This window comes from Cytobacillus purgationiresistens, assembly GCF_030813235.1.
Classification (GTDB): domain Bacteria; phylum Bacillota; class Bacilli; order Bacillales; family Cytobacillaceae; genus Cytobacillus; species Cytobacillus purgationiresistens.
On the sequence record NZ_JAUSUB010000036.1, the window covers coordinates 1 to 47,528 of the forward strand.

A 47,528-nucleotide genomic window follows, 5' to 3' on the forward strand; every position below is an offset into this window, starting at 1 on the left:
TCGCGCAATATAGATTAGAATGGGCGGGATTCTTATCTGAAATCCAGTGAATCGCGCAATACAGATTAGAATCGGTGGGATTCTTATCTGAAATCGAAAGAATCGCGCAAGACAGATTAGAATCGGCGGGATTCTTATCTGAAATCCAGAGAATCGCGCAATACAGATTAGAAAGGACGGGATTCTTATCTGAAATCCAGTGAATCGCGCAATACAGATTAGAAAGGACGGGATTCTTATCTGAAATCGAGAGAATCGCGCAAGACAGATTAGAATCGGCGGGATGCTTATCTGAAATCGAAAGAATCGCGCAAGACAGATTAGAATCGGCGGGATGCTTATCTGAAATCCAGAGAATCGCGCAATACAGATTAGAATCGGTGGGATGCTTATCTGAAATCGAGAGAATCGCGCAATACAGATTAGAATCGGCGGGATTCTTATCTGAAATCCAGTGAATCGCGCAATACAGATTAGAAAGGACGGGATTCTTATCTGAAATCGAAAGAATCGCGCAATACAGATTAGAATCGGCGGGATGCTTATCTGAAATCCAGTGAATCGCGCAATACAGATTAGAATCGGCGGGATGCTTATCTGAAATCCAGTGAATCGCGCATTACAGATTAGAAAGGACGGGATTCTTATCTGAAATCGAGAGAATCGCGCAAGACAGATTAGAAAGGGGTGGAGGCATCCATGAAGAGGAGCTGAGAAGAAGGAAAACCAGGTTAAACAATAAACAAATACATCATCCTCAATTTCATCTCATTAAAAGAAAAAAACCACAGAATCAATTTCTGTGGTAATCTTTCTTATCTTTTTAAAAAAACTTTGCCTATAAAGAATAAAACAGTCCTTAGAACCTATCCTAATGCTAGATGCAGTTTATTTGTTACCTTCTGTTCAGCTTTAATTTTTACAAAAAATAAACCATTTACTTTATCCCGTATTTAGCCATCTTCCTATATAAACTAGCGATGTGAATTTTAAGATTCAACGCTGCTTCTGTGCGATCTCCACCAGCTTTTTGTAAAGCATGATTGATTGCAGTGATTTCTGCTTGTTGAACTGCCTCTTCCAGGCATGAAAATGGTTGTGTTGAAAAGTGTATATCTGGAGCCTGTGAAACAAATGAAGTAAAGTGAATAGCATCATAAGATAGAGCTCTGCCTTCAACAAGGTTCATTCCTCTCTCTATTGTTGCTTTAAGCTCTCTCACATTACCAGGCCAATCATAGCTTAATAGCCAGCTTTTCAGTTGATGTTCAATTTCTCTTACATCTCTGCCTAATCTCATATTAAAATCTTCAATAAAATAATAAGTCAAAGGAAGAATATCTTCTTTCCTTTCCTTAAGCGAAGGAATCTTCAAATCAAACACATATAACCTATAATATAGATCCTGTCTAAACTTGCCTTCTTTGACAAGTGCCTTCAAATCTTTGTTAGTCGCTGTAATAATGCGGATATCTACTAAGCGTTTTCCAGTACCGCCTAGTCTTTCTATCTCTCTTTCTTGTAGAACACGGAGCAACTTCCCTTGTGCCTGTAAGGGAAGCTCTGATATTTCATCAAGAAATAATGTGCCATTTTGAGCAAGTTCTATTTTGCCTGGTTTCCCTTCTTTTTTCGCCCCGCTAAAAGCCCCCTCTTCATAACCAAAAACTTCCGATTCGAACAATTCATCGGGAATCGCTGCACAGTTTACGGCAATAAATGGTTGTTCTTTCCTAGAACTTAAGCCATGGATAGCTTGAGCAAACAGTTCCTTTCCTGTTCCGCTTTCACCTGTAATCAAGACTGTTGATGTGCTTGTAGCTATTCTTGCCGCAAGATCTTTTACCTTTTCTAATGCAATACTTTCACCAATAATGTTAGAAAACGAATAGCAGCTGCTCGTGTTTTTCAAGTTTTGCTCAGCATTTAGAAAGGCTTTTAGTTCGTCTAAATGTACCTTCCCTTGTGTAAGGAGAATCACGTATTGATTATGCCCGCTTCTCTCAAACCATTGAATAAGACAAGGGATGCCAGATACATTTGAGAAGAAAATTTTCTTTTTATGATGGACTCTTGTCATTAAATCTTTCACATCTAAACCGTGCAACTCATCTTCTGCCTTAGAAAACAATTGACAAAAAACTGAATTCACGCTGATTATTTGGCCAAGTTGATTTACCTTAATAGAAGCAAGCTCTTCTTTTGTTTCCTTCATTCTAATTGACCCTTCCATAATTATTCACCTGTCAATCCTCTTTAGGTAATACAAAAAGAACAATTTGACCTCTAATGACCTCATTGCCTACTTGATTAAAACAAGTGACCTTTTGTGTCACCCAACTTCGTTCTTTATTAATATCAATCACTTCCAGCTCAGCTGTTATTTTATCATTCGTGTAGACTGGATGATAAAAAATAACTTCCTTTTGCAAAAGTATGCAAGCAGCCCCCGGCAATTTTTCACTTACAACTTGGTGAATGAGCCCTTCTGCTAAAAGTCCTGGAACGATTGGCCGTTCATAATTTACTCGCCAGACCTCTTCATCAGGATTATAGACAGGGCTATAGTCGTGTGTGAGAACTTGACATGCCAAGACATCTGCTTCCGTAAACGTTCTTTGTAATTGTGCTGTTTGCCCAATAGATAACTCAGTGAGTAAATATCCCATATATATCCTACCTTCTTTTGATTAAGATTCCCTGCTGAACTGTTTAAAATCAATAGCCATAAGCGAAATATGAAGATAATTGACAATACATATCTCGCTTATAATATCGATTAAACTTGCAGACATTTATGAAAAAAATGAATCTGTCTGCCTAGCAGACAGATTCACCATCCTATTCATGGCTTTGCACCATGTCATATTGTAAAAACACATCTTTTAAAGCAGCCTGAATGGCTTGGCCAGCCTTCCCACGATAATGCTTTTTCAATTTGTCCAAGATATCATCCATACCGTCCTGCAATGAATAACCGCGCAGCAGCTGGCGGATATATTCACGCCCATGCTCGGTTGCCAGTGTACAAGAGGCATCCACAATCACACCATATTTAAAATCAAGCTCTAAAGTGATTGTAATGGAATCATAAAGGTTTCGTGCTGCCATTCCTTGAGGAAGTTTAGCATGACCTGCAATAAAGTATGTGTACATTTAACGTGCTCCTTTTTCTATCTAGTTTACACTGTCACCTGTTCAAATGGCCAAGCAGGCAACTGGTTTCTTAGAGGTTTATCTTCTCTATAACCAAGTGCGTATTCACCTTGCATAACTGTATGGATTTCTCTTGTTCCTTCATAAATAACAGGTGCTTTTGAATTTCTTAAAAACCGTTCAACTGGATATTCATCAGAATATCCGTAGGCACCATGAATTTGCACTGCGTCGTTGGCAGCTTCATTCGCAGCATCACATGATATCCATTTTGCTAAAGAAGTTTCCTGCGTATTTCTTTGTCCAGCATTTTTCAAAGTTCCCGCTTTAAAAACAAGGAGACGGGAAATTTCTAAATTGGCACTCATCTTCGCGATCATTTGCTGTACTAATTGGTGTTTCCCGATTTCTTTGCCAAAAGTTTTTCTTTCATGACAATACTTTAAGCTTGCTTCTAAACTTGCACCAATTAGGCCAACCGCTCCAGCTGCAACAGTAAATCTACCATTATCAAGCGCTGACATGGCAATTTTAAAACCTTCTCCTTCTTCGCCTAAACGGTTAGCAATTGGCACCCTCACATCTGATAAGAATACTTCGCCTGTATTCCCTGCTCTTATGCCCAGTTTCCCTTTAATTGCTTTTGTTTCCACTCCAGGAAATGTACGTTCAACGATGAACGCAGTGATTCCTTTATGTGCCACATCATGGTCAGTTTTCGCAAAGATAAGGAAATGGTCGGCAACATCACAAAGGGAAATCCATGTTTTTGATCCATTTAAAATATAATGATCTCCATCTTTAACAGCTGAAGAATTCATAGCAGCAACATCTGAACCAGCATTAGGTTCGGTAAGTCCGAATGCCGCTACTTTTTCTCCTTTTGCTTGTGGAACGAGATATTTTTGTTTTTGTTCCTCTGTCCCCCATTGAAAAATAGTCATACTATTCAAGCCTGTGTGTACCGATACTGCTGTACGATAGGCAGTATCTCCGCGTTCCAGTTCCTCACATACGATTGCCAAAGTGTTATAGTCCATACCTGCTCCGCCATACTCTTCTGGAATACAAACACCCATTAATTGCAACTCTGCCAATCTTTTCAAAATATTCGGTTCAAAGTGGTGATTTCGATCCCACTCATGAATATTTGGGATGATTTCCTTATCCACAAATTTTCTCACCAATTTTTTTACACTTTGCTGCTCTTCTGTTAATTCGAAATTCATCATGATAATTCCTCCTAAATAATTTGTTTTGTTCTTAATTTTACAATTTCATCGGTAGTAAACCCATAGTTCTCTAATATTTTGTCTGTATGTTCGCCGTATAATGGCGGATGCGTCCTCATCGTGACTGGACTTTTTGAAAGCTTGATAGGGGAGCCTGTCAACTGAAGGTCATCGATTAATGGATGCTCCATTTTGACAACCATTTCCCTCGCATTTACTTGAGGGTCAGCAAACATCTCTGGAATGCTATTTATCGGACCATTTGGAATGCTTGCTTCGTCCAATAAGGCTTTCCATTCAATCTTTGTTCTCTGCTTAAGAGCCCATTCGCAACTAGGTACAAGCGTATCCTTATTCTCTACTCGCAATTGGTTTGATTTATATTTCTCATCCATTGCTAATTCTGGCTGTCCTATTACGGCAGCAAACCGCTTAAATTGCTCATCATTCCCGACCGCAATAACCATCTCTCCATCAGATACAGGGAAGACTTGATATGGCGCAATATTGGGATGCTGATTTCCAAGCCGTTTTGGCTGCATGCCGCCTACTAAGTAATTGCTTGCCACGTTGATAAGAGATGCAATCTGACAATCCATTAAAGAAATATCAATTTCTTGTCCTTCTCCCGTTTGATGACGATGCTGTAGGGCGCTTAATATCCCAATACACGTGTATAACCCCGTAAGTACATCAGCAATTGCGATCCCAACCTTCATAGGGCTGCCTTCTGCTTCTCCTGTAATGCTCATTAATCCACTCATTGCTTGAATAATATAATCATAGCCTGGCAGGTTCTTATATGGACCATCCGAGCCGAAACCTGTAATGGAAGCGACAATCACTTTCGGGTTGATTTCTTTTAATACTTCATAACCCAGACCCATCTTATCCATTGTTCCTGTTTTGAAGTTTTGAACTACTACATCGCCAGACTCTACTAGCTGTTTAAAGATATTCCTGCCTTCTTCTGTCTTCAAATTTAATGTCATGCTTTGCTTATTTCTATTTGCACAAAGATAATAAGCGCTTTCACCTTTAGCAAACGGTGGTCCCCATCCTCTTGTTTCATCGCCTGCTAAATGGTGTTCCACTTTAATGACCTCAGCTCCTAAGTCCCCTAGGATCATCGTACAAAAGGGACCAGCTAGCACTCTAGATGCATCGATAATGCGGATTCCTTCTAATGCCCCTGACATTTTTTCACCTCTTTGCTGTATTATGAATGCAAAAAGAGCCAGCAAAACAATCTTCATGCGTTTAAACGCAACAAGATGGTCTCACCGACTCCTATCCAGGGCTTGTTTTCCGGCAAAAGAAAATCAAGTGAATCAAGTCAATTTTAATTTATTATTATTTAATCATTCCTATTAAAGCAAACCATTTTTGCAGTAAGGATATTACTGTCAGTGGTTCGTTAAGATAATAATATACCAATATTGAGAATTTTTCAATATTTTCATTATAACTTTTTTCTTTATCGATTCTTATATTGTTTTTTCTTCTTTATGATCCTCTTCATAACGGATAACTTTGGCTATTTCTTTTTCCATATGAAGGTCGGATTGTTTCGTTCCATACCTCTTCATCGATACTTTATAAAGAAAAGCTCCTAGAATCGACCACGCTAAGATAATGAGCCATTCATACGGCCAAATTAAGGCTGATGGCATTCCTGGAAAATATAAAACCGCTATTCCGACCGACATAACAGCCGCTATCCAACCTATTGAAGTTCCGCCTGGAAGCTGGAATGGACGATTCATATTTGGATACTTATGGCGTAATATTATGAACGAAATTGCCACCATCAACCAAGCAACCACCAAGGCAAGACCACCTGCATCAACTAGCCATACTAAAGCTTGGCGGCCAAGTAACGGGGCAGCTGTAGAAAGAACAGCAATTAGTAGAATTGCCTTATGAGGTGTATGATATTTCGGATGGAGCTCACCTAAAGATCGAGGCAGCATCCCTGCTTTAGCTAAAGCATAAATCGCTCGGCTTCCTCCAACATAAAAAGCAATCCAGCTTGTTAATATCCCCCCGATTCCTCCTAAGAGAAGGATATTTCCCATCAACTGACTGCCCCCAAATGCTTTGATCATCGCATCTGCAGTAACAAGATTAGATTCTGCAATGTCAGCAGGGGTTAAAATTCGTGATACACCAAAAATAACAAGAACGTACCATAGAACTGCTAAAAAAACGGATATGATTAATAGTTTACCGATTTGCTTTCTTGGAAGGTTAATTTCTTCCGCCGCTTGCGGGATGACATCAAAACCAACGAACATAAATGGGGTCATGATTACTACCGTGAGGATACCCGCTAACCCATGTTCAAATAATGGCTGCATGTTTGCTGTATTCCCTGTAAAAGTGCTTCCTGTAATGAGTAAAATACCTGCTATAATGATTAATAAGGTAAGAATAAATGTAGCTACAGACGAAAATTTGATCCCTCGATAATTAATCCAGGCAATGATGATAGAACCAAGAATTCCTACTCCGGCCCAAGTAACCGTTACATCCCAGCCTGCTATCGTATACAAATAGCCTTTGCTGTAGTTAGGAATCAAATAGTCGAATACCGTTGGCAAAGCGACTGCCTCAAATGCGACAACTGATACATAACCCAACACAATCGCCCAAGTCGTTATAAAACTTGCCAATCTGCCCATCGCCATAAAACTGTAAACATGTTCTCCACCTACTAGAGGGAGAGCTGATGAAAGCTCTGCATATGTTAAGCCAACAAAGGTTACGAGTAATCCTCCAATTGCAAAGGCCAGAATCGCTCCTAATGAGCCAGCTTCACTGATCCAAATCCCAGCTGTAACCACCCAGCCCCAACCAATCATTGCTCCAAAAGCAAGAGCAAGAACATCTCTGTTTCCTAAAGTCTTCAATAATTTCGGCTCGTCCATACATTAGCCTCCTATCATCCTGATCTTTTAAGAACACTTAGTTATTCCGTTATACCTGCCATAAACCAACATAACATGTACATATTATCCATTCCATTTGATAATTATCTTGGAAATTCGTTCTAAACGCTTTCATTAAACACTGAATTTTCCGTAAATTGAAGATATAAAAACCTTCCCTAATATTATTCTAATTTCCACCCCCAACTACCTTCTCCTTGTCAATCACTTTATGCATGGGACCAAAGATCTTTTCCCTCACAATAATCAAACATTCTAGGCTCAATCTCCACGTGAGCAACGGACAGTAAAAAAACGATCTATCGGTTATCATACTGATTTATTTCTCCAGAAAATAGAGCAGTTCCTTCTTCTATACTTTAAAAAACAAGCGGGTCCACATCCTCACTGCCTCTATCCTAAATCCTATAGTGGACCCTTTTATAGATGGGTGGCTTTATATTTCACATACCTACTTGCTTGTTTGCTGCTTTTTCCTTCAGAATCATGAGGATTAGAAATTATAAGATTTTATTGTGCAACTGTTTTTCAACTGCAGAAATTGATTCAGATAAAATAGATATGATTGTTTCTATTTCTTCTTTTGTTATTATGAGCGGCGGTGACATAGCAATGATGTTTGTTCCATTATATGTTATAGATCTTATAATTAATTTTCTTTTAAAGCATTCCTCAACCAACTTTTGTGCGGCCATGGCAGCTGGTTCAAACGGCAATCGATTCTCCTTATCTGCATATAATTCGAATGCCCCCAGCAACCCTTTCGCACGTGACTTGGTTACAATATCATGTTTGGTCTCCAAATAGCACATACCCTTAAATAATTCAGCTTCCATGTCTTTAGCATGCTGTACAATCTTCTCATTTTCAATGATTTCAATATTCTTTAATGCAACTGCACATGCAGTAGGATGACCACTATAAGTGAATCCATGAAATAGCATGTCATTCGATACAATTGCAAGCTCATCTCTGAGCCTTTCTGAAATCGCAACGGCCCCTAATTGAATATATCCGCTTGTTATTCCTTTTGCTAATGTCATTATATCTGGTACAACCTCCCAATTATCCACACCAAACATCTTTCCTGTTCTGCCAAATCCACAAATGACTTCATCTGCAATAAGCAATATGCCATATTCATCACATAATCGACGCACAGCTTCTAAATAGCCATCAGGTGAAATGATGATTCCGCCAGCACCTTGTATCGGTTCAAGTATTACGGCAGCTACCGTTTCTGCTCCTTCACTTTCAATCAGACCACGAATGCTTCTCTCATAATTCGGGTCAGTTGTATCCCCTTGTTCACAATTCGTTTGATGCGCTGCAGCATGGAGAAAATCTGGAGCCAGCGATGCAGCCATATCATGGAATTGAGGAATGCCTGTTGCGCTTGTTGCACCAACTGTGATTCCATGATAAGCCCTATCCAACGCAATAATTTTCCGCTTTTGCGGCTCCCCTTTTAATTTCCAATAGTGACGCACGAGCTTAAAGGCTGTATCATTTGATTCGGAGCCTCCAGACGTATAGAAAAACACATTCAAATCACCAGGTGTCAAAGTTGACAGTTTCTCAGACAGCTTTATTACCATGTCATGAGATAAATTGCTAAACGAAGAGCTGTAGGCTAATTTAGACATTTGCTGATAAGCTGCTTCAGCAATTTCTTTCCGCCCATGTCCAATATTGACATTCCATAAAGATGCGAGCGCATCAAGATATTTGTCACCATATACATCAGTTAAATAAACGCCTTTTCCTTCAGTGAAAATAAACTTCGGTCCATTTACCTGATGCTGTTTGATAGGCGTTGTTGGATGTAAATAATGTTTCTTATCTAATTCGAATAACTGACTGATTTGTTTCTCTGAATATAGAGCCATCGCTTTCTCCTCCTCATAATCACTGCATTCTTACATTAACTCCCAATTAATAAGCAAGTTTCATGCCAATTAGATTTAACAGGTGAATTAGTCTTATCAGTTCATAAAAGCCAACAATTAATGCAATAACGCATGACAATTTCATGCTTTATTGCATTATCGTTGAAACATTTATCTCATAAAACTCCTTATGCCATCACGGTCAAGTTGTACTTGTTCGATTTTCCGAATTGTTAAAACTTTATGGGTTTGATATTATTTATATATATTTTCTCGAATAGAGGTGGCTGAGTGAATTCGAACGAACATACAGACATGCATATAAGAAATAAAGAGCTGGAGATGATTATCGACTCATCGATTGATGAAATTTTCGTAACGAATGGGGAAGGTGTGGTGCTGCGAGTAAACCCAGCAGGCGAAGCCTTATATGGCATGAAAGCAAAAGAGATTATAGGTAAGAATACATTAGATCTCTCTAGAAATGGACTATACTCTCCTTCGATTTATCCAATCGTCATCGAGAGAAAAGCAAGTGTTTCCATGTTACAAAGAACAAAAAGCGGCAAGACCATACATGTTATAGGCAATCCTGTCCTTGACGCTTATGGCAATATAGAACTAATCATATTTACTTCTAGGGATTTAACCGAGATTAAGCTCATGCGAGATAATATCGAGCGAACTGAGCATTTGTTGAAGCCCTTCCAAGAGGAGCAGCAAGAGCTAAGAAAATGCCAGAGTCCAGCCTCGCTCGATTTTATTTCCTTTGCTCCCAATATGCGCAAAATAATTAAAATGGTAGATAAGATTGCTCTTGTTGATTCAACAATTCTTCTAACTGGAAAAACAGGAGTGGGAAAAGGAGTGATTGCTGCAACTATCCATAAGAAAAGCAATCGAAAATTTCATCCTTTTATTGAGGTTAGCTGCGGGGCAATTCCTGAAAACCTGTTTGAATCAGAATTATTTGGCTATGAACCTGGAGCATTTACCGGTGCCAACAAGGACGGAAAGAAGGGTTTACTTGAGGAAGCTAATGGAGGTACGCTTTTTTTAGATGAAATTGGTGAAATGCCATTAAATTTGCAAGTGAAGCTTTTAAAAGTAATTCAAGAAAAAATGATTCAAAGGATTGGCAGTACAAAAACCATTTCCATCGATATCCGCATCATAGCCGCTACCCATAAGAACCTTGAGATGATGATCGAACAGGGCACTTTCAGAGAAGACCTATTTTACCGCTTAAATGTCATTCCCATCCTTATTCCTTCATTAAAAACGAGACAGGAAGATATCTCTTACTTAATCGAATTTTTCTTCACAAAATTTAATAAAAAGCATCATTCCTCCGTCCATTTATCTTTTGAAGCAGAGAATGCATTCATGAATTATGATTGGCCAGGCAATGTAAGAGAATTAGAAAATTTAATTGAGCGTTTAGTGGTTATTTCTGACCATCAAGAAATCAAGCTTACAGATTTGCCAAATCAGATAATTCAAAATAAGCCTATCAATAAAAGAACTCAGTATACCATTCATGTTGACCAAATATGCACTCTGAAACAAGCGCAAGAAGACGTTGAAGAGCAATTGATTAGGATGGCATATGAAAGATACCAAAGTTCTTACAAAGTAGCTGAAGCCTTGGGCATCAATCAATCGACTGCATTTAGGAAAATGCAAAAACATCTAAAACTTCACTCATAAAAACCAAAAAGAAGAGACTGTTCTTTAAGGACAGTCTCTTCTTTTGGTTATTCAGCTTCAATATCCTTTTCAATATCCTTACTTATCTCTGGATCATTGTAATTCTCAAATTGACTATAATCATACTTTGAACGTTTCACCGGATTAAAACCTTCAGGTGTGTAAAATCGTAGTAAGTCACCATTAACCACTTTATCCGATAAAGCTAACTTCTGATCAACAGCGTCGTTAAGCTGTTCACCTTCAGCAATTCGCTCTTCATCTTCAATTAACTCGCCTGTTTTAGAATCGTAGAACTTACCACTGATTGAGGTAATGCTCGAACTGACGAAGTCTCCATTACGGAAAGGAATTAGATCATCATGCTGTTCCGAGAAAATATCTGTACCAAATTGAATATAATCCTTTGCTTCGATACCAAGTAAATGAAGCAGTGTTGGCTTAAGATCAATTTGACCAGTATACTCGTGATTTACCCCGCCTTCCATGCCAGGAACTCTGATAAATAACGGCACACGTTGAAGTCCAGTATCTTCAAATTCTGCAATATCCTTATCAAGTACTTCAGACATCGCGCGGTTATGGTTACTTGAAATACCATAGTGATCTCCGTACATTACGATAACGGAATTTTCATATAGACCAGATTCCTTTAGATACTCAAAGAATTCTTCCAGTGCTTCATCTGCATATCTCGCAGTTTGGAAATAAGTATCTACAGACTTATCACCAGTTGTATGAGGTGCTATTGTTGCATCCTCTTCACTTATAGGGTATGGATAGTGATGTGTAACTGTGATGAACTTGGAATAAAACGGTTGTGGCAATTCTTCTAAGTACGCTTGAGATTGCTCGAAAAACGGTTTATCCATTAATCCATAGTCTGTCAGGTCCATTGGGTCCATGTTATAAAAATTAGAGTCATAAAAGCGGTCAAAACCAAATGCTTTATAGATCTCATTACGGTTCCAGAACGTACCTGAGTTACCGTGAAATACAGCAGAAGTATATCCTTTTTCTGCTAAAATTGCTGGTGCTGCCTGATAAGTATTCATACCTTTCATCGTGAAAGCTGAACCTTGCGGCAGCCCATAAAGCGAGTTCTCTAAGATAAATTCTGCATCTGCTGTCTTCCCTTGTGCAGTCTGATGGAAGAAGTTATCAAAGTATGTTGTATTTTCTTCACGAATTAATGAATTTAAGAATGGCGTAACCTCTTCTCCATGTAACTCATAATCCATTAAGAAGGTTTGTATTGATTCAAGATGCAAGTATATGACATTCATGCCTTCACCGGCACCAAACGTTTCAGGATTCGGCTCTGCATAGTTTGATTGAGTAAAGTTTATGACTTCTGTCGTATCAGTGCTATCAGCCATTACTCTCTGTGCTGATGCTTTTGTACTTTGAACCGCATCATAAACGGTATAGTTGTACATACCTAAATACTTAACAATATAATTTCGATCAAAACCTCTTGTTAACAATTGTGGACGATCTGCTTCAGCTAGTCCGAGATTCGCACAAGATATAGCAAGACCAAGAGAAAAAACCGCTGCTATTTTTCTGCGTCCAAAGTCCTTCATCTCAATTTTAACAAATTTAAAGGCTAAAAGAGCGATAAGAACTACAACGTCAATAAAAAACATGAAATCATAAGGTCTTAATAAAGAAGTTACACTTTTACTTACATCTGCAAAGTTTTGCGTCATTGTTAAAGTCGGTAAAGTAATAAAGTCTGTAAAAGACCGATAGTAAACAACGTTTGCATAAAGTAAAAAAGACATAAAAAAGTGTAAAACAACTAGCGAAATATATTTTTTTCTGCCTTTAAATAGGAAGGCAATACCTAAAAATAGCAAAGCTGAGCCTAGTGGATTCAAAAACAATAAAAATTGCTGGATTGGGCTTTCAATACCCAGGTTAAACTGTGTCAATTGTGTAATATACGTTTTCATCCAAAGGAAGAATACAGCTAAAAAGAAAAAGCCAATATATTTATCTAACAATATATTTTGACCTTTTTTCATAAAGTTGTTCATTATTGCACCTACCTTCTAGCATATTATTATAACATGCTTTTAAAAAAATTCTATAAGGAAAAGGTATCGAAAATCCTAATCTTTCCAATTAGGAATATTTTCACCCTTTACCATACCCTATCTCCACTATTTTAAAACCTAAATATGACCAATCTATGAATAAAAAAAGAATATAAAATGAATCGGTCACGGGTCATAACTATACTCCTTTTACACAAAATGTCAAGTGTTTTGATGATAAATAGGCATATTCAACATGAAAAGCTGCTCCTAATGAGCAGCTTTTTCTTTTGTTAATCAATTGTATTCTACTTGTACAAGTTTATTCCTCTTTCAATGCGTTTCCTAAAAATTTCGCGAGCTCTAACATTCCAAACTTACGAGCCTTATCTTCTGCTTCCGCATTATAATTAGTATTCGTGTTTACATCATATGTATATATGTCACCCTGCTGGTTTGAAATGAATTCAATACCTGCTACATCGATGTGATTATCTTGCAAGAAGGCTTCATATTTAGAAATCAAGGTTCCATCCACTTGATTTAGTATTGCGAATTTTGGCCTCTTTACTTCTTCTTCTCCTATAGGGCAAAATGCATCGCCAATTTGACAAGAATCTGCAGGACATAGCTCGAAGCCATTTGAAGTATCGACATTAACCGCGTAAATGAACTTTCCTCCAACAAATTCTGCTCTTGTAATAAAGGAGTCTTCAGATTGAATATATTCTTGTATTAAAGTAATTCCATCAACTGGCTCTTCAAATTGTGGACCTTCTACATAATCCTTTAATGCTTGGATAGATTGAAATAGCTGCACACCCAATCCTTTTCCAGCTCGATTATGTTTGGTGATAAAAGGAGTAAGTCCGATTTGTTCGGCAGCTTGGATAATTTGAGCCTTACCCACAGCAGCTATGGTTTTGGGTGTTTGTATGCCACTTTTAGTTAAAGCCGTATACTGATTTATCTTACTCAGTTCCAGACTTAATGCTTTGCTTCCGTTAAATACCGTTCTCTTGTGTAATTCCAGCCAAGAAAGGATGCCACCCGTCAGCTCAGGTGCAAAGCGGTGGTTCCTTGTATGTGATGAAGCACTCATACGGTTATAGAAAACTCCCTCGGGCGGTTTAGAGCTTAAGTCAACTAATCCTTCGTCTAAATGCCATGCCTCGTAGGGTAAATTTAATTCTTCCAGCCTTTTAGTTAAGTGGACTGTCCATTCATCATTCTCATGAATAATATATATTTTCTTCATAATATTGTCCCCCATACTTTTCTTAATCATGTCATCAAATCCGATTAATTTTATCGACTTTCTTCATTATTCCATGTCTCCAACTGCTAATCAACGATTTACACTTAAAAAAAACAGTAAAATGGCGACCTTCAATTCATTGAAGATCGCCATTTTGCTTATATTATTTAATTTATTCTTCTCCAGCCACTTTAGATTGGCTTACTTGCTTATTTACTTCCAGCGGATCTTCAGCCTGCTTTGCCCGTTTAATAAAGAAAGCGAGAATTAATGAAACCACCGCAATAAATGTGGAAATAAAGAATGAGAAATTAATTCCTTCAAGGGTTGATTGCAAACCAATTTGAGCCATTGCTGTCTCACTTAGTTGTGCTCCACCAGCATTCTGCATCGCAGCTTTCGCCAATTCCGCGCCATGCGTTTCTGCTCGATTCGTCATAATTGTTACTAGCAATGCAGTACCAATCGCACCAGACACTTGGTTCAATGTATTATTCATAGCTGTCCCATGTGGGTAAAAACGCGGTGGCAACTGGTTAAGCCCATTTGTTGAAACTGGCATCATTACCATGGACATACCTAACATCCTTACTGTATTCAGAATAACTAAATGCGAATAGGATGTATCAAGAGCTAATCGGCTAAATAAATATGTGGTTACTACTGTGATTCCTAAACCAATGATCGCTAACACACGTCCACCATATTTGTCAAATAACTTACCTGTTAACGGAGACATTAATGCCATTACTAATGCTCCAGGAAGCATCATTAATCCAGCATCCATTGGTGAAATCCCTCGAATGGATTGAACATATATTGGAATGAGAAGCATACCTGAGAACATCGCCATATTGAGTACCATAGTGATCGCTGATGATAATGCAAACATCGGAAACTTAAACACACCGAAATTGAGCATTGGTTCTGTTTGCCTTGTTTGTCTAATAATAAAAGTAATCAAGGAGATTAGACCAATAATGATTGTTAAATATACATGCGGACTATCCCAGCCCTTATTTCCTGCTGAACTGAACCCGTACAGTATACCTCCAAATCCAACACTTGATAAAATCAATGAAAATAAATCAAGGCGAATATCCACTTTTCCTTTTTTATCCTTTAACATGAAGAAGCCAAGGATGAAAACGGCAATCGCAATTGGAGTTACAAAATGGAATAACATTCTCCAATCATAATGTTCTACGATCCAACCAGATAAAGTTGGGCCAATTGCTGGAGCTGCCATAAGAATTAACCCGAAAATCCCCATTGCTGCTCCACGTCTTTCAATTGGAAAACTGACAAGCATTACATTCATAAGCAGCGGCATCATAATAGCTGAACCAGACGCTTGAAGCATACGGCCCCCTAGTAAGATGGAAAAAGTATCTGCAAATCCAGACAAAACTGTACCTATTGTAAATAAACCCATTGCGACTAAAAATAGCTTCTTAACCGAATATTTACGAATTAAAAACGCTGTCGCTGGAATTAGTACTCCATTAACAAGCATAAAGCCTGTGGTTAACCATTGAACAGTCGATGGACCTATATCTAAATCAGTCATAATAGACGGTAATGCAATGTTTAACAATGTATTATTTAAAAAAGCAATAAATGCTCCAATCATTAAAACCGCGAGTATTCCGTATGGTGGCTTTGCGGTTTGTTTTTCTGTTTCTTTCATTCCTCTTCCCCCTATATACATTGAGTATATTATTTTATACTCGTATTTCACGTAAAACTTATCTTATACCAATTAACATCTTAATGCAATAAAAACATTTCGTGCTCCTAATTAATTTTTATTCTAAACTAGAATATGATACTATAAAAATAAACAAGTAGTCCAATACTTAACTCAAAAGGTGATTCAATGAACGATAGAAAGCAAAATGTTATTAGCTTAGCGCATGACTTATTTATTGAAAAAGGATTCCAATCTACATCAATCCAGGATATTTTAGACTATACCGGGATTTCAAAAGGAACATTCTATAACTATTTTTCGTCAAAAAACGAACTATTAATCGCGATATTTAAAACTACCTATAAAAAGATGGAGATAAAACGTGATGAATTGCTGATTGGCAAAGACCCTTCCACTATCGATTCATTTATCCTTCAATTGGAAATGCAAATGATGATCAATCGGAAAAATAAGTTGGTGACGTTATTTGAAGAGGTGATTGTCTCAGATGACCCTGAATTAAAACAATTTATCCGAGAAGGTCAAATTAAACAAATTCAATGGCTGTATTCCAGGTTTATTGATTTATTTGGTGAAGAAAAACAACCTTATCTTTTAGATGTCTCTATTATGTTCCTTGGGATCTTACATCAGAACGTCAAATATTATTCAACTATAAATGAATCTTCAGCAGGTATTTCTAAAGCAGTAAAATATACTGTGTCACGTATCGTCGGAATAGCAGAAGAAGTTTCTGCATCTGAAGAGCAGCTGTTTTCACCAACATTAATCGACAATTGGCTGCAAAACCACGGCAAAACAGATCAAACTTTTAAAGATGATCTTAATCAAACGATAACAAAACTCATTACTTCCTTAAAAGATTCGAATGATACCGAAGACTTGCGCAAGCTAATTGAATTTGTCCAAGATGAAATTCTGCACACCAAAAAGCCGAGAAGGTTTCTAATTGAAAGCGCTGTTTTCACATTAAAAAGTAAAGGGCAATTAAATATAGAAGAATTAGACATACTCGAAACTCATGTAAAAACATATTTTTCAGCTCTTGGTGAATAAATAAACCCGAACACTCATGAGAAATGAGCGTTCGGGTTTATTTTTTTCGTTATTATTGAACTTAGAATGGAGCCTTTTGATAAAAATAATTTGGTTTTTTCATCTTGTTTTTAAATGGTTTATGGAAGATATGCGTTGAAGCTGGAGACATTGGCGGAATCAGCCATGTCCAATCGCCCGTCACATCTCTCCCCTCTTTCGTTTCCTTCATTTCGAACTGTTTAAATTGTTGGGCAGCAGTATGATGATCAACAATGCTGACCCCTTGTTTTTTATAGGAATATAAGACAGCTGCATTTAATTCTACAAGGGCTCTGTCTTTCCAGAGGGAAGAATGACTGCCCACATTAAGCCCCATCATCTCAGCAATAATGGGCAGCTTATTATAGCGATCCTCGTCCGCTAAATTTCTCGCGCCTATTTCTGTACCCATATACCATCCATTAAAGGGGGCAGCAGTATAAGTCAAGCCGCCAATTTCCATTTTCATATCGGAGATTAATGGAACGGCATACCACTTAAGCGCTAACTCTTTAAACCATGGAAAGTCAGGGTGTTCAATTAAAACCTCTAAAATTAATTCCTTTGGGATATCGTACAGTTTTGGATTTTCGTCACCTTTTTGGATGATGAGAGGCAAAATGTCAAAGTCTCCATACATCGGTTCCCAGCCCAGATCGATACAGACCTTTGTAAATGCGATTGAAACGGGGTCACCTACTATGCCATCTTTCGTCTCATATCCGGCATAACGAATAAGCTGGTGATTCCAAATGCGAAATTGTTTTTCTTCTGTTTTAGCTGAAAAAACAGTAATTGTTGGTCGAATCTTTCCGTTATTTGTTGCATATTCCATATGTTCAAATAACGCTGCTGCCAACTGATCTTCAGAGTCAATATCCCTTTTATCAATCACGTGGAGCATCTGCCAAAAAAATCGGCCGATACAGCGATTGCTGTTGCGCCAAGCCACTTTTGCCCCATATTGAATCTCTTCATATGTATGATCATAAAATCCTTTTTCTCTTATCATTTCCTCGATTTTCTTCATTCTTTGTGAAGATTCATATTCAGGCTTCTCTAATTCCTTATAATAGGATTGTATAAATTCCTCTGCTTCTTGTAACATTTCAATACTCAAAAAAAATCCTCCCAGGATAGATGATAGATATAGCTCTATTTTACCATAACAGAATAAAAAGTCATTGATTCAGGATTTGGGAAGCAAAAAACGGTATTACAATCTGATACCTTTTGGCAGTTGATTAAAGAGAAATATAGGACTCATTGGATGATTGCGAAATCAGCTTTCTCATCTGCGTTGGTCTAAAGTCGCCTCACAGACACAACGGTTTTAGCTTATTAACGGTAGTCTATTCCCTAATCATCTATCTATCTCGCTAGCGGCTCAGACCTTATCCTGTGATGGCAATCATTGTGGACGAATAAGACAGTATAAGAACTGCACACCATAATAATCCCAAACCAAGGTCAAAACGGCAAGAGAAGGTAGGAAAAACACCATAATAATCCCAAGCTAAGGTTAAAACAGCAAGAGAAGGTAGGAAAAACACCATAATAATCCCAAGCTAAGGTTAAAACAGCAAGAGAAGGTAGAAAAAACACCATAATAATCCCATACCAAGGTCAAAACGGTAAGAGAAGGTAGAAAAAACACCATAATAATACCAAGCTAAGGTTAAAACAGCAAGAGAAGGTAGGAAAAACACCATAATAATCCCAAACCAAGGTCAAAACAGCAAGAGAAGGTAGGAAAAACACCATAATAATCCCAAGCTAAGGTTAAAACAGCAAGAGAAAGTAGAAAAAACACCATAATAATCCCAAACCAAGGTCAAAACAGCAAGAGAAGGTAGGAAAAACACCAGATAACCCCAAACCAAGGTCATAACGGTAAGAGAAGGTAGAAAAAACACCATAATAATCCCAAACCAAGGTCAAAACAGCAAGAGAAGGTAGGAAAAACACCATAATAATCCCAAACCAAGGTCAAAACAGTAAGAGAAGGTAGAAAAAACACCATAATAATCCCAAACCAAGGTCAAAACGGTAAGAGAAGGTAAAAAAAACCACGATAATCCTTGTCTTGGAGACACATTAAATTTTTTCATTCATATACTTTTACAATCACGGTTCCAAATATATTGTCTCCTACATATGCACCTAGTTTCCACAAACCGCTAGCTGGAAGCGAAAAATTAGAAGAAACATGACGATTTGCACCATTATTTGATCCCATTAATGATTTGCCTTCCAATACCGTCACCCCATCACTCCGATTACCGTAAACTCTTCTTCGCTTCCCCAAAAATGACACATATACTTTTGAATCTTGTCAGGATTATGCTTGCTTGTTTCGTTACCTCCAAAGATGAATCCAATACCACCTTCCTCTCCAATCATTGTATAGTTGCCAGATGTAAACAACGAGCTTTCTTCCCAATTCTCTGTCATATGCTCACCTGAATCTTTTCATCCATATCAATATTTGCTTCGAGCTTTCTTCATTTGAACACCCACTTGTGATTTGAGGGAAATAAAAGCGCACTTAAAAACGATAAACTTTTACTCATGTAACCACCTCTACTACATTTGTCGTATAAAACGTAGATATGACATATCCTCATCACTTTTCAGACTAGTAGTAGAAAGTTCATCGCTAAAAAAAAAGCGATCATCCCTTGGATGAACGCCTCAATTATCGCTATTGCATCTTAACTTGATTTTTCGATTGTCTGCTGTTTATTAGACTGTTCGTATAAAAGTTGTCTGAGATAAGGATTTAAGAATAAATCGTCTGGATCCTGCTTTTGTCTAAAAACTAAGAAATCATAAAGCCTTGGATAAAGGTGAAAGAGTTCATCAGCGGTCCTTTTATGCATTTTCCCCCAATGTGGTCTTCCATCATATTTTTTCATTATATTTTCCATGTCGATAAAAAAGGTATCATAAGGCATTCCTTTATACATATGGAAAGCAATATAGGCAGAGTCACGTTTATATGAGGGACTTAGCCAAATATCATCTGCTTTAACCGTCCTGCATTCAATTGGAAAATGTACATGATATTTCTTTTCCTCAATTGTTTGTCTAATTTCTCTTAGTGCTGGTAGAAAATAAGCTAGTGGGATGCTGTACTCCATTTCACGGAATCGCACTTTTCTTGGTGTGGCAAATAATTCATGGCTTTCCGCCCTGATGGTTTCTTTGCCTATTGCCTTGGCGGATAATCTGCTGAAAAAAGCGCTCGTCTTTGGGAAGATTCGGCATACTTCTGAAATGACATAAAATAAATAGTTTTCCAATACGAGTGAATTCAACTTATGCCATCTTAAGCTCTGAGGTTTTTCTGAAGTGATATTCATTGTTTTAACTTGTACAGTATCTGTATAGGGGAAAAGAAAAAATTCAAAATGCCGATTGTTGTAAATGTAATCATTCAGTTTTTCTTCAAGTACGTGAAATTTCACTTTATCACTTTTATATACATAAACAGGAGACTGAATCATTTTAAGTTTAATCTTCACAATGATTCCTAACATCCCTAAAGATACAAGGCAAGCTTTAAAGAACTCAGGATCTTTTTCTACAGAAAGAGCAACAATCTCACCACTACCGGATACGAAGGTAACTTCTAATACTTGAGTTGATATATTTCCGAATTGTAATCCTGTACCATGCGTACCTGTTGAAACTGCCCCTGCAATGCTTTGCACATTTATATCACCTAAATTCTCCTGAGCATATCCCTTTTCACCGAGTAAAGATCCGATCTCATACAAACGCGTTCCAGCGAAAACTGTCACTGTTTCTTTGTCAGTATCAATCGATTCAATTCCTTTCAAGCCATCTAATGAGAGTAACCAGTCAGTCGTATGAGCTAAGTGTGTAAAAGAATGTCCTGCACCAACCACACGAATTTTCTTTTTTTCAGCTTTCGCTTTGCTTACTAGCTCAGTAACTTCTTCTATTGTTGTCGGATATATAATCTTAAGCGGAGTACTTTCACTTGTACCCGCCCAGTTTTTCCATGTCCTTCCCGTCTTTATTTTCATAGAAAACACACTCCATCTCCTCGATAGGTTTCAAAGCGATCAACTAACTCTCCATTTGAGAAACACAAGATTTCAGGAAATCGTTCACAAATCTCACCTGCTTTTGCTGGTCTAAAAATCACTGGATCACCTAAATGCAAAAAATCCTTATCATAGAAGATGGGAGTTTGCACCTCACCAGCCCCCTCCATCGGTAAAAGCTTCGCCCCCGCTGGAATTACTGGCAATGGGAGCTTATCTATCCCCGGGGTACCTGAAGCGACATACCCTCCACCAAGGCATGTATATAAATGAGGGCCAGGTTTCCGTACGATTGGCAAAGCAAAATAAAGTGCAGGCTCATATTGTAAATCTCGGTAACTATCAAATAACAACGGTGAGTAAAAACCAGACCCTACTGTGATCTCTGTAATTCCATCCTCCATGGCCGTTGTCTTGAGACTTCCTGTTCCACCGCCGTTTACGAGGTCTGGAATAAGTCCCTGTGCTTTAAGCACCGCTAGAATGTCCGATCTACGTGCCTTTACTTCAACAATTGACTTTTTCTTCATTAAAGTTATCATTTTATTTTTAATATGGCTTGAAGGTGCATTATCACCAACTCCAGCAATTTGCGCTTCATAGCCCATAACTCCTTTAAACTGCAAATGCGGATATCCCATCACTTTATTTACAAGTGCTAGAACTTGCTCACTCCTGGTCAATGGCGACCTTCGTACGCCAAAGTGGAATCCTGCGATATTTGTGCTCATATCGATATCTATACATATATTCAAGGTTCCGTCAGAATTATGAGCGATGTGATTCAAATACTCAACTTGTTCTATAGAATCAACCATGCATATGACTTTTGCCTGTTCTTCTTTTATCAATGATATTCTGGAAAGCGCTTTTTCATCCCATGAAGGATAACCAATAAGAATGTCATCGAAGCCCTTTTCTATCAGGAATAATGCTTCTGTAGAAGTAAAGCTCATGACGCCCTTGTAGATAGGATGTGACTGCAGAATCCGCCGCAGGACCTTTACAGATCGAATCGATTTTGTAGCTATTCTTATCGTCTTTCCTCTTGATTTATTAGCAATTTCCTGACAATTTTTATCTAAAGCATCTAAATCAAGAAATAGATTCGGACATTTTTCATTTTTGATCATATCCTTTGAAATCATGAAGTCACCTGCCTACGTTAATAGTGCTTTTAGAATATTATAATCCACCAATAAAGTTAGATAAATAAAAATATTTTTTATTATCTAAAAACAATGAAAAGCCATATAGCCACTTGAATGATCGGGAGTAGATGAAGAATGATGGGAGACAAAATAATCATTAAAAAAGCTGTCTGCATGGCCGCAGACAGCTTTTCATCTTTTACTTCAAACCAGTATTGGCCTTTACTGTGACTTCTGCATATTTCTTCGCATCTCGTTTATTAGAAACTACTGTACCAATAAATGCTGCAAGGAAGCCTGCAGGAATCGATACAATCGCTGGATTAGTCAGCGGGAAGATTGGTTCTCCTACAAGAATAGCTACACCCTCTACCGGATTTAATACACTTGGACTGATAGCCACAAGTACAAGCGCTGTCACTAAACCAGTCACCATACCTGTCACCGCGCCAGTTGTATTGAATTTTTTCCAATAGATTGTGTAAATGATAACTGGCAGATTTGCGCTTGCTGCCACACAGAATGCCAAGGAGACCAGGAATGCGACATTCAATGTTTGTGCGAACAAGGCCAAAACAATTGAAAGAACGGAAACGCCAATCGATGCATAGCGTGCTGCAAGCATTTGTTCTCTTTCAGAAATTTTACCCTTCTTGATAATTTGCCCATAAATATCATGCGCAAAAGCAGAGGCTCCTGATAGCACCAGGCCAGCTACCACTGCGAGAATAGTAGCGAATGCCACGGCTGAAACAAATGACATTAAGAAGTCTCCACCCAATGCTTTTGCTAATAGAGGAGCAGCCATGTTTCCTGCCGCATTCGCAGCCACAATGGAATCTGACCCAACAAATGCTGCTGCACCAAAGCCAAGGAAGATAGTAAGAATATAAAAGATCCCGACAATCCACGTTGCTGTAACAACTGAGCTTCTAGCTGTCTTCGCATCTTTTACAGTGAAGAATCGCATTAAGATATGCGGTAATCCAGCCGTACCAAGCACTAGCGCTGCCATCATGGAAATGGTATCAATTCCATTCGTATATTTGACACCAGGATTCAAGTAAGCTTCTCCATGCGGTGTGAGCGTTTTCATTTCCTCAAACATTGTGAAGATATTAAAGTTGAATTTCGCGAGTACAAGGAATGAAATTATAACAGTACCAAGCATGAGTAGAACCGCTTTTATAATTTGAACCCAGCTTGTAGCAGTCATGCCGCCAAACAAGACATAGGTGGTCATCATAACCCCAACGAGTAAAACAGCAATCCAATAATCAATTCCTAATAATAATTGAATGAGAGCACCTGCACCAACTAACTGAGCAATCATATAGAAAATGACAATCGTTATCGTACTGATTGCAGCTACACCACGAACCTTTTTTTGTTCAAATCTTGCATTGATCATATCTGCAATCGTGTATTTACCTAGATTTCTTAATGGTTCAGCAACGATATAGAGTACAACCAAGTAGGCAACTAGATACCCAATAGAGTAGAAAAATCCATCAAATCCAAAGAGAGCGATCGCACCAGCAATACCCAAAAAGGAAGCTGCAGATAAATAGTCACCTGCAATTGCAAGGCCATTTTGCCATCCAGTCAAACCACCGCCAGCAGTATAAAACTCACTTGTGGTGTTTGTCCGTTTTGCTGCCCAATAAGTTACAACCAGTGTCATGGCAACAATTAATACGAATAAAGATAAACCAATCATACTCATAACTATTGATCCCCTTGCCTTTTATGATTTTCAATGATTGCTTCTGCTTCTTGATCATATCTACTTGCTTTTTTTACATAGATCGTACAAAGTACCCATGTCATCACAAATTGCGCAAGCGCATACACCCAAGTCCAAGTGATTGCACCAATCGCTGGTTTATTGAGAATAGTCGTAAAGGATGTAAGGATTGGAAGTGTAAAATAAAAGACTATAAAAAATATAACAGTTGGAACGATAAACCTCTTCTTAGCAGAAATGAGACTTTTAAATTCATTGCTCTCTGCGATTTTTTCATAATCATAATCTTTCTTTACCTCATTTTGTGCTTTTGCTAAATTATCCATTATTCCCCTCCTTTTCTGAAATATAAGTATATTCTAAAAAATAAGAAAAGAATTAGCAATGGTAAATGTATAAAAATAGGAAATTAGTTTGTGACAAAATTCGACAAATACAAGAAAAGCACTATAAAAAAACCTTCTGTTCTTCTTATTTATAGTCATGATTATCTACTCTTTAAGGCAATCTTATAGCCCTATTTGAATGAATCGTTTTGACCTCTGTAATGAATTCTCCTATTATTAAATACAAAAACCTCTTTACACAATCTTGTGTAAAGAGGTTTATAATTCATTAATATACATGAGTAAAAAGGTCTATTATGGCGGGACCGCCTGGGAATCGAACCCAGCTGACCTGGCACGCAGGTCACAATTAGTTTTGAAGACTACGAGGGACACCAGAACCCCATTCGACCCCGTATGAATATTCTTATTAAATATCTACTATCATCATTTTACCTACTACCTGTTACATGTTACTATTTTTAATAATATATTTCAATCATAAATTTCTAAAATTAAATAGACAGCCTCACTCCTTCTATTGTTGGATTAAACGGTGATATCAGCTTCGGTTTAGTAAGGTTTGAGAATGGATTTTGCAAAACATAATCTTAAAATGTAAACTAAGGAAAGTATGTAAATATACCTTCTCATAAATATGATTTTATTTAAAATAGAGGTCGTGCGATGAAAAGATTTATATTAAAAAGAGATTTTGAAGATAGATTTAAAAAAGGAACAAAATTCTATGTTGTTTCTGAATCAGAATTTATTGGTGTAAAGGAATATGTATTACGTACACAGGATTTAGAGCACAGGATTGTGATTTCTGAAGCAGAGCTGCAAAAGAATTTCATACCCATGAATTGACCGTTCATCATTCATCATGAACTACACAAGAATATTCTTCTAATCTTGTCTGATTGTGCTAGAAAGCTTATAATAAGAATAGAAATTAAGTGTGAAGGTGAATAGAATGCTTGAAGGCTGGTTTTTGTTGTTTATTTTATTTTGGGTCGTTGTACTATTAGTTTTCTTTGCCATCGGCGGATTTTTTATGTTTCGGAAGTTTTTAAAGAGACTGCCAAAGGAAGATGGCAAGTCCGACATGGATTGGGAAGAATATTACGTAAGTAAAACAAAGCATCTTTGGAAAAGGGAAGTCAACGTTTTGCTTGATGATTTAGTCAGCCCTGTTCCTGAACTATTTAGAGATGTAGCGAGACAGAAAATTGCTGGCAAGATTGGAGAACTTGCAGTGAAAGAAAAAGCGAAGGAAATTGACCAGGATCTACTGATCAGAGGATATATTATAGCTACTCCCAAACGCGATCATAAATTTCTTCGCAAAAAGTTAACTGAGAATAATATAAATATGAATCCATATGAACATTTATTTTAGCCATTCCTTTTTAGAGATGGCTTTTCTCTTGCTCAAAAAAATCAGCCAACTTATTAAAAGTAGGCTGATTTCTTTAAACTGTCGGTTTCGAGCTTACATCACCGAACTGTTCATGCTGGATTTTACGAAAATTCAGGAACATAGCAATTCTCCATGGAACAATCATAGAAAAAGCAAGAAGATAAAACATACCTGCTAATGCACCCACATCAATGGAATTGCTTAAAATAGTTTTCGCTATAATTCTAATGACTAATAAGCCAATAATAATGAATAAAAAAGCTTTGGACTGCTTTAAATATATTTCATTATCCTTCATTTCAAACTTTGTCGTCTTAATTAATAATATGGAGAAAAGCATCCCTACTATAACTGCCTCGAATATTTCCATTGCTGTTACACGGAAAAAAGGAAATATAAACATCAGCGCACCTGTGCTCATAAAAACAGGAGGTAAAATGATTTTCTTCACTGAGGCCGGTTGTTTTGCAGCCTTCATTCTGATGAACATAGCAAAAACAGCCATGAAGATAGCCCCTAATGATGTCCATAAAACCATGTCCATTTGATAAACATCCTTTTTCTTAAAAAGTTACTTTCACTAATATTATTGTCCTTCATATTATAACTTAATCTGTAGCCTAAAGTAAGTTTAAACTAACTTATGTTTAATTAAGCACGCGTGTGACTGCATCCAATACTCGAATTTCATCAAATGGTTTGACAATAAAGTCCTTTGCCCCAGCTTCAATGGCTTCTACAACCATCTTTTGCTGGCCCATTGCAGAGCACATGACGATTTTTGCAGAAGGCGAATCTTTTCTAATAATTTTCATCGCTTCTAACCCGCTCATTTCTGGCATCGTAATATCCATTGTAACTAGATCAGGGTTTAATTCATTAAATAATTGAATCGCTTCTTTCCCATTTTCCGCTTCTCCAACAATCTCGTGATTCGCTTTTTTCAAAATATTAGTTAAAGTCAATCTCATAAATTTCGCATCATCTACTATTAAAATTTTTGCCACTATGCTTCCCCCTTGTAACCATTTTCATTTACTTTTCTTTCATATATTTTGATTTCACTATATCTAACATAAATATATGCTTGCTCTATAAGAACACATATTTCAATATATCTAATTTTTTAAAAAAATTCAATTTAAAATCAACGACAAATTTCGCATAAGCGATTGCCTGATAGCTTTTAATCCACAGTTAAGGAGCATAACATCATGAGGTTTCCCCTATTCCTCATGCTCATTATCCTTTTGTGATTATACTGATAACCTATGATTTCCTGAACTTCACATATGCTTTAAAAAAAAGACCTGTAAAATTAATAAAAAGAGCGAGGAAGCCCGCTCTTTTAAATCATTTAAAATCCAGTAAATCCACCAGTTAACATTGTGAAATAAGAGATAATCACCGTCATCCAATCAAAAAACAATACAATCCCCATCACAATCATCAGAATGCCACCGATTTTCATAATCTTCACATTATGCTTGCGAATCCATTTCATCTTGCCAATAAAGAAAGATAATATGAAGAAAGGAACGGCAAACCCTATGATATAGGCTATCATATATATAAGACCCGATCCAGGATTCGCTGCTGTTAAAAATACAACTGAAACTAAAATAGGACCCATGCAAGGCGTCCAACCTGCAGCGAAGGCAAATCCAATTAATACGCTTCCAAAATATCCTGTTGGACGATTTTTAAATTCAAAACGGTGTTCCTTCATTAGAAATTTCGGAGTAAATATTCCTAATATCATTAATCCGAATACAATGATAAATATCGCGCCTATTTGACGAATTAAGTTATTATAGTCTCTAAAGAATTCACCAAATAAGGTGGAACTGTAACCTAAAGCAATAAATACAAGTGAAAAACCTACTAGAAATGCCAGTGTATGTAGCATACTACGCTTTTGCAGCATTGCATTCTCGTTTTTAAGTTCTCCGACAGACATTCCCGTTATGTATGATAAAAACGCTGGGTATAGGGGCAGACAGCAAGGTGAAATGAAACTAAGAAAGCCCGCACCTAAGGCGATGAACAAATTCAAATCTGTCATTTCAACAACTCCCGATATGCATTCTTTTTCCATATTCATTCTACCAAAACAATGGCTCAAAAGATATTAGTGTAATGTGAACAATTTGTGACTCCGCCGACTTCATTGGCTTCTCAGCAATCACGCATGAGATTATTTGAAAAAAAAGGGACTTGCTCAAACTTATGTTTATTCTTTTCAACTGTATATATGCTATAATCATTTCTAACGTTTTACAAAACTTTCTTTTGAATTAATTACCATTATTCGCTATAATAGATAATAGTACATTTTTTTTATTGACGAATAATCTACCATTAAAATTAATACCTATACAAATCTGCAGAGGAGTTTTAAGGGCGTGAATAAACAGGACTTGCTAATATTAATCGAACAAAAAAGAATAGAATTGATTCAAATAGCAATGAGAAACGGCCTCAATTCAACTGCAGCTATTAAGTACAGTCAAGAATTAGATGTATTGCTCAATGAATACAATCGAATGTTCGAAAGTAGACTTCAATTAAATAAATAACTTAAATCATTATACCTTTCTCCTGATGATTCTCTTCATCTTTCTCTTCATATTTATCCATCTGTAATTGAAGTTTGATTACTTTCAATCATGAAAGTAAAGCACCCTGCTCCCATTTTAAAAAGAGAGCAGGGTGCTTTACTTATTTCATTCAAGTTCATACTATATTTTCCAGAGATACTGCAGATCCATTTTGTAATAAGTACATTTTATGATACAACCCTTTTTTTGCCAGAAGCTCTTGATGATTTCCACTCTCGACAATTTCCCCTTGGTGAAGAACGAGAATGGTCTCGGCATCTTGAATCGTTGAAAGTCTATGAGCTATCGCTATCGTAGTTCGGCCTTTCCTCATTTTTTCAAGTGCCGCCTGAATCGCTTCTTCTGTTTCTGTATCAATGTTTGCTGTTGCTTCATCAAGCACCAATATTCTAGGATTGGCAGCAATCGTCCTAGCGAATGCTACTAGCTGCCTTTGTCCGCTTGAAAACGCTCCTCCTCGCTCAACGACCAGATGATCATAACCAGATTCCAGCTTTTCAATAAAATGATTAGCCTGCACAAATTCGGCTGCCGCTTGAACATCTTGGTCAGTTAATTGTTGATGATGCAGTTTAATATTATCCTTAACCGTACCATAGAATAAGAATGGGTCTTGCAGGACTAATCCCATATTCGTTCTTAATTCTCCCTTGGAAAAATGCTTGATTGATTTTCCATCAATCAGAATCTCCCCTCTATCAAACTCGTAAAATCGCATCATTAAATTGATAATTGAACTTTTACCGCTGCCTGTATGGCCGACAAGCGCTACTGTTTCCCCAGGTTTGGCTTTAAATGAAACATCCTTTAAAACGTCCTTTTTCCCATCGTATGAAAAACTGACATGTCTAAATTCAATTTCTCCTTTAATTATCGTATGATCTGCTGGTTTTTGTTGAGGAGCAACCTCGGTTTCATCCATTAATTTAAAGACACGGGACGCAGCGATAATCGCCTGTTGAAACATTGATAAACGCTGCATGATGTTATTAACTGGTTCAAAAAATCGATCTAAATAGCTTACAAAAACATAGACTACACCGATTTCTATTGGACTATCAAATGAGCTAATCCCAAAAAAGCTGAGTACAACCATCAATGCAAACACATACACTAGATCAATTGCTGGCCTTAGCAATAGCCCTTCAATTTTTATATTTTTCATCCCTGCACCATAATGTTTTTCGTTGATATCTTCAAATTCTCTGCGCAATCTCTTTTCCTGTCTATACACCTGTATGATTCCCATACCTTGCAAAGACTCACTCAATTTTGCATTTAATTGACCTAATCTTTCTCTTAAGTCTTGATAGAAAACAGAGCTATATTTACGATAAATAAACATAATAAAAAGCAGGAGTGGGAGAATAAGCAAGCAAAACATCGACAGCTTTACATCTAAAATAAACATAGCTGCAAAAATACCTATCATTAAAAAGCTGCCTTGAACGAACGTAACCAGAACGCTAATAAACATATCTAAAATCGCTTCTGTATCATTTGTTACTCTTGATACAATACTTCCAGCAGGTGTTTTATCAAAATATTTTAGTCCGAGCGACTGTACTTTTGCAAAAGCGTCAATCCTTAAACGCTGAATAATCTTTAAGGCAATTTCCTGAAATTTATATAGATGTATATAGGATAGAAATAGATTCATTATTTGTATTCCTAAATAAATCGACCCAAGCATAAACAGCGGTTCGAACGTAAGGTTTCTTGGTGTTAAATAATCATCGATAAATTTCCCAACCAGTATAGGTGAAATGATATCACCAATGGTTGTCAATAGTAAAATACTAAAAGCAAAAATAATAGTCCTTTTATGCGGTTTTGTATAGGAAAGCAGACGAAAAAGTACTTTTCGCTGCTCTCTGCCCTCTATGATTGGTATTTGTTCCATCTGCTTAACCCCCATGCTCCACTAGTTCTTCCAATTGCTGATGCAAATACATATTCCTATACCAGCTATCCTGCTTCATCAATTCCTCATGTGTGCCTCTCTCAATTATTTCTCCATTGTCAATCACAAGAATCAGATTTGCATGCTGGATTGCACTTAATCGATGAGCAGTAATTATGGTCGTTTTTTCTGTTCTTTCTTTTCGCAAAGAAGTCAGTATTGCTTCTTCCGTTTTTGCATCAACAGCAGAAAGTGAATCATCCAAAATAAGCATTTCTGGATTCATCATCAAGGCTCTGGCAATGGAAATTCTTTGTTTTTGCCCCCCTGATAACGAGACCCCTCTCTCACCTACAACCGTTTCATATCCGTCTGTAAACCCTTTAATATCCTCATGAATATAGGCAAGCCTCGCAGCTTGGTGAATCTCACCCAGATTACTCTCAGGCTGCGCAAAAGCAATATTTTCCGCTATCGTGGCAGAAAATAAGAAATGCTCCTGCGGCACATAACCAATCGCCCTTCTTAACTCATTGAGATGGAAGCTTGATAAAGGTATTCCTCCAAAACAGATATTTTCTCCATCAAATTCTCGTATAAGCAGCTTTAACAGGGTTGTTTTACCTGCCCCCGTTTTACCAACGATTCCTAATGTTTCACCTTTATGTAATGTAAAGTGAATATTTTTTAACGCACTCTCTTTTTCACCTGGATAAGAAAAGGCGTCAAGTGAGAACACAATGTTACCACTGGGTACGGACTGAACAGCTGCCCGGTTATCCAGAATATCAATTTTTTCCGCTAATAATTTTGAAACACGGTCATATGAAGCGCGCCCTCTTTCTACGATATTAAACAGCCAACCAAAAGCAAGCATCGGCCAAATTAATAAACTAAGATAAGTAGTAAATGCTACAAGATCACCAATAGTCATTTCTCCATTTATCACAAACTTAGATCCAAAAACGATAGACAGGAAAAAAGACACGCCCGCAATAATAGAAATTGTGGGATCATATAATGCATCAACTTTTACGACAGACACATTTTTCTTAACTACATCATCCGTTTGCTTTGAAAAAGCTTCAATATCTTCGTTTTCTTGACCAAACGTTTTAATCACTTTAATTCCTGAGACACTTTCTTGTGTTTTATCATTTAATTCTGAAAAAGCTTCCTGTGCCTTATGGAACCGCTTATGGAGCATGGAGCCATACCAGCTTGTTAAAATAACCATTAAAGGCATAGGGATGAGCGCAATAAGCGTCAATTTCCAACTAATTGTTGTTGCCATGGCAATAATAACAAAACCACCTGTCGCCAATGAGTCGACAAATGTTAGAACGGCTGTACCCGCAGTCTGCTGAATAGCTGTCAAATCATTGGTTGCATGAGCCATCAGATCTCCAACCCGTTTCCGCTGATAAAAGGCTTGAGACATTTTTGTAAAATGACTATAAAGATTATTTCTTAAAAGCTTTGCCAATTTCACAGCTGATCCGAAAATCATAATCCGCCAATAATAGCGTAATACATACATGCATACAGCGACGATTGCCAGCATAGCTATCCAATACAAAAGAATGGAAGCTGTCAGAGTTCCATCTTTTATATGATCAACAAATATACCGATTACTCTAGGAGGGACGAGCTGTAAAAAAGCGACAAATAATAAAAGAATAATTCCTGTTAAATAGGCCCTTTTCTCCTGTTTAAAAAACCACATTAGATCTAAAAATACTCTCATTCCTTGCCCTCCACTATGTATCTCAATTTCATCAAGCTGCGATTCTAATATAAGCTTAAATAGTTTATCAAATATTACAAAAATAAGGAAGAGGGTTATTAGCTGTATTTGTTTTCATTAAAGCTATTAAACCAGGAACATGGAAATCCAAATCATAATTAGTGTCATGACTTTACAATAGAAATAAGCCCTCTCCTTTAAAAGGACTCACTATCTTTCTTCGAGTTTCAGCTATTAATATATCTTCAAAACAATGAGTGGCTCATGCCTACTAAACCAGCAGATAATAAGAAAATCGCAAGCGCCGAACAAACTGGCAGGTCGCGTTCTTTCGATAAAGGAAACACGGTGAGTGTAAGCGAACTGATGTTGACTGATTGTAAGGAGGAGACCTGAAATTTGATAGGCGATAGGTCGCTTGCGCTAAGTATTTTTATAAATGGAAAATATATACTTTCTTATCTTTCAAAAAAAAACCACCTTTCTGCAGTCATCTGCAGAAAAAGTGGTCATTGGTTTGAAAATGAAAGTTACACCATTTTCACTCAAACATATGTATGAAGGATTTTCCTTTTAAATCGCTCTAAAAGTTAAATTCATTCATGAAAATGGCGTCACTCGGATGAAGAGCTTAAGATAAAAACATGCACTTGTAGTGGCTTATTTTCCACCTTGTTTGTTCATGGCATTCATCATTTGATTAATTTTCTTTTGTGATGGCTTCTGGCCCATTTGCATCATCATCATTTTCAACATTTGTTCATTAATTGGCGGATTTTTCTTTAGATAGTTCATCATATATTTACGAGCTATGAAAAATCCTAGAGCTACACCAGCAAGCAATGCTAATATACCAACTAGAATATACACCCACATAAAACTTCCTCCTTCGTGTTGTCTATCATACATTGTACTAGACCAAAGGATATTATACAATATTTGCTTTGCATTTTCTCTTATTTAGACGAATTTTCTTTCTTTAATTGGTTTAAGCCATCCAAATCTATTATGAGGTAGATCAATTGCTAAATATGAGGTGGCACTTTTTCGTAAAATTTCAAAAAAAACGGTTTCTGCTTCATAGTTTCCTGAGGCTTCTAATATGAGGTGGCGATTGAAAACCTCTAGCTTTGCTTTGCTTCTTTTCTCCGTAATAAAGTAGGTATGCTCGTCCAATATTACTTCTTGTTTTCTAACTAAATCTTGATATATTTCTTCTTGAACTTTTTTCTTAGGGATTGATTTTGTAATAAAACAGATTTGCCTTTCAAGAATCGTTTGGAATTCACCATTTGATCGGTCATATTCCTGAAATAGTCGAAAAAACAATTGTTCTCTTCCGAAATAATGAGACGCGAATTCCTCTTCAATTAAGTACACCTGATAAGTTCTCATCCGTCTCCTCCTTTCAGGACAATCTATTTCTTCAAGTATACAAGATATATATAAAATATTCTGTCTTTTGATGTCATAAAACCACACTTTTTTTGTCGAAATTTGATTAGTACTTATAAAAAAACTTTTTTTCGCATCAGAAAAGTAGACATAATAAAAGGGAAGAATGCAAGCATTCTTCCCTGACACTTTTATACTTCTAGTAAAGCTTTTACTTTTGCAACGACATTATCAACTGTAAACCCGTACTCTTCAATGACCTTATTCCCCGGTGCAGATGCTCCGAATTGATCAATTGCTAATACATCGCCTTCAGTACCAGTATAACGATGCCAGCCAAACGAGCTGCCCATTTCAACTGCTAGTCGTTTAGTTACAGCTTTAGGTAATACACTGTTTTTATACTCTTGTGTTTGTTTTTCGAAGCGACTCCAGTCAGGCATACTAATAACAGAAGCATGGATGCCTTCTTTAAGCAGAGCTTTCTGAGCTTTTATAACCAACTCAACTTCTGATCCAGTAGCAAGTAAAAGAACATCTGCCTTGTCTTTTTCTACTGGAGAGATAACGTATGCCCCTTTTGAAACACCGTCATAGGCAAGACGATCTGTTCCTTCAATTGTTGCAATATCTTGTCTTGTCAAAACTAAAGCTGTTGGCTGATCGGTTGATTCAATCGCAACTTTCCATGCCGCAGCCGTTTCATTCCCATCAGCTGGACGGATAACTGATAAATGAGGCATCGCTCTTAGAGCAGCTAATTGCTCAACTGGCTCATGTGTTGGACCATCTTCGCCAACTGCAATACTGTCATGTGTAAATACATAAGTGACAGGCAGCTTCATTAATGCAGCCAAACGAATCGCAGGTCGTAAGTAATCAGAGAACACAAAGAATGTACCGCCAAATACTTTTAGGCCTCCATGAAGAGCCATACCATTTAGTGCAGCACCCATGGCAAATTCCCGAACGCCAAACCAAATATTGCGTCCATCGAAAGATTCTGGGATAAAGTCGCTTGTACCTTTAATCATTGTTTTATTTGATCCAGCAAGGTCAGCAGATCCGCCAAAGAACGTTGGAAGATTCTTGGCAATACTATTTAATACTTCTCCAGATGAGGCACGCGTTGCCAAACTTTTCCCTTCTTCATATACAGGAATTTCTTGCTCCCAACCTTGTGGAAGTTCTCCTTGTATTGCTTGTTCCAGCTGGATACCAAGCTCTGGGTATTGAGCTTTATATTGTGAAAATAGTTGCTGCCATTCTGCTTCTTTCGTTTGTCCGTGTTCAGCTACTTCTTTTTTAAATTGGTCATAAACTTCTTCAGGTACATGGAAATCCTCTTCAAAAGTCCATTTATATTCAGCTTTAGTTAATTTTAACTCGTCCGATCCTAAAGGTGATCCATGTGAAGCAGATTTACCAGATTTATTTGGTGAGCCATAACCAATAACCGTTTTCACTTCAATCAATGTTGGATGATTTTCATCTTTACGTGATTGTTCAATCGCTGCAGCAATCTCATCCAGATTGTTTCCGTCTTCAACTCTTATATACTGCCACCCATAAGATTTGAAGCGTTGTTCAACACTTTCCGAGAAAGATCTATCCAGATCACCATCAAGTGAAATATCATTAGAATCATAGAGAACAACTAGCTTTCCTAACTTTAAATGGCCTGCTAATGAAGCAGCTTCGGCAGAAACCCCTTCCATTAGGTCGCCATCTCCGCAAATACTATATGTATAATGGTCAACAACATTAAGGTCTTCTTTATTATAAACCGCTGCTAAATGACGTTCAGCCATCGCCATTCCAACAGCCATTGCAATCCCTTGTCCTAGTGGACCAGTTGTAGCATCAACACCAGCTGTATGGCCATACTCAGGATGGCCTGGCGTTCTGCTTCCCCATTGGCGAAACTGTTTAATATCATCCATCGTTACATCATATCCAGATAAGTGGAGTAAGCTGTATAAAAGCATCGAGCCATGGCCTGCCGATAACACAAATCGATCACGGTTAAACCATGTAGGATTTTTTGGATTATGATTCATATACTTTGTCCATAAAGTATACGCCATCGGAGCAGCTCCCATTGGCATGCCAGGATGGCCTGAGTTCGCTTTCTCTATTGCATCCATTGATAATGTTCGAATCGAGTTAATTGATAGTGCATCTGTTTGGTTAAACATGTATAACATCCTTTCGAAAATAATCGTACATATTAAATATAATGGAGTTGATTAGGATTATACAACCTTAATAATCAAAAATATAAAGAAAAGGCAGTAATCGTTCCACTAACATAGATACTCTGAATGATAAAGAGAGTAAATATGATTAATTAATCATATTTACAAGATTCTCTTACTAATGTTTTAGATTTAAATATAAATACAAAGAAGGGGGAAACAAGCTGTACCTGCTTCCCCCTGATATATTAGTGGAGTGGTTTATTCTGTTCGCGTTTTAATTTATCCGGTGTGACATCATTACCCTCTGGATCAATAATTGTTACACCCTTCAAAGTATTAAACATGGAAGCGCGAAAAGTTTGCAAATATTCTTTTCGAAGTGCAGATTGCTCTTTTGCTTCATCTTCAGATAACCCAGTTGATTTTGATTTATTTGCAAGCGCATTGATACGTGCAAGTTTTTCTTTAGAAAGCATTTTTAAAGCCCCTTTTCTACTTCACTAGAATTAATCAAACTATTCACGTCTAATAATCGTAATAAAGTTTGTTTCCACAACAAATGATGTTAATCACTCTGCGATATGTGTCATAATACTAAAAAAGCAGGAGTTTGACAAGAAAAACACCTCTACTGCAATTCCTGTGACTCTATATATTCCTTATACCTTCTATTAACAGTTGCTTTAGAAATATTATAACCAAATCCCCGCAAAGTAGCAGCAATTTCAGCAAATGTTAGTTTGTTTCTCCTAAGGCGTACAATCTCTTCAATCGGAACCTCTATTCGATCACGACCTGAAGGATTTCCTTGGTTTGATAAATTCTTATGAGGGCGATAGCCATTCTCAACTGCTCTTTTCATCCCTCTTTTTATTTTTACATTATGTAGCTTTCTTTGATATTCCTCTACCATCCCCACGATTTGCAGAACCATGGAGTCAGAATCAGATAATTGCAGCTGCCCATAATGTGAAATGCTATATAATTGGATCCCCTCTTTTATTATACAATGAAGAATGGCAATTTTAGCATTTCCTCTTCCTAAACGAGTTTCATCTTGTATTAAAACCGCATCTACCTGCTCTTCTTTAATAATCGATAGCAATTCTATTATTCCATCCCGATCAAGTTCATATCCGCTCGCTTGCTCTTTTATTATATTGACCACAGTCATCCCATGGTTATTTGCTAGATTAAGCAGCTCTTCCTCTTGACGCTTAAGCGACGATTCCTGTGTTTCCTTAGTTGTACTTACGCGACAATAGATGATCGCTTTCATTTTATTCCCCTTCATTCTATGTTAATTATTCAAAATATGAACTGGCTAGATTTGTTTCATGTGGTCTCGTTTCCTTAACAGGAATAATTAATTCTTCACCAGGATAAATCTTCCCATAAGATACACCATTATTGTTCTCTACCCATTTCACAAACTCTTCAGCAGACAGATCATGCTCATCGCCAAAATACCCTGCCATTTTCCAAATGGAATCACCTTCCCTGACCACAACTTTTACAAATTCATCTTGATTAGGAACTTCCGTTTTCAAAGCAAAGAATACAGATAAACCAAAACTTAAAACGACTAGAATGATAGCATATGAATAAGAATCCCACAATTTTTTCATGTTCAGCACCCCTGATTAAGAATATACGTTCGTATTTGTTGATTTTATTATAATACGAACATTTGTTTCTTGTCAACGATTATTCGAACTTATGTTTGTATACAATTTGAATAGATGATATAATAAAAACAAAGATTTTAACAAAGGTGCGTGAGAGTATGAAATTATCTAAAAGGCAGCAGGATATACTAGAATTCATTAAAGGCGAGGTTAGAACAAAGGGTTATCCACCTTCTGTTCGTGAAATCGGAGAAGCTGTCGGACTTGCTTCCAGCTCAACTGTTCATGGACATCTTGCCCGTTTGGAAAGCAAAGGGCTAATTAGACGTGACCCTACTAAACCGCGTGCAATTGAGATACTAGATTTAGAGGATGCAAATAATCACCCTAAAGTCCAATCAATCAGCGTACCGATTATTGGCAAGGTAACAGCAGGACAGCCGATTACTGCCATTGAAAATGTTGAAGAATACTTCCCATTGCCCGAACGACTAGCCCCTGCTGATGAACATGTTTTCATGCTGGAAATTATGGGAGAAAGTATGATAGAAGCTGGAATTCTTGATGGAGACTATGTCATAGTTAAACAGCAAAGTACCGCTAATAATGGTGACATCGTTGTAGCAATGACTGAAGACGATGAGGCAACTGTCAAGCGCTTCTTTAAGGAAAAAGATTATGTAAGATTACAGCCTGAAAACTCTAATATGGAACCGATTATCCTGAGAAATGTATCAATACTTGGTAAAGTCATTGGTGTTTACCGTCAAATACACTAAAACTAATTTGTGAATGCTCTTCTTCATTAGAACCAAACATGTGATATAACTAAAATAACGGATGCTATAGTTAATGAATGAAGCAAAAAATCTTGGAAAAAGCAGGCTAAGAATATTGCCTGCTTTTTTATTGGGAATATCTTCTTATTTCTGAAAATTCGGTATATTTATTCATTCTTTTTTGTTCTTTTAGCTATATAATAGGTAATACACCGAGAATCAACCTAAGGTCGCTTTTCAAAAATCTCGACTTTAGGAGTGTGAAGAACAAATGTTATTGAACATTACCTTCGCTGCTTTGATTGGTGGACTTGTCGGTGCTGCAGGACATATTCAAAAAGTTGGTAAGTTGATTCGGCCAAGGGTAACGAAAAGATTCATTTATCTCGGTTTTTTAGAAGATGTATTAATGGGGGGCCTTGCATCTATTTTTTTAGTTATCACTGCAAATCCAGATTCTCCGATTGCCATATTTATTCTCTCGATTGTAGCTGGATTTGGAGGAGAGGCAATTTTAAGGTGTTTGGATCTGTTAAAGGTAAAACAGAAAGATGATCAATAACCCCACTTTATGCCGTTCATTTGAACGGTTTTTTATTTTTGGGGAGATTATGAGAAGGTAACCAAGAATAATGTAACCACACACAAAACTCTTATATTATTGAGAGAAAATTTAAATCTGTATCTTATGTGGACTATATCGATCCAATGTTCAATCTTTTTCAGTTGTAAATAAAAACAGGTTAAATATGAGAAATGAAAATAACTATATAAATAAGATGTACTTAAGAGCCTAGCAGTTTAGCCAGATGATCATCAGAACACAATTGAACTTATTTTTTGCACTTTCGGGTCAGCTGATGTCTCATCCATCCATTTAATAATGCAATTTCTTAGAGCCTCTTACAAAGTGCCAACATTCCTTAGGTCTGATGGCATTAGGAAGTAGCCTCCGAAGATGACACACACCTCATTGCAATCATTGGTCGGTCTTTTACACAGTAATTTGGCTTAAATATTTTATCATATAACAAATTAAGCACTTGCACATACGGTTGGCTTGATCCACAACAAGTTAAAGAAACTCTCGCACCTCTTACAGATGAGATGATCGGTATTGGCCCTACTATTGGGTTTTGCTAGATATGAAGTAAAACAGTAACATTTACTTCCGAGTCAACTCAATATAATAGCCTACATTTCCTAGCAATGGAAACAGAATTATAGGAGATATTAATAAATGATGAAAGGCGCTCTAATCTAATCAGAGCGCCTTTTGTTTAAATTAGTAAAAAAATCTCCCATTACCATTGCCGTCATTATACCGTCTATTTCTTCCCCGGCCAATATTCTCATTCTCTTCAACAGTTTCATAAACATCTCTCTCGGATACTGGGAAGGAATGCCGATTTCTTACAATGGTTTTATGAACGTTGATTACTTCAGTCGGATGAACATACTTAACATTCCGATGGTTTGTTCTTGTATTCACAACAGTTTTTGTAGGACAAACAATTACTTCCTCTCTGCTCGGACGATTCCTTCCTCCGTTGTTACAACCACAACCTGAACTACCCATAAAAAATATCCACCTTTCTAGAAAATTTGATTTACAAAGTATATTATGATTAGATAAGACAGGCTGTTCTAGTCGATATTATTATTTTTGCTAGATTTGCTCAATCGACTAGGAAAATCTATCCATTTATATGACTTTCATCTATTAATATTCTAAAGATTTGGATAGGTAGATTTTTAACTATCAGTGTTATGCTCTGATAAATTTACAATTAATAGATGAATGACAAGTGTTTTATTTTCATTTAACCAGTCTTAGTATCAGTGTCCACATCGGGGAGTCATTGAAAATTTCATACAAGGTAGCTAAATGCATATAGCCTTGAAGTTTACTGTCCACCTTTCCCCTTAATTTGGATATAGAAATTTCAGGATGTTCTATACCCTTTATACCAAAGGATCCAATCAAGTACATTTTTATTGAGTTAGCGCCTAAATTATCCTTTTTTTAAAAATAGCAGGCATCTCCCCACTTCTTCCAAGGCGTCTCTAAACAATGGATATAATATTTTAGTAGGATCTTCTACCTTTTTATCAAGTGTTTTAACATAGTTTGTCATGTGTTGAATTTCTTTTTCAATAAACGAGTTAATCACATCAATTCTAGGTTCTAAATCTAATTCTTCTCCACTGATTTTTCTTTCAAGTATCTTGGTAATTTCCTGTTTTACTTCACCTTCAAGTACAATGTCATTCAAAAGTTTCGGCAATTCTAATGAGCAATTGTATAGTACTTTTCAATCCATTTACATGCTAGAATTGGCTTTAAAACATAGAATTATTTCTTTATCTTTACATTGTCACTTTGCAAATACTCTCTATTATTACCTTTAGCCATATTCAGATTGTGATACAAAGCAGTCGGCTTATAAACTGATTCACTAATCTCTTTCATTTTATCCACTATTGAGAACGCTTAGTATACCATTCCAGAGTTTAACCATTCATGCAACGGAGGATTTGATTTTCTATACAGTCGCAGTGCTTTTGTTAGTTCCCATCCATTGATTTGTTTCTCTAAAACCTGAACTTAATGTAATTTCACTTTCACATACGAATATTGATATCTATAGTAGGAGAAAATATATTTATAAAAATTATTTGCAGACAGTTTTGATAAATGAGGTAAAACATGAATAAAAATAATACTGCGTTATTAATAATTGATTTTCAAATTGGGTCTTTTCACAAAAAGAAATCGTTGTTTAAAAGCAATGAATTATTAAAAAATATTCAAACACTAATTACACAAGCACGTATAAAGAATATTCCAATCTTTCTCACTAAACACAATGGTAAACAAGGTAGTTGTAATCAAAAAGGAATGCCTGGTTGGTCTATTCATCCATCCATCCAGCTTACTGGAGATGAAGTCATTATCGAAAAAGATTTTCCAGATTCATTTCAGCAAACAGACCTAGAATCACATTTAGCATCTAAGAATATAAATCATATTGTTATTGCTGGAATTCAATCGGAAATATGCGTAGATGCTACCTGCCGTCAAGCATTTAGCAAAGGTTTTGAAGTAACTATTGTTGAGGACGGCCATAGTACATTTAATTCCAACAATTTAACTGCCGATCAAATAATTAATCACCACAATGAAATATTTAAAAAATGGTTTTCCTCACTATTAAATTCAAATCATTTTTAGTTTATGATCATACGTTTTGTTTCCATTCTCCTTATACATTGGATCTTGCCTCTAATGCAATATATACCTTGTGGTCAAGACATCTTGGATATAATATATCCAGCTTATTTGCCCTAATATTGAACCAATTGAGAGGCAACTGTTTCCGTTCAGTTTCATACTTTCTATAAAACTTATTAATCTTATGTTTTTACAACTATTTTTTTCCAATTACACCTTTGTCCCTTTCAAAAGCTGCTGACAAGCATAGCCTGATATTAGAACGCTATAAGGAGGTGTCTTATTATGTCAGGGTACTCAGGTGGCGGTTATGGTCATGGTTCTAGCTTTGCGCTTATTGTTGTTTTATTTATTCTGCTTATTATTATTGGTGCAACATTCATGGGCGGAGGATATTAAAACATAACTTGAAAAAAGTTAATTTCATCATCCAAAATTAGGAAGCACACGAGCCCTGTGCTTTCTTTTTTTACTTAATACTAATTTAATCAAAAACAACAAGCCCCTTTACGTATTTATTTTCCTGATGATAACCAGCCTATTTGAAATGTCTCCAGAATTATTTAAATAAATTAATTCAAATGGCTTGCGCCTTAAACAAATAATTCATCCCAACCAGCCCCTTAACCATCTATAAGGAGATGGGATTATACGTAACCGCGGAAAAGTGAAATGGCAAGGCGCATTTTTCATGTCGGAACATGTGATGTTGCTTAATGATATTCAAATTGATGCCAACAAAACATCTAAACCCAACTCGATAAATAACTATTAGAAGACATACAAATCGTTATTATGGCGTCTCTTTCACTAATACATTGCCCTTTAAGATATCTACTTGGGAAAATGGTTTTACTAATCATATGACTGCCGTTGTAGATACTTTAGATATGCTAAAGAAAGAAATTAGAGTGGAAATTCATAACAGAATTGAAGCGATTTGAAAATGATTATTATCATGCTAAACGAAAGGGTACTAAGTATGAATACCCCTAGGCAGAAATAAGAAGTAAAAATATTATTGCAGGGAATCAAACCTTAACGAAAAATCATTAACCTTAAACTGCATATATGTTGTAGCCTTCTCAAATTTTATTTTAATAGCTCCAACATACAGCAATGAAATAATAATACCAAGGATAATTGCAAGAGGATCATTCATTATATCAACCCACTTTATTTTTAGTAATTATATTTTATATATCCAAATGCTTTTATTGATTCTCACTGAAAAATAAAAAGGCAGCTTTGTTAGCTACCTTTGCTTAGATTAAATTACATATCACATTCTCTATCTTTATTAAATAAAAAAGTGATGAGTTTTGGAATTTTGTTGGTCAAGTTTTATCATTTTTTATTAAGAACTTTTTTACTTAAATAAATATTACCTAGGAACTATCACGTCGTTTAGAGCAAAACATATAGTAAGTACAGAAGTCCAAAACTTTTCTATGAACAGGAGTGTTAGGGTAATGTACAGTAATTACAGACAACATCAAAATCCAAATTATTATCATCAACAAGAGATAAATCAAAATTACTATGTCAACAATCAACAGGATAATAGCCTTAAGCAACAAACACTTCACACAATTAGCCCAGCAATTAAACATGGTTTGCGTGAAGCTCAACAGCTTGGTTTTCAGCATGCATTAACAGAAGCTGTTGCAATCGGTTACTTAATGGGAAAGGGTTATAATTATGAAACAGCTTGGCAATTCGTTGAATCTTGGTGGAGACCACAAGGCACCCCGCTACCTCCGCAATATTAACATTAACCACCTTTCTGATTTGAGCCTCCTTCGGCTCTTTTTTTTACCAATTCACACCCAATTACATAGAATATTTTGTTGCAATTGCCTTGTAATCAATTTTTAACTTTTGTTTCCTCAAATTTACACTTATCACTTTTAACACCTTCATAAATTTCTTGAATTTTTTCTTTTTCAAAGTTCATACTAAACGTTAGTAATATTTGGAGGAGATTTAATGCTATCTACCGCCCTTAGTAACTTAGATCTTGTATTCTTTGATAATTCCTTACTGTTTTACAAAAGTTAAAAAAATTAAAAAACAGAAAGGATTTATATAATGAAAAAGCTTGCATGCCTTTACATTTCAGCATTGATTATTTTTTCATTCGCACAAATTGAAGCAAAAGCTGAGACAAAAACTGAAGTCCTCCGCAAGGTCAACCTCCGACTATAATGGAGTTAGCATTTTTAAGAAGTCTTGGAGGTACCATCGTCAAGGTTATGGATGAAAAAGGCGATAAACAACTCTACACTTCTGCTCGAATTGAAAAAATATCTAGGAACATTGAGAACGACACATTCGATATTGCATTAAGAGTAGTTGGTTATGAAGGCCCAATAAATCCACCTTACAAACTAATTCGAATCACCCTTCGTATACCTGGCGAAGGCTGCTCTGAATACTAAATAAAGGCTTATTCAAGCAAATTTATTTCAAGCGAAGAATTTGATAAACTAAGCAAAAATACTGGTTATTAGTAATTCAAAATAACGACACATAATAATTCTTTTGTTTGCCCCCTGTTTTTTAGCACTCTAAACAATAAGGTTCGGTTTCTAAGAACACATTTGAAATACACGAAAGAAATGTAAGGAATCATATTCTCTCCTATTTTAAAAACATCGTACATAAAGACATCAAACCCTTAATGTATCAAAAATTCATTAATTATCTATCCGATTCTGAGTGTAGCAAGCGAACAGTCAAAATTATACACGGGACGATGTACAATGCTCTTGAAAAAGTTGTGAACCTTGGTAAAATCCAAAGGAACCCATGTGCTGAATGACTATTTAGGGCAAAATAAATAAAAAGAAATAATTTATTGAATTAGAGCACATTTCAAACTTCCAAAAGCACATACGAGTATGGTTATGTATATTGGATTTTTTATAAGGTTCTCATTAAAACTGGTATGAGAAAAGGTGAATCAGCTGCGATTCAATGGACTGATGTTAATCTAAAAGATAAACCAATAAGAATTAACAAATTCTTAGATTTTAAGGAGCAGTCAATTGATAAGGATAAAATTTTTGGTGATGTTAAGTCTTATCATTCCAAGCGAACAATTACAATTAGCCAAGCATGAATGATTTAAGTTTTCACAAGAAATATCAGAATCAAAAAAAACAGCCCTCAATGACGATTATCACTTCGATATCAATTTGGTTCTAGGCCGAAATGATGGAAATAATATACCTGAATCAAGCTTGTTTAATTCCTTTTCAAGAATCATAAAAAAATGCGTACTACCTCCTTTGCCTATTCATTCATTAAGACATACACAGAATACACGTCTGCAGTAACTTGGATACTTCCATGCACAAGACGTTCTTATATATTTCATTTCAGTCCAGCCTCCAACAGTAGTACCGCATATATTAGTAAAACAATTGAACAAGATAGAATAAACAAGTTCTATGAGAACATAAAAATCTTCCTCGGATAATTGATGTGCCAAGGCTTCTGATCATTAATACATTGTCAAGTATTGCTCGTGCTCCCATGGGTGAACTTGTGTGCGGAACATATATTATAGAAGAAACTAGAATCAAAATAAGATAAAAATGCTTATTTAATAATGTTTTTAAAATTTTTTTCATCAAAATAAATCAAATAGAATCAATCAAAATCGAGCAAAAATCGGGCAGTTATCCGGCGTTTTTTATTATAATATCTCATAAGGAATTCCCTCACACAACTTTGAGAATTCCTTTTTTCTTTTTTCCGAATTTGTAAAGATCGATAACTTTGGCATCAAACCACAATGATTTTTAATATCCTTCCACATTGGTGAATGAAACAGCAATAAAAATAGCATTGGAAATCAGTAAGTATGGAGGGGTGTTATATCTCTTTTGGAATGATTTCAATTGGAGTAGCTGGTGGAAGCTTAATTATAGTATCGGCATTAGATGCCTATGGTTTTAAATGAAATTGGGTCCATCTTTTATCACCCTTTCGACAGTGTCTAGTACAGTGTATGGGCGAATGACTATAAACTTTCCTGTCTATCACAACTTATTTGTGCAAAAATGGTAAATGTTTTTGTGAAAGGAATTCATTAATTGTACAGAGAAAGTATATTATGGTGGTGATGAATGTGGTCGTTAATAATCTTGGAGAATTAATCAAGAATTCTCCTTATAAAAGATCTTATATTGAAAAATATATGAAGGTATCAAGGAACACTCTGTCTAATTGGTGTACAAGTAAAACGTACCCATCTGTTTCACAAATTCTAATACTTTGTGAACTATTGAATGTAAATTTCGAAGATATATATAAACTAAGGAAGGAAGATATCTTTTGAAGAAATTTTTTATTATTTTATTAGTTTTATTACTTGTTGGTTGTAGCAATGGAAAGACAGAGGTAAACTCTAAATCTGAAAACGAAGAGATTGCAGTTATTGACCAATTACCTGATTTCCCTATGCCTTTAAATTATTTCATATATGAATTTAATAAAATGGAAGATTAATATTATTCTTTAAATACTCTTTTTTCCTCAAATGATTTAGAGTTTGAAGAATTTAATGAAGATGGAGCTTTATATAAAAATCTTATTATCGATGACACAAGTAATTTACAAGCTGTTTTTTCTTATAACAAAAAGTTCAAAAGGATTATGTTTAATAACACAGGAGAGCTAAATGAATCTAACGCAACAGCGTTAATCAATGTTTTTCGACCATTAAATCTGGATGAGAACTATATTCATGATTTTATTGAGAGTGGAGAAGCAAGCATGGAGATAACTGTCGATGGTTATAACGTAAGTTTCCTATTTGAACGGTCATTGGAATACTTAAATGTTGCATTTGATGGAGAACAAAAATAACCGTCTCCTAAGAGGCTTTTTTTAATATCCTTAATGTTCTTGGCTGCCCTTCTTCCCAGCATACGAAACCATTCTTCTTTAACCAATGTAGTATTGCACTCACTATGAAAGAGGAAGCAAGCCCTAATACATTTGCTAATTCTCTATATGAAGGAGAATAATTGTTTTCATTTACATAATTGAAAACAGCATCCAAAGTCTCTTTTTTTCTCTTGATAAGTTTGTTATGCATGACTGACCCCATACCCATCAAGCTATCAACGTACATTACTAGATATTAATGTTTCTTGTTTAAAATATCCAGTAGTGGAAAATTGTTTTGCTAGGCAGCTTGACTATTATTACAATAAAAAGCCGGATTAACATTCCCTCCCGCCAAATTTCTTCTTTGAAAATCATTTCTATTTTCATCACTTGATAGAAATAACCAATAATTTTTTCCCTATAGATATTTTATAAAATGAATTTACTGGATAAGGTTTACTTGCTGGAACCAATATAAATCGCGAGGATAATACATATGAAGAGACAATACAGACACATTTCCCACTTGAAAAATTTGTGCGTATCAAAAGTTTGACCGCTGCTCTTTACTTATGCTTATGCTCCTTAAAAGGATTGGAGTACTCTTGTAAACATTCGTGTAGCATCTCGGACAATATATCTGGTTAAAATCATGAAGTAATGAAAGTTGAGGCTTATGAATACATTTTCCATCCTTGGATGACCGGATCCGGCAACTGACTCAGAATCGAGAGCCATGGCTCAACGCATCAATCAGTATCTGATTAGTTGGATGGATACGAAGGCGACTTCGCATGATTCGATGGAAGGAATGGAAGATGATTTCGATAAAACAGAAAAACCTGATGGCGCTTGGAGTGCCTCACTTGCGGTCGATTTGACTGAAACAGGCGTATTGGGATCGGAACGTACCGGCGGTTCATCACCGCCTCCTACTTGATTGTTTCACGGTTTTACTGCAAAGCTGTGGTCCTTTATGAATTCGGCTTTTTTAGGTTTGTACCACCTTAGTTTGTGAACTATTTGTTAATGGAGGCATATCCTATTCGTATAAATTACTTCAAAAGTAGGGATAGCGATGAATACGTTTCAAAAATGTAATTCTAAAAAAAGGTGTAAACATAGATGCGGGCCTCAAAGTGAGCGAGGACCTCAAGGTGAGCAAGGACCTCAGGGTGAGCAAGGACCTCAGGGTGAGCAAGGACCTCAGGGTGAACAAGGACCTCAGGGTGAACAAGGACCTCAGGGTGAGCAAGGACCTCAGGGTGAACAAGGACCTCAGGGTGAACAAGGACCTCAGGGTGAACAAGGACCTCAGGGTGAACAAGGACCTCAGGGTGAACAAGGACCTCAGGGTGAACAAGG

General features: G+C 36.5%; 49 protein-coding genes, 1 tRNA gene and 1 pseudogene. 19 read left to right on the forward strand and 32 right to left on the reverse strand.

The features are described from left to right. Nucleotides 1-937 precede the first annotated feature (937 nt). From J2S17_RS25005 to J2S17_RS25035, 7 genes are all read right to left on the reverse strand, one after another. Entirely contained in the window at nucleotides 938-2,233 is a 1,296-nt protein-coding gene (locus J2S17_RS25005) for a sigma-54 interaction domain-containing protein (protein ID WP_307479129.1), read from the reverse strand. A gap of 13 nt (nucleotides 2,234-2,246) precedes the next feature. Next, entirely contained in the window at nucleotides 2,247-2,669 is a 423-nt protein-coding gene (locus tag J2S17_RS25010; RefSeq protein WP_307479132.1) for a MaoC/PaaZ C-terminal domain-containing protein, read from the reverse strand. Between the two features lie 172 nt (nucleotides 2,670-2,841). Next, the gene (locus J2S17_RS25015) at nucleotides 2,842-3,156 is read right to left on the reverse strand and encodes a DUF3870 domain-containing protein (protein ID WP_307479134.1); all 315 of its coding nucleotides are present in this window, start codon (nucleotides 3,154-3,156) and stop codon (nucleotides 2,842-2,844) included. Between the two features lie 26 nt (nucleotides 3,157-3,182). After that, nucleotides 3,183-4,385 (reverse strand): acyl-CoA dehydrogenase family protein, encoded by a 1,203-nt coding sequence (locus tag J2S17_RS25020; protein WP_307479238.1) that lies wholly within the window; start codon nucleotides 4,383-4,385, stop codon nucleotides 3,183-3,185. Between the two features lie 14 nt (nucleotides 4,386-4,399). Next, nucleotides 4,400-5,587, reverse strand: coding sequence for a CaiB/BaiF CoA transferase family protein (locus J2S17_RS25025; protein ID WP_307479137.1), 1,188 nt, complete (start codon nucleotides 5,585-5,587; stop codon nucleotides 4,400-4,402). Between the two features lie 288 nt (nucleotides 5,588-5,875). Next, the gene (locus J2S17_RS25030) at nucleotides 5,876-7,318 is read right to left on the reverse strand and encodes an APC family permease (RefSeq protein ID WP_307479140.1); all 1,443 of its coding nucleotides are present in this window, start codon (nucleotides 7,316-7,318) and stop codon (nucleotides 5,876-5,878) included. A gap of 521 nt (nucleotides 7,319-7,839) precedes the next feature. Then, nucleotides 7,840-9,228: an aminotransferase family protein gene (locus J2S17_RS25035; protein ID WP_307479141.1), complete on the reverse strand. Its 1,389-nt coding sequence runs from the start codon at nucleotides 9,226-9,228 to the stop codon at nucleotides 7,840-7,842. 291 nt (nucleotides 9,229-9,519) lie between these two features. Between J2S17_RS25035 and J2S17_RS25040 the strand changes: the two genes are divergently transcribed. Further along, nucleotides 9,520-10,938 (forward strand): sigma-54 interaction domain-containing protein, encoded by a 1,419-nt coding sequence (locus J2S17_RS25040; protein WP_307479143.1) that lies wholly within the window; start codon nucleotides 9,520-9,522, stop codon nucleotides 10,936-10,938. A gap of 47 nt (nucleotides 10,939-10,985) precedes the next feature. Here the strand turns inward: J2S17_RS25040 and ltaS are convergent, their stop codons facing one another. The 3 genes from ltaS to J2S17_RS25055 form a co-directional block, all read right to left on the reverse strand. Continuing rightward, on the reverse strand, nucleotides 10,986-12,980 hold the full coding sequence (ltaS, locus tag J2S17_RS25045; RefSeq protein ID WP_307479145.1) for a lipoteichoic acid synthase: 1,995 nt from the start codon (nucleotides 12,978-12,980) through the stop codon (nucleotides 10,986-10,988). A 322-nt stretch (nucleotides 12,981-13,302) separates the two neighbouring features. Further along, nucleotides 13,303-14,238: an ATP-grasp domain-containing protein gene (locus J2S17_RS25050; protein ID WP_307479149.1), complete on the reverse strand. Its 936-nt coding sequence runs from the start codon at nucleotides 14,236-14,238 to the stop codon at nucleotides 13,303-13,305. Between the two features lie 172 nt (nucleotides 14,239-14,410). After that, complete coding sequence (locus J2S17_RS25055) at nucleotides 14,411-15,928, reverse strand: DHA2 family efflux MFS transporter permease subunit (protein ID WP_307479152.1); 1,518 nt, start codon at nucleotides 15,926-15,928, stop codon at nucleotides 14,411-14,413. Between the two features lie 189 nt (nucleotides 15,929-16,117). Between J2S17_RS25055 and J2S17_RS25060 the strand changes: the two genes are divergently transcribed. Further along, nucleotides 16,118-17,008: a TetR/AcrR family transcriptional regulator gene (locus J2S17_RS25060; protein WP_307479155.1), complete on the forward strand. Its 891-nt coding sequence runs from the start codon at nucleotides 16,118-16,120 to the stop codon at nucleotides 17,006-17,008. Nucleotides 17,009-17,069: 61 nt separating this feature from the next. Here the strand turns inward: J2S17_RS25060 and J2S17_RS25065 are convergent, their stop codons facing one another. From J2S17_RS25065 to J2S17_RS25100, 8 genes are all read right to left on the reverse strand, one after another. After that, complete coding sequence (locus J2S17_RS25065) at nucleotides 17,070-18,137, reverse strand: nitric oxide synthase oxygenase (RefSeq protein WP_370875123.1); 1,068 nt, start codon at nucleotides 18,135-18,137, stop codon at nucleotides 17,070-17,072. Between the two features lie 999 nt (nucleotides 18,138-19,136). Continuing rightward, complete coding sequence (locus J2S17_RS25070) at nucleotides 19,137-19,295, reverse strand: hypothetical protein (RefSeq protein WP_307479160.1); 159 nt, start codon at nucleotides 19,293-19,295, stop codon at nucleotides 19,137-19,139. After that, on the reverse strand, nucleotides 19,292-19,483 hold the full coding sequence (locus J2S17_RS25075) for a hypothetical protein (RefSeq protein WP_307479162.1): 192 nt from the start codon (nucleotides 19,481-19,483) through the stop codon (nucleotides 19,292-19,294). Before J2S17_RS25075 ends, J2S17_RS25070 begins: the two co-directional genes overlap by 4 nt. Before the next feature lie 260 nt (nucleotides 19,484-19,743). Continuing rightward, a complete protein-coding gene (locus J2S17_RS25080; RefSeq protein ID WP_307479166.1) occupies nucleotides 19,744-21,084 on the reverse strand; it encodes a D-arabinono-1,4-lactone oxidase in 1,341 nt (446 codons plus the stop codon). Next, nucleotides 21,081-22,250: an amino acid deaminase/aldolase gene (locus J2S17_RS25085; protein ID WP_370875124.1), complete on the reverse strand. Its 1,170-nt coding sequence runs from the start codon at nucleotides 22,248-22,250 to the stop codon at nucleotides 21,081-21,083. The genes J2S17_RS25080 and J2S17_RS25085 overlap by 4 nt, the downstream gene beginning before the upstream one ends. Before the next feature lie 205 nt (nucleotides 22,251-22,455). Next, a complete protein-coding gene (locus tag J2S17_RS25090) occupies nucleotides 22,456-23,982 on the reverse strand; it encodes a solute symporter family protein (RefSeq protein WP_307479171.1) in 1,527 nt (508 codons plus the stop codon). Between the two features lie 2 nt (nucleotides 23,983-23,984). Continuing rightward, nucleotides 23,985-24,329: a DUF485 domain-containing protein gene (locus J2S17_RS25095; RefSeq protein WP_307479174.1), complete on the reverse strand. Its 345-nt coding sequence runs from the start codon at nucleotides 24,327-24,329 to the stop codon at nucleotides 23,985-23,987. 318 nt (nucleotides 24,330-24,647) lie between these two features. Continuing rightward, nucleotides 24,648-24,744: transfer RNA gene (locus J2S17_RS25100), tRNA-Sec, on the reverse strand. A 272-nt stretch (nucleotides 24,745-25,016) separates the two neighbouring features. Here J2S17_RS25100 and J2S17_RS25105 point away from each other — a divergent pair. Then, a complete protein-coding gene (locus J2S17_RS25105) occupies nucleotides 25,017-25,199 on the forward strand; it encodes a hypothetical protein (RefSeq protein WP_307479177.1) in 183 nt (60 codons plus the stop codon). Between the two features lie 106 nt (nucleotides 25,200-25,305). Beyond that, nucleotides 25,306-25,731 (forward strand): DUF2621 domain-containing protein, encoded by a 426-nt coding sequence (locus J2S17_RS25110; protein WP_307479180.1) that lies wholly within the window; start codon nucleotides 25,306-25,308, stop codon nucleotides 25,729-25,731. 73 nt (nucleotides 25,732-25,804) lie between these two features. Here the strand turns inward: J2S17_RS25110 and J2S17_RS25115 are convergent, their stop codons facing one another. From J2S17_RS25115 to J2S17_RS25125, 3 genes are all read right to left on the reverse strand, one after another. Then, a complete protein-coding gene (locus J2S17_RS25115; protein ID WP_307479183.1) occupies nucleotides 25,805-26,296 on the reverse strand; it encodes a CcdC family protein in 492 nt (163 codons plus the stop codon). Between the two features lie 103 nt (nucleotides 26,297-26,399). After that, on the reverse strand, nucleotides 26,400-26,759 hold the full coding sequence (locus tag J2S17_RS25120; protein ID WP_307479185.1) for a response regulator: 360 nt from the start codon (nucleotides 26,757-26,759) through the stop codon (nucleotides 26,400-26,402). 350 nt (nucleotides 26,760-27,109) lie between these two features. Then, nucleotides 27,110-27,817, reverse strand: coding sequence for a cytochrome c biogenesis CcdA family protein (locus tag J2S17_RS25125; protein ID WP_307479186.1), 708 nt, complete (start codon nucleotides 27,815-27,817; stop codon nucleotides 27,110-27,112). A gap of 340 nt (nucleotides 27,818-28,157) precedes the next feature. Between J2S17_RS25125 and J2S17_RS25130 the strand changes: the two genes are divergently transcribed. Beyond that, nucleotides 28,158-28,331: an aspartyl-phosphate phosphatase Spo0E family protein gene (locus tag J2S17_RS25130; protein ID WP_307479189.1), complete on the forward strand. Its 174-nt coding sequence runs from the start codon at nucleotides 28,158-28,160 to the stop codon at nucleotides 28,329-28,331. Between the two features lie 157 nt (nucleotides 28,332-28,488). Here J2S17_RS25130 and J2S17_RS25135 read toward each other — a convergent pair whose 3' ends face one another. The 8 genes from J2S17_RS25135 to yneA all read right to left on the reverse strand — a co-directional run bounded on the left by J2S17_RS25135 (nucleotide 28,489) and on the right by yneA (nucleotide 37,247). Further along, entirely contained in the window at nucleotides 28,489-30,276 is a 1,788-nt protein-coding gene (locus J2S17_RS25135) for an ABC transporter ATP-binding protein (RefSeq protein ID WP_307479192.1), read from the reverse strand. 4 nt (nucleotides 30,277-30,280) lie between these two features. Beyond that, nucleotides 30,281-32,023 carry an ABC transporter transmembrane domain-containing protein gene (locus J2S17_RS25140; RefSeq protein WP_307479195.1) on the reverse strand — a complete coding sequence of 581 codons (1,743 nt, stop codon included), beginning with the start codon at nucleotides 32,021-32,023 and terminating at the stop codon, nucleotides 30,281-30,283. A 660-nt stretch (nucleotides 32,024-32,683) separates the two neighbouring features. After that, nucleotides 32,684-32,899, reverse strand: a complete 216-nt coding sequence (locus J2S17_RS25145; RefSeq protein WP_307479197.1) for a YneF family protein — start codon at nucleotides 32,897-32,899, stop codon at nucleotides 32,684-32,686. An 84-nt stretch (nucleotides 32,900-32,983) separates the two neighbouring features. Further along, nucleotides 32,984-33,418, reverse strand: coding sequence for a sporulation inhibitor of replication protein SirA (gene sirA / locus J2S17_RS25150; protein WP_307479199.1), 435 nt, complete (start codon nucleotides 33,416-33,418; stop codon nucleotides 32,984-32,986). 191 nt (nucleotides 33,419-33,609) lie between these two features. Next, nucleotides 33,610-35,616 (reverse strand): transketolase, encoded by a 2,007-nt coding sequence (gene tkt, locus J2S17_RS25155; protein ID WP_307479201.1) that lies wholly within the window; start codon nucleotides 35,614-35,616, stop codon nucleotides 33,610-33,612. Nucleotides 35,617-35,864: 248 nt separating this feature from the next. Further along, nucleotides 35,865-36,095 carry a DUF896 domain-containing protein gene (locus tag J2S17_RS25160; RefSeq protein WP_307479204.1) on the reverse strand — a complete coding sequence of 77 codons (231 nt, stop codon included), beginning with the start codon at nucleotides 36,093-36,095 and terminating at the stop codon, nucleotides 35,865-35,867. Nucleotides 36,096-36,247: 152 nt separating this feature from the next. Continuing rightward, nucleotides 36,248-36,898, reverse strand: a complete 651-nt coding sequence (locus J2S17_RS25165; protein ID WP_307479206.1) for a YneB family resolvase-like protein — start codon at nucleotides 36,896-36,898, stop codon at nucleotides 36,248-36,250. A gap of 25 nt (nucleotides 36,899-36,923) precedes the next feature. Further along, nucleotides 36,924-37,247, reverse strand: a complete 324-nt coding sequence (gene yneA, locus J2S17_RS25170; protein ID WP_307479209.1) for a cell division suppressor protein YneA — start codon at nucleotides 37,245-37,247, stop codon at nucleotides 36,924-36,926. A gap of 158 nt (nucleotides 37,248-37,405) precedes the next feature. On the opposite strand from yneA, the gene lexA reads away from it, so the two are divergent. Both lexA and J2S17_RS25180 read left to right on the forward strand, forming a co-directional pair. Next, nucleotides 37,406-38,026, forward strand: a complete 621-nt coding sequence (lexA, locus tag J2S17_RS25175) for a transcriptional repressor LexA (protein ID WP_307479212.1) — start codon at nucleotides 37,406-37,408, stop codon at nucleotides 38,024-38,026. Nucleotides 38,027-38,297: 271 nt separating this feature from the next. Then, entirely contained in the window at nucleotides 38,298-38,588 is a 291-nt protein-coding gene (locus J2S17_RS25180; RefSeq protein ID WP_307479215.1) for a DUF4257 domain-containing protein, read from the forward strand. A gap of 723 nt (nucleotides 38,589-39,311) precedes the next feature. On the opposite strand, the gene J2S17_RS25185 is transcribed toward J2S17_RS25180, so the two are convergent. Next, nucleotides 39,312-39,605, reverse strand: coding sequence for a CotD family spore coat protein (locus J2S17_RS25185; protein ID WP_307479218.1), 294 nt, complete (start codon nucleotides 39,603-39,605; stop codon nucleotides 39,312-39,314). Between the two features lie 436 nt (nucleotides 39,606-40,041). Continuing rightward, nucleotides 40,042-40,613, reverse strand: a pseudogene (locus tag J2S17_RS29050) (DNA polymerase beta superfamily protein); the annotation flags it as partial. A 123-nt stretch (nucleotides 40,614-40,736) separates the two neighbouring features. Here J2S17_RS29050 and J2S17_RS25195 point away from each other — a divergent pair. The 10 genes from J2S17_RS25195 to J2S17_RS25235 all read left to right on the forward strand — a co-directional run bounded on the left by J2S17_RS25195 (nucleotide 40,737) and on the right by J2S17_RS25235 (nucleotide 46,139). After that, nucleotides 40,737-41,261, forward strand: a complete 525-nt coding sequence (locus J2S17_RS25195) for a cysteine hydrolase family protein (protein ID WP_307479222.1) — start codon at nucleotides 40,737-40,739, stop codon at nucleotides 41,259-41,261. Nucleotides 41,262-41,546: 285 nt separating this feature from the next. Then, the gene (locus tag J2S17_RS25200; RefSeq protein WP_307479223.1) at nucleotides 41,547-41,660 is read left to right on the forward strand and encodes a YjcZ family sporulation protein; all 114 of its coding nucleotides are present in this window, start codon (nucleotides 41,547-41,549) and stop codon (nucleotides 41,658-41,660) included. A gap of 419 nt (nucleotides 41,661-42,079) precedes the next feature. Further along, the gene (locus J2S17_RS25205; protein ID WP_307479224.1) at nucleotides 42,080-42,205 is read left to right on the forward strand and encodes a hypothetical protein; all 126 of its coding nucleotides are present in this window, start codon (nucleotides 42,080-42,082) and stop codon (nucleotides 42,203-42,205) included. Nucleotides 42,206-42,733: 528 nt separating this feature from the next. Beyond that, complete coding sequence (locus tag J2S17_RS25210; RefSeq protein ID WP_307479225.1) at nucleotides 42,734-43,033, forward strand: hypothetical protein; 300 nt, start codon at nucleotides 42,734-42,736, stop codon at nucleotides 43,031-43,033. Between the two features lie 435 nt (nucleotides 43,034-43,468). Beyond that, a complete protein-coding gene (locus J2S17_RS25215) occupies nucleotides 43,469-43,702 on the forward strand; it encodes a hypothetical protein (protein WP_307479226.1) in 234 nt (77 codons plus the stop codon). Between the two features lie 194 nt (nucleotides 43,703-43,896). Then, the gene (locus J2S17_RS28980) at nucleotides 43,897-44,085 is read left to right on the forward strand and encodes a phage integrase SAM-like domain-containing protein (RefSeq protein WP_370875125.1); all 189 of its coding nucleotides are present in this window, start codon (nucleotides 43,897-43,899) and stop codon (nucleotides 44,083-44,085) included. Nucleotides 44,086-44,211: 126 nt separating this feature from the next. Continuing rightward, nucleotides 44,212-44,385 (forward strand): site-specific integrase, encoded by a 174-nt coding sequence (locus J2S17_RS25220; RefSeq protein WP_307479229.1) that lies wholly within the window; start codon nucleotides 44,212-44,214, stop codon nucleotides 44,383-44,385. Between the two features lie 1,008 nt (nucleotides 44,386-45,393). Next, nucleotides 45,394-45,609: a helix-turn-helix transcriptional regulator gene (locus tag J2S17_RS25225; RefSeq protein WP_307479232.1), complete on the forward strand. Its 216-nt coding sequence runs from the start codon at nucleotides 45,394-45,396 to the stop codon at nucleotides 45,607-45,609. After that, nucleotides 45,606-45,779 carry a hypothetical protein gene (locus tag J2S17_RS25230; protein ID WP_307479233.1) on the forward strand — a complete coding sequence of 58 codons (174 nt, stop codon included), beginning with the start codon at nucleotides 45,606-45,608 and terminating at the stop codon, nucleotides 45,777-45,779. Before J2S17_RS25225 ends, J2S17_RS25230 begins: the two co-directional genes overlap by 4 nt. 147 nt (nucleotides 45,780-45,926) lie before the next feature. Then, nucleotides 45,927-46,139 carry a hypothetical protein gene (locus tag J2S17_RS25235; protein WP_307479234.1) on the forward strand — a complete coding sequence of 71 codons (213 nt, stop codon included), beginning with the start codon at nucleotides 45,927-45,929 and terminating at the stop codon, nucleotides 46,137-46,139. 7 nt (nucleotides 46,140-46,146) lie between these two features. Here J2S17_RS25235 and J2S17_RS25240 read toward each other — a convergent pair whose 3' ends face one another. Next, a complete protein-coding gene (locus tag J2S17_RS25240) occupies nucleotides 46,147-46,407 on the reverse strand; it encodes a LexA family protein (protein ID WP_307479235.1) in 261 nt (86 codons plus the stop codon). A 528-nt stretch (nucleotides 46,408-46,935) separates the two neighbouring features. On the opposite strand from J2S17_RS25240, the gene J2S17_RS25245 reads away from it, so the two are divergent. Both J2S17_RS25245 and J2S17_RS25250 read left to right on the forward strand, forming a co-directional pair. After that, nucleotides 46,936-47,103, forward strand: coding sequence for a hypothetical protein (locus J2S17_RS25245; RefSeq protein ID WP_307479236.1), 168 nt, complete (start codon nucleotides 46,936-46,938; stop codon nucleotides 47,101-47,103). A gap of 199 nt (nucleotides 47,104-47,302) precedes the next feature. Further along, nucleotides 47,303-47,528 (forward strand): hypothetical protein (locus J2S17_RS25250; RefSeq protein ID WP_307479237.1); only part of this gene is annotated, 226 nt, incomplete at its 3' end.

Excerpts from the sequence above, each read along its gene's own strand:
- J2S17_RS25220 (WP_307479229.1), top strand. The coding sequence starts at position 44,212 with ATGAGAAAAGGTGAATCAGCTGCGATTCAATGGACTGATGTTAATCTA.
- J2S17_RS25195 (WP_307479222.1), top strand. The coding sequence starts at position 40,737 with ATGAATAAAAATAATACTGCGTTATTAATAATTGATTTTCAAATTGGG.
- J2S17_RS25005 (WP_307479129.1), bottom strand. The coding sequence starts at position 2,233 with ATGGAAGGGTCAATTAGAATGAAGGAAACAAAAGAAGAGCTTGCTTCT.
- J2S17_RS25015 (WP_307479134.1), bottom strand. The coding sequence starts at position 3,156 with ATGTACACATACTTTATTGCAGGTCATGCTAAACTTCCTCAAGGAATG.
- J2S17_RS25095 (WP_307479174.1), bottom strand. The coding sequence starts at position 24,329 with ATGGATAATTTAGCAAAAGCACAAAATGAGGTAAAGAAAGATTATGAT.
- J2S17_RS25075 (WP_307479162.1), bottom strand. The coding sequence starts at position 19,483 with ATGACAGAGAATTGGGAAGAAAGCTCGTTGTTTACATCTGGCAACTAT.
- J2S17_RS25080 (WP_307479166.1), bottom strand. The coding sequence starts at position 21,084 with ATGAAAATAAAGACGGGAAGGACATGGAAAAACTGGGCGGGTACAAGT.
- J2S17_RS25135 (WP_307479192.1), bottom strand. The coding sequence starts at position 30,276 with ATGGAACAAATACCAATCATAGAGGGCAGAGAGCAGCGAAAAGTACTT.
- J2S17_RS25030 (WP_307479140.1), bottom strand. The coding sequence starts at position 7,318 with ATGGACGAGCCGAAATTATTGAAGACTTTAGGAAACAGAGATGTTCTT.
- J2S17_RS25160 (WP_307479204.1), bottom strand. The coding sequence starts at position 36,095 with ATGCTTTCTAAAGAAAAACTTGCACGTATCAATGCGCTTGCAAATAAA.
- J2S17_RS25105 (WP_307479177.1), top strand. The coding sequence starts at position 25,017 with ATGAAAAGATTTATATTAAAAAGAGATTTTGAAGATAGATTTAAAAAA.
- J2S17_RS25020 (WP_307479238.1), bottom strand. The coding sequence starts at position 4,385 with ATGAATTTCGAATTAACAGAAGAGCAGCAAAGTGTAAAAAAATTGGTG.
- J2S17_RS25200 (WP_307479223.1), top strand. The coding sequence starts at position 41,547 with ATGTCAGGGTACTCAGGTGGCGGTTATGGTCATGGTTCTAGCTTTGCG.
- J2S17_RS25140 (WP_307479195.1), bottom strand. The coding sequence starts at position 32,023 with ATGAGAGTATTTTTAGATCTAATGTGGTTTTTTAAACAGGAGAAAAGG.
- J2S17_RS25055 (WP_307479152.1), bottom strand. The coding sequence starts at position 15,928 with ATGAAAGAAACAGAAAAACAAACCGCAAAGCCACCATACGGAATACTC.
- J2S17_RS25125 (WP_307479186.1), bottom strand. The coding sequence starts at position 27,817 with ATGACAGATTTGAATTTGTTCATCGCCTTAGGTGCGGGCTTTCTTAGT.
- J2S17_RS25090 (WP_307479171.1), bottom strand. The coding sequence starts at position 23,982 with ATGAGTATGATTGGTTTATCTTTATTCGTATTAATTGTTGCCATGACA.
- ltaS (WP_307479145.1), bottom strand. The coding sequence starts at position 12,980 with ATGAACAACTTTATGAAAAAAGGTCAAAATATATTGTTAGATAAATAT.
- tkt (WP_307479201.1), bottom strand. The coding sequence starts at position 35,616 with ATGTTTAACCAAACAGATGCACTATCAATTAACTCGATTCGAACATTA.
- J2S17_RS25225 (WP_307479232.1), top strand. The coding sequence starts at position 45,394 with ATGAATGTGGTCGTTAATAATCTTGGAGAATTAATCAAGAATTCTCCT.
- J2S17_RS25025 (WP_307479137.1), bottom strand. The coding sequence starts at position 5,587 with ATGTCAGGGGCATTAGAAGGAATCCGCATTATCGATGCATCTAGAGTG.
- J2S17_RS25235 (WP_307479234.1), top strand. The coding sequence starts at position 45,927 with ATGTTTAATAACACAGGAGAGCTAAATGAATCTAACGCAACAGCGTTA.
- sirA (WP_307479199.1), bottom strand. The coding sequence starts at position 33,418 with ATGAGAACTTATCAGGTGTACTTAATTGAAGAGGAATTCGCGTCTCAT.
- lexA (WP_307479212.1), top strand. The coding sequence starts at position 37,406 with ATGAAATTATCTAAAAGGCAGCAGGATATACTAGAATTCATTAAAGGC.
- J2S17_RS25115 (WP_307479183.1), bottom strand. The coding sequence starts at position 26,296 with ATGGACATGGTTTTATGGACATCATTAGGGGCTATCTTCATGGCTGTT.
- J2S17_RS25215 (WP_307479226.1), top strand. The coding sequence starts at position 43,469 with ATGGAGTTAGCATTTTTAAGAAGTCTTGGAGGTACCATCGTCAAGGTT.
- J2S17_RS25240 (WP_307479235.1), bottom strand. The coding sequence starts at position 46,407 with ATGTACGTTGATAGCTTGATGGGTATGGGGTCAGTCATGCATAACAAA.
- J2S17_RS25050 (WP_307479149.1), bottom strand. The coding sequence starts at position 14,238 with ATGAAGAAAATATATATTATTCATGAGAATGATGAATGGACAGTCCAC.
- J2S17_RS25035 (WP_307479141.1), bottom strand. The coding sequence starts at position 9,228 with ATGGCTCTATATTCAGAGAAACAAATCAGTCAGTTATTCGAATTAGAT.
- yneA (WP_307479209.1), bottom strand. The coding sequence starts at position 37,247 with ATGAAAAAATTGTGGGATTCTTATTCATATGCTATCATTCTAGTCGTT.
- J2S17_RS25010 (WP_307479132.1), bottom strand. The coding sequence starts at position 2,669 with ATGGGATATTTACTCACTGAGTTATCTATTGGGCAAACAGCACAATTA.
- J2S17_RS25245 (WP_307479236.1), top strand. The coding sequence starts at position 46,936 with ATGGATACGAAGGCGACTTCGCATGATTCGATGGAAGGAATGGAAGAT.
- J2S17_RS25180 (WP_307479215.1), top strand. The coding sequence starts at position 38,298 with ATGTTATTGAACATTACCTTCGCTGCTTTGATTGGTGGACTTGTCGGT.
- J2S17_RS25145 (WP_307479197.1), bottom strand. The coding sequence starts at position 32,899 with ATGTGGGTGTATATTCTAGTTGGTATATTAGCATTGCTTGCTGGTGTA.
- J2S17_RS25210 (WP_307479225.1), top strand. The coding sequence starts at position 42,734 with ATGTACAGTAATTACAGACAACATCAAAATCCAAATTATTATCATCAA.
- J2S17_RS25165 (WP_307479206.1), bottom strand. The coding sequence starts at position 36,898 with ATGAAAGCGATCATCTATTGTCGCGTAAGTACAACTAAGGAAACACAG.
- J2S17_RS25060 (WP_307479155.1), top strand. The coding sequence starts at position 16,118 with ATGAACGATAGAAAGCAAAATGTTATTAGCTTAGCGCATGACTTATTT.
- J2S17_RS25185 (WP_307479218.1), bottom strand. The coding sequence starts at position 39,605 with ATGGGTAGTTCAGGTTGTGGTTGTAACAACGGAGGAAGGAATCGTCCG.
- J2S17_RS25065 (WP_370875123.1), bottom strand. The coding sequence starts at position 18,137 with ATGTTACAAGAAGCAGAGGAATTTATACAATCCTATTATAAGGAATTA.
- J2S17_RS25110 (WP_307479180.1), top strand. The coding sequence starts at position 25,306 with ATGCTTGAAGGCTGGTTTTTGTTGTTTATTTTATTTTGGGTCGTTGTA.